Origin of the sequence: Streptomyces abyssalis (assembly GCF_001751365.1) — a bacterium.
Taxonomy (GTDB): domain Bacteria; phylum Actinomycetota; class Actinomycetes; order Streptomycetales; family Streptomycetaceae; genus Streptomyces; species Streptomyces abyssalis.
Genome location: NZ_LJGT01000038.1, coordinates 1581551 through 1628581, shown reverse-complemented (window position 1 = coordinate 1628581; position 47031 = coordinate 1581551). Strand labels below are relative to the sequence as shown.

The 47031-nt window shown below is 71.4% G+C and carries 41 protein-coding genes and 1 pseudogene (1 of these 42 running past the window's edge); 17 read left to right on the top strand and 25 right to left on the bottom strand.

The window, feature by feature from the left end; genetic code table 11:
* Positions 1–2537, top strand: a 2537-nt coding sequence (locus AN215_RS14410) for an NACHT domain-containing protein (protein ID WP_245694444.1), incomplete at its 5' end; no start/stop codon positions are given.
* A gap of 28 nt (positions 2538–2565) precedes the next feature.
* On the opposite strand, the gene AN215_RS14405 is transcribed toward AN215_RS14410, so the two are convergent.
* Positions 2566–3222 (bottom strand): carboxymuconolactone decarboxylase family protein, encoded by a 657-nt coding sequence (locus AN215_RS14405; protein WP_216093804.1) that lies wholly within the window; start codon positions 3220–3222, stop codon positions 2566–2568.
* An 88-nt stretch (positions 3223–3310) separates the two neighbouring features.
* Between AN215_RS14405 and AN215_RS14400 the strand changes: the two genes are divergently transcribed.
* Both AN215_RS14400 and AN215_RS14395 read left to right on the top strand, forming a co-directional pair.
* Complete coding sequence (locus AN215_RS14400; RefSeq protein WP_070009464.1) at positions 3311–3709, top strand: winged helix-turn-helix transcriptional regulator; 399 nt, start codon at positions 3311–3313, stop codon at positions 3707–3709.
* A 310-nt stretch (positions 3710–4019) separates the two neighbouring features.
* Positions 4020–6782, top strand: a complete 2763-nt coding sequence (locus AN215_RS14395) for an NACHT N-terminal Helical domain 1-containing protein (protein ID WP_245694442.1) — start codon at positions 4020–4022, stop codon at positions 6780–6782.
* A 70-nt stretch (positions 6783–6852) separates the two neighbouring features.
* On the opposite strand, the gene AN215_RS14390 is transcribed toward AN215_RS14395, so the two are convergent.
* On the bottom strand, positions 6853–9381 hold the full coding sequence (locus AN215_RS14390) for an ATP-dependent Clp protease ATP-binding subunit (RefSeq protein ID WP_070009463.1): 2529 nt from the start codon (positions 9379–9381) through the stop codon (positions 6853–6855).
* 581 nt (positions 9382–9962) lie between these two features.
* Here AN215_RS14390 and AN215_RS14385 point away from each other — a divergent pair.
* Positions 9963–10391: a hypothetical protein gene (locus AN215_RS14385; protein WP_070009462.1), complete on the top strand. Its 429-nt coding sequence runs from the start codon at positions 9963–9965 to the stop codon at positions 10389–10391.
* On the opposite strand, the gene AN215_RS14380 is transcribed toward AN215_RS14385, so the two are convergent.
* The 9 genes from AN215_RS14380 to AN215_RS14345 form a co-directional block, all read right to left on the bottom strand.
* Positions 10370–10702 (bottom strand): histone-like nucleoid-structuring protein Lsr2, encoded by a 333-nt coding sequence (locus AN215_RS14380; protein ID WP_070009461.1) that lies wholly within the window; start codon positions 10700–10702, stop codon positions 10370–10372. The genes AN215_RS14385 and AN215_RS14380 overlap by 22 nt on opposite strands.
* Before the next feature lie 190 nt (positions 10703–10892).
* Complete coding sequence (locus AN215_RS14375) at positions 10893–11420, bottom strand: amino-acid N-acetyltransferase (protein ID WP_070009460.1); 528 nt, start codon at positions 11418–11420, stop codon at positions 10893–10895.
* A 255-nt stretch (positions 11421–11675) separates the two neighbouring features.
* The gene (locus AN215_RS14370) at positions 11676–12083 is read right to left on the bottom strand and encodes a BlaI/MecI/CopY family transcriptional regulator (protein ID WP_070009459.1); all 408 of its coding nucleotides are present in this window, start codon (positions 12081–12083) and stop codon (positions 11676–11678) included.
* Between the two features lie 51 nt (positions 12084–12134).
* Entirely contained in the window at positions 12135–12305 is a 171-nt protein-coding gene (locus AN215_RS29860; RefSeq protein WP_171904188.1) for a hypothetical protein, read from the bottom strand.
* A gap of 170 nt (positions 12306–12475) precedes the next feature.
* On the bottom strand, positions 12476–13273 hold the full coding sequence (locus AN215_RS14365; protein ID WP_070009458.1) for a type III pantothenate kinase: 798 nt from the start codon (positions 13271–13273) through the stop codon (positions 12476–12478).
* Complete coding sequence (gene nadC, locus AN215_RS14360) at positions 13273–14475, bottom strand: carboxylating nicotinate-nucleotide diphosphorylase (RefSeq protein ID WP_079122976.1); 1203 nt, start codon at positions 14473–14475, stop codon at positions 13273–13275. Before nadC ends, AN215_RS14365 begins: the two co-directional genes overlap by 1 nt.
* On the bottom strand, positions 14472–16529 hold the full coding sequence (locus AN215_RS14355) for an L-aspartate oxidase (protein WP_079122975.1): 2058 nt from the start codon (positions 16527–16529) through the stop codon (positions 14472–14474). The genes nadC and AN215_RS14355 overlap by 4 nt, the downstream gene beginning before the upstream one ends.
* Positions 16526–17602, bottom strand: coding sequence for a pantoate--beta-alanine ligase (gene panC / locus AN215_RS14350; protein ID WP_079122974.1), 1077 nt, complete (start codon positions 17600–17602; stop codon positions 16526–16528). Before panC ends, AN215_RS14355 begins: the two co-directional genes overlap by 4 nt.
* Positions 17599–18456: a Rossmann-like and DUF2520 domain-containing protein gene (locus tag AN215_RS14345; RefSeq protein ID WP_245694480.1), complete on the bottom strand. Its 858-nt coding sequence runs from the start codon at positions 18454–18456 to the stop codon at positions 17599–17601. Before AN215_RS14345 ends, panC begins: the two co-directional genes overlap by 4 nt.
* Positions 18457–18721: 265 nt before the next feature.
* Here AN215_RS14345 and AN215_RS14340 point away from each other — a divergent pair, with 265 nt between their 5' ends.
* Positions 18722–19942, top strand: coding sequence for a threonine aldolase family protein (locus AN215_RS14340; protein WP_070009456.1), 1221 nt, complete (start codon positions 18722–18724; stop codon positions 19940–19942).
* Between the two features lie 22 nt (positions 19943–19964).
* On the opposite strand, the gene AN215_RS14335 is transcribed toward AN215_RS14340, so the two are convergent.
* Both AN215_RS14335 and AN215_RS14330 read right to left on the bottom strand, forming a co-directional pair.
* Positions 19965–20654 carry a response regulator gene (locus AN215_RS14335; protein ID WP_070009455.1) on the bottom strand — a complete coding sequence of 230 codons (690 nt, stop codon included), beginning with the start codon at positions 20652–20654 and terminating at the stop codon, positions 19965–19967.
* 41 nt (positions 20655–20695) lie between these two features.
* Positions 20696–21964 (bottom strand): sensor histidine kinase, encoded by a 1269-nt coding sequence (locus AN215_RS14330; protein ID WP_070009454.1) that lies wholly within the window; start codon positions 21962–21964, stop codon positions 20696–20698.
* Positions 21965–22084: 120 nt separating this feature from the next.
* Here AN215_RS14330 and AN215_RS14325 point away from each other — a divergent pair, with 120 nt between their 5' ends.
* The gene (locus AN215_RS14325; protein ID WP_070009453.1) at positions 22085–23368 is read left to right on the top strand and encodes an SAM-dependent methyltransferase; all 1284 of its coding nucleotides are present in this window, start codon (positions 22085–22087) and stop codon (positions 23366–23368) included.
* Here AN215_RS14325 and AN215_RS14320 read toward each other — a convergent pair.
* Together AN215_RS14320 and AN215_RS14315 are read right to left on the bottom strand one after the other, a co-directional pair.
* The gene (locus tag AN215_RS14320) at positions 23332–24960 is read right to left on the bottom strand and encodes a PH domain-containing protein (protein ID WP_079122972.1); all 1629 of its coding nucleotides are present in this window, start codon (positions 24958–24960) and stop codon (positions 23332–23334) included. The genes AN215_RS14325 and AN215_RS14320 overlap by 37 nt on opposite strands.
* A 22-nt stretch (positions 24961–24982) precedes the next feature.
* The gene (locus tag AN215_RS14315) at positions 24983–25522 is read right to left on the bottom strand and encodes a PH domain-containing protein (RefSeq protein ID WP_079122971.1); all 540 of its coding nucleotides are present in this window, start codon (positions 25520–25522) and stop codon (positions 24983–24985) included.
* 111 nt (positions 25523–25633) lie between these two features.
* Between AN215_RS14315 and AN215_RS14310 the strand changes: the two genes are divergently transcribed.
* Together AN215_RS14310 and AN215_RS14305 are read left to right on the top strand one after the other, a co-directional pair.
* Positions 25634–26812, top strand: a complete 1179-nt coding sequence (locus AN215_RS14310; RefSeq protein WP_070009450.1) for an NADH-quinone oxidoreductase subunit D — start codon at positions 25634–25636, stop codon at positions 26810–26812.
* A 33-nt stretch (positions 26813–26845) separates the two neighbouring features.
* Positions 26846–27466, top strand: a pseudogene (locus tag AN215_RS14305) (NADH-quinone oxidoreductase subunit D-related protein); the annotation flags it as partial.
* Between the two features lie 72 nt (positions 27467–27538).
* On the opposite strand, the gene AN215_RS14300 reads toward AN215_RS14305, so the two are convergent.
* The 4 genes from AN215_RS14300 to AN215_RS14285 form a co-directional block, all read right to left on the bottom strand.
* Positions 27539–29728, bottom strand: coding sequence for a hypothetical protein (locus tag AN215_RS14300; RefSeq protein ID WP_139140739.1), 2190 nt, complete (start codon positions 29726–29728; stop codon positions 27539–27541).
* 162 nt (positions 29729–29890) lie between these two features.
* Complete coding sequence (locus AN215_RS14295; protein ID WP_420856095.1) at positions 29891–30850, bottom strand: ABC transporter substrate-binding protein; 960 nt, start codon at positions 30848–30850, stop codon at positions 29891–29893.
* Positions 30851–31062: 212 nt separating this feature from the next.
* A complete protein-coding gene (locus AN215_RS14290; protein WP_079122970.1) occupies positions 31063–31875 on the bottom strand; it encodes an ABC transporter permease in 813 nt (270 codons plus the stop codon).
* A gap of 2 nt (positions 31876–31877) precedes the next feature.
* Entirely contained in the window at positions 31878–32657 is a 780-nt protein-coding gene (locus AN215_RS14285; RefSeq protein ID WP_338057922.1) for an ABC transporter permease, read from the bottom strand.
* A 356-nt stretch (positions 32658–33013) separates the two neighbouring features.
* On the opposite strand from AN215_RS14285, the gene AN215_RS14280 reads away from it, so the two are divergent.
* The 8 genes from AN215_RS14280 to AN215_RS14245 all read left to right on the top strand — a co-directional run bounded on the left by AN215_RS14280 (position 33014) and on the right by AN215_RS14245 (position 38776).
* Complete coding sequence (locus AN215_RS14280; protein ID WP_070009447.1) at positions 33014–34219, top strand: ABC transporter ATP-binding protein; 1206 nt, start codon at positions 33014–33016, stop codon at positions 34217–34219.
* Between the two features lie 327 nt (positions 34220–34546).
* A complete protein-coding gene (locus tag AN215_RS14275; protein WP_070009446.1) occupies positions 34547–35068 on the top strand; it encodes a cupin domain-containing protein in 522 nt (173 codons plus the stop codon).
* On the top strand, positions 35065–35607 hold the full coding sequence (locus AN215_RS14270) for a rhodanese-like domain-containing protein (RefSeq protein ID WP_079123041.1): 543 nt from the start codon (positions 35065–35067) through the stop codon (positions 35605–35607). The genes AN215_RS14275 and AN215_RS14270 overlap by 4 nt, the downstream gene beginning before the upstream one ends.
* Positions 35604–36578: a dihydropteroate synthase gene (gene folP / locus AN215_RS14265; RefSeq protein WP_079122969.1), complete on the top strand. Its 975-nt coding sequence runs from the start codon at positions 35604–35606 to the stop codon at positions 36576–36578. The genes AN215_RS14270 and folP overlap by 4 nt, the downstream gene beginning before the upstream one ends.
* Positions 36575–37054 carry a nuclear transport factor 2 family protein gene (locus tag AN215_RS14260; RefSeq protein WP_070009445.1) on the top strand — a complete coding sequence of 160 codons (480 nt, stop codon included), beginning with the start codon at positions 36575–36577 and terminating at the stop codon, positions 37052–37054. Before folP ends, AN215_RS14260 begins: the two co-directional genes overlap by 4 nt.
* 266 nt (positions 37055–37320) lie before the next feature.
* Positions 37321–37680, top strand: coding sequence for a dihydroneopterin aldolase (folB, locus tag AN215_RS14255; protein WP_070009583.1), 360 nt, complete (start codon positions 37321–37323; stop codon positions 37678–37680).
* Positions 37677–38273, top strand: a complete 597-nt coding sequence (gene folK / locus AN215_RS14250) for a 2-amino-4-hydroxy-6-hydroxymethyldihydropteridine diphosphokinase (protein ID WP_070009444.1) — start codon at positions 37677–37679, stop codon at positions 38271–38273. The genes folB and folK overlap by 4 nt, the downstream gene beginning before the upstream one ends.
* A gap of 14 nt (positions 38274–38287) precedes the next feature.
* Positions 38288–38776: a DUF3180 domain-containing protein gene (locus AN215_RS14245; protein ID WP_070009443.1), complete on the top strand. Its 489-nt coding sequence runs from the start codon at positions 38288–38290 to the stop codon at positions 38774–38776.
* A 52-nt stretch (positions 38777–38828) separates the two neighbouring features.
* Here AN215_RS14245 and folE read toward each other — a convergent pair whose 3' ends face one another.
* The 6 genes from folE to dacB all read right to left on the bottom strand — a co-directional run bounded on the left by folE (position 38829) and on the right by dacB (position 46676).
* Entirely contained in the window at positions 38829–39437 is a 609-nt protein-coding gene (gene folE, locus AN215_RS14240; RefSeq protein ID WP_070009442.1) for a GTP cyclohydrolase I FolE, read from the bottom strand.
* Positions 39438–39555: 118 nt separating this feature from the next.
* Positions 39556–41586, bottom strand: a complete 2031-nt coding sequence (gene ftsH, locus AN215_RS14235) for an ATP-dependent zinc metalloprotease FtsH (RefSeq protein WP_070009441.1) — start codon at positions 41584–41586, stop codon at positions 39556–39558.
* A gap of 172 nt (positions 41587–41758) precedes the next feature.
* Positions 41759–42298, bottom strand: a complete 540-nt coding sequence (gene hpt / locus AN215_RS14230; protein WP_070009582.1) for a hypoxanthine phosphoribosyltransferase — start codon at positions 42296–42298, stop codon at positions 41759–41761.
* 83 nt (positions 42299–42381) lie between these two features.
* Positions 42382–43467, bottom strand: a complete 1086-nt coding sequence (gene tilS, locus AN215_RS14225) for a tRNA lysidine(34) synthetase TilS (RefSeq protein WP_070009440.1) — start codon at positions 43465–43467, stop codon at positions 42382–42384.
* Positions 43468–43840: 373 nt separating this feature from the next.
* Complete coding sequence (locus AN215_RS14220; RefSeq protein WP_070009439.1) at positions 43841–44977, bottom strand: zinc-dependent metalloprotease; 1137 nt, start codon at positions 44975–44977, stop codon at positions 43841–43843.
* A 79-nt stretch (positions 44978–45056) separates the two neighbouring features.
* The gene (dacB, locus tag AN215_RS14215) at positions 45057–46676 is read right to left on the bottom strand and encodes a D-alanyl-D-alanine carboxypeptidase/D-alanyl-D-alanine endopeptidase (RefSeq protein WP_070009438.1); all 1620 of its coding nucleotides are present in this window, start codon (positions 46674–46676) and stop codon (positions 45057–45059) included.
* An 85-nt stretch (positions 46677–46761) separates the two neighbouring features.
* Here dacB and AN215_RS14210 point away from each other — a divergent pair, with 85 nt between their 5' ends.
* A protein-coding gene (locus AN215_RS14210) for an inorganic diphosphatase (protein WP_070009437.1) crosses the window boundary here: on the top strand, positions 46762–47031 show its 5' portion. It continues 222 nt past the right edge of the window; the window shows 270 of its 492 coding nt (coding positions 1–270); its start codon is at positions 46762–46764; its stop codon lies off the right edge, out of view.

The window sequence follows — 47031 nt, the reverse complement described above, 5'->3', positions numbered from 1 at the left end:
GCAAGCTGGCCGGGGAGTTGACCGAGCGTGCCGCTCAGGCGTACGGGCAGCGGGAGGGACCGGGCACCGGGACCAGGCGTGAGCTTGCCGACGCGCTGGCGACCGCGCTGCACAGCCTCGGCGATCTGGACATGGACGACGTGCAGGCCGTACGCCTCGGACCGGAGGGACTGGCGCGGCGGCTGGACGGGCCGCGGACCCTCTCGGCCGACGCGGAGGCGTACTTCCGTCCCCTGCTCAACACGGCCTGTCTGCACATCCTCGACTTCTTCAGCCGCCGCTCGACGTTCATCCCGCGCACCCTGACCGAGCAGACGCAGCAGCTCGACCGGCTCATCAGCGCCGCCGACCTCCTGCTCGAACGCGTTCCCGCGCGCTCGGCGGAGGACGCCCGCTTCGAGCAGCGGTACGCGGAGCACATCGCACGCAGGCACGGCGAACTGACCATCTACGGCCTCGAATCGGTCCAGGCAGGCCATGCCGGTCGTGCGGGCCTCGCCCGCGAGTGGCGCCTCGACGCCGCGTACATCCCACTGGAAGCCACGCAGGACACGCCGGACGGGCAGCGGGGGCAGGACGGCCAGGACCGGCAGGACCGGCAGGAAGGCCCGTACGGCCAGGGCACGCAGGGAAGCGAAGGCCCGGGAGAACAGCTCCCTGCGGCGGCGCCGGTGACGGCCGACCGCGTCCTGGCCGCTCACCCCCGGGTGCTGCTGCGCGGGGGCGCCGGTTCCGGCAAGACCACGCTGATGCAGTGGCTGGCGGTGACCGCCGCCCGTCAGACCTACGACGAGCAGATGACGCACCTGCTGGGCCGCGTCCCCTTCGTATTGCCACTGCGAAGGATCGCCGCCGGCGGACTGCCGGCCCCCGACCGGTTCCTGCACGCCGTACGCAGCAACCTCGCGGGGGAGCAACCGGACGGCTGGGCCTCGCGGGTGCTGGCGGCGGGCCGTGCGCTGCTCCTGATCGACGGGATCGACGAGATCCCGGCCGGGCGGCGGGCGGAGACGCGACGGTGGCTGCGGGAGCTGGCGGGCGACTACCCGGGAAATCTCTGGCTGGTGACGTCACGTCCGTCGGCCGTGCCGGAGAACTGGCTGGCCGGGGAGGGCTTCACCGAGCTGTCCCTCTCACCGATGTCGCGCTACGACGTGGCCGCGTTCATCAACCGCTGGCACAGCGCCGCCGAGGCCGAACCGGAGCTGGCGGCGGGCCTTGTCACAGCGGTACGCACCAACCCCGACCTGGGGCGTCTCGCCGTCAACCCGCTGATGTGCGGCCTGCTGTGTGCTCTCAACCGCGAGCGGCGCGGGACGCTCCCGTACGGCCGCCGGGATCTCTACGACGCGGCGCTCTCCATGCTGTTGGAGGGCCGCGACCGTGCGCGTTCCGTCCCCGTACCCGCCGGGCTGCGCCTGACGAGGGAAACGCAGATCCAGCTGCTGCAGCGGCTGGCGCACTGGATGATCCGCAACGGCCGCTCGGAGATGGAGGAGGAGGACGCCGTCGCGCAGCTCGCCCGTTCGCTTCCGCGGACGGCGGCCGTCGAGGCCACGCCGCGGGAGGTCTACAGACACCTTCTCGACCGCTCGGGTGTGCTGCGCGAACCGGCGGAGGGCCGGGTCGACTTCGTCCACCGCACCTTCCAGGACGCACTGGGCGCAAAGGCCGCCGTCGAGGAGGGCGACTTCCCGCTGCTGCTGGACAACGCGCACAAGGACCAGTGGGAAGACGTGATCCGGATGGCCGTCGCGTACGCCCGGCCCATGGACCGCGCGCGGCTGCTGCGCGGGCTCGTCGCCCAGGTGCCGCACCGGACGGGGGCAGCGGGCGAGGCCGACGGCGAACAGCCCGGCGGCGTACGGAACTTGCTGCTCGCCGCGGCCTGCCTGGAGCACGCGACCGACCTGCCTCCGCAGGTGCGCGAGGAGGTCACGGCGAGGACGTCGCCGCTCTTCCCGCCCCGCAGCATGGTGGCGGCGCGTCATGTGGCCGACATCGGAGGCCCGATGCTGCTGGGGCTGCTGCCCGGGCCGGAGGGGCTCACGGACGCCGAGGCCACGTGCGCGGTGGTGGCCGCGTCCCGTACGGGCACCGACGCCGCGCTTCCGGTGCTCGCGCGCTTCCGCGGCCACTCCTCGCTCGGTCTGCGGCGGCAGCTGGTGTGGGCGTGGCACCGCTTCGACACCGACGAGTACGCGCGCGAGATCATCGCCCATCTCGACGAGACGGACCTGTACTTCACCGCGCACCACACGGATCATCTGCGTGCGCTGCGTGCCATGGGCGGCCGGGCACGCGTCCAGATCGTCGGCAGCTACCACCCGGACCAGCTCATCGAGCACCTCGACCCCGCCAGGCTGACGCATCTGTGGCTGCGGGACGGCTACGCGCGTCGCGACGGGGAGGAGTGGCTGTCGGCCTTTCCCCGTCTGCACACGCTCGTCGTCCCGGAGACCACGCCCCGGTACACGGCAACTCTCCCTTCCCGCCTGACAGTTGTGCGGGAAAGCGACCTCTCGGTCGCCGGCTGACGCGCCGCGGGGAGGGCGGGGGGCGAGCTCAGCGGGACGCGGCGGTGGGAAAGCGTACGGCCCACGGTTCCAGGGGCAGGGCCGCCGAGGTGATGAGGGTGGAGAGCGTGCGGTACCAGCCGGCCAGAAGCAGCAGCTCCACCAGGCGGGCGTCGTCGTAGATCTCTCGCAGCCGGTTCCAGGTGCCGCCGCTGACCGTGGCCTCGTCGAAGAGTTCGTCGACCGCGGTGACCAGCAGTCCGGTCCGTTCGTCGAAGGCGGAGGAGGCGGCCTCCTCCGTGACGAGTGCGTCGAGGGTGTCCTGGCCGAGGCCGACCGCCGGACCGAAGAACACCGCGTGCACGCCCCACTCGTACTCGGCGCCGGCGCGGGCGGTGATCCGGCTGATCACGACTTCCCGGTCGCGGTCAGGCAGCAGGCCCTTGTTGAGCAGGCCGGAAGCCATCGGGTGGATGCGTTCGGCCAGGTCCCGGTGGACGGCGAGCAGCCGGAAGAGCATCAGCGGTTCGAGGCTCGTGCCGGGCGGCATCAGCTTTGCCAGCAGCCGTTCCGTGGGCTCGTCGTACGGGGGTCCGGGCAGCGTCATCCTCGGTACGGCGCCGGACGGGGCCGGTGTCCTGCGCACCGGCCCCGGGCCGTCCTCGGGGGCGGACGCGCTCCCTGCGGTGTTCTCGTGGGCGTCCATCACACGGCTCCTTCGCTACGTTTTCTGTAGCACACACTCTGCACGCTACTATTTCTGTAGCGCAAGAAGTGCGGGAGGGACGCGGACCATGAGTGACGACGCGGAGCGGGACGCGGAGGAGCCTCTGCCGGGCAGGCGGGTACGCGGCTCGCGGACCGGGCGCCCGATCATGGCGGCGTTCGATCTCCTGGGCAGGCGCTGGACACTGCGGATCCTGTGGGAGCTGCGGCACGGCGCCGTGGGCTTCCGGGCCCTCCAGCAGCAGTGCGACGACATCTCGCCCACTGTGCTCAACAGGCGCCTCCGCGAGATGCGGACCGCCGGGCTTCTGGAACAGGACGAGGCCAGGGCCCACGGGCTCACGCCGCTCGCCCATGACCTCATCGGGGCGCTCACACCTCTCCAGACGTGGGCGGAGCGCTGGGCGGAAGCCCGGTCGGCGGACCAGGCCGAAGACCGACCCGAAGGGCGGCGGGGAGCGGACTGAACCGCCGTCGGGAATCTCCTGGGCGGGCTCAACCTCGCCCCGGCGCAAGGGAGTTCGGCCGCCCAGGCCGTCCGTGGGGCCATGGCCGGCCCGTCGGTGTAACGGTGCTGCCACGCCCGCGCCCCTGAGGCCCGTTCCCCGTGGCCGAGCGGCGTCCCTCCCCAATAGGCTGAGCAGCAGCGTGATCTGACGCACACTCCGCCTTCGCCGACGCCGATACGCCGCCTCAGCACGTCGGCCGCCGACCACCACCACCCACCGCCCACCACCCACCACCGACGAAGCAGCCAAGCCGGGAGTCCTCCAGCTCATGGAACAACCCGCCGTACGCCTCGCCTCCTACGCCGTCGAACCGCTCATCGGTCCTCTCCTCGTTCCGGCTTCCGTCGCCGCCGCCGTTCCGGTCTCCGGCACCGGGCGGCTCCTGGCCCGTCTGGTCTCCTTCCGGGGAGAGGAGCCCACGCTCGGCTGGGACGAAGTGTCCGCGTCGGCGGACGAGTTGGTCCGTCTGGGGCTGGGGACGGCCGGGCAGCGGCTGCCGGAGGGCGAGGAGGCCGGGGTGGCTGCTGTCCTCGCTCGTTCGCTGTGGGTCGTGGGCGACCTGGACACCACCGACACCGAGGCCGTACAGCTGGGGCCGCCCGCCTTCGCGGTGCGGTTGCGCGCCGCCGTACCGGGTGCCGACCGTGAACTGTCCTCCGAAGCCGCATGGTTCTACGACGAGTTACTGGCGGCCGTCTGTCTCCACTTCCTCCGCCTGCTGATCCAGCGCTCCCCCGGGCTCGCCGGACGGCTTCCCGAACGGTGTCACCACATCCGCGATCTCGTGGAGCTCGACGACACGGAGGCACTGGCCGCCCGTGTGTCCCGGTCCGCCCCTGAGGACGCCGAGTTCGAGGAGCGGTATCTGCGGTCCGTCGCCGAGCAGTACAACCGCGTCACCATCTACGGCATCGATCTGCCCAACCCCGACGCTCCCGACCACTGGTCGCTGGACGCGACCTACCTCAACCTCTCCGCGGAGTTCAGCTCCGGCGGTGAAGCGGACGACGCCGCCGCGGACGGAGAGGACGCCGAGGCCGGCGGCGAGAGCGGAGGCGGCCACGTGGAGGAGGGCGCGGGAGGGGACGGAGAAGCAGAAGGAGGGGCGGAGGCAGGGCCGGGAGGAAACGGTGACGGGACCGGAGCCGGCCCCGGAGACGGCCCCGCCGGTTCCGGCAGCGCCACCCCGGTCATGACCGCTGACCGGGCACTGGCGCGGCACAAGCGAGTGCTGTTGCGTGGAGTGGCCGGCTCCGGCAAGACCACTCTCGTACAGTGGCTGGCCGTCTCCACGGCCCGGTCCGCGCTCCCGGAGGAACTGCAGACGCTCCATGGCCGCATTCCCTTCGTGCTGCCCGTACGCCACTTCGCCGACGAGGGCTTCCCGTCGCCGGAGGAGTTCCTGGCGGCCGTGAACCATCCGCTCGCCGCGGAGGCACCCGAGGGCTGGGTCACGCGCGTACTCGCCGCGGAGCGCGGGCTGCTTCTCGTCGACGGCATCGACGAGGCGCCCGAGCCCCAACGCGAGGCCGTTCACGTCGAGTTGCGCCCGCTGCTGCGCAGGTACTCGGGCAACCTCTGCCTCGTCACCTCCCGTCCGCCGGCGGTGGACGCCGACTGGCTGGCCGAGGACGGCTTCACAGAAGTCACCCTCGCCCCCATGAACCGCGACCAGGTCTCCGCCTTCGTCACGGCATGGCACACCGCTGCCCGCACGGACGAGGGCAAGGACCACGCGAGGCTGAACGAATACAAGGACATGCTGCTGCGGTCCATCCCGCTCTTCCGTGAGCTGCGCGTACTCGCGACCAACCCGCTGATGTGCGGCCTGATCTGCGCCCTGAACCGGGACAGGTCAGGGTCACTGCCCAAGGGCCGCAGGGAGCTGTACGACGCCGCGATGAAGATGCTGCTGGAGCGGCGTGATCACGAACGGCAGGTGCACGCGGACACGATCGACCTGCCGAGGGCACCCCGCGAGACCCTGCTGCGGAAACTCGCCTACCGCATGCTGACCGACAAGCGCACCGTGCTCGATCACGCGAGTGCGCTCGGCGAGATCGAACACCACCTCCCGGCCATCCCCAAGGTCGCTAGGCAGGGCGCTCCCGGAGAGATCTTCGACCATCTGCTGGAGCGCACCGGGCTGCTGCGTGAACAGGCCGACAGGTCGGTGGAGTTCGTGCACCGCACGGTCCAGGACCATCTCGCCGCGAAGGAAGCCGTCGAGCGTGGCAACCTCGATCTGCTGCTGGAGCACGCGCACGAACCGGAGTGGGAGGAAGTGTTCCGCATGGCGGTCGCGCACGCCCGCCCGGGCGAGTGCGCGACGCTGCTCCAAGGGCTGCTCGCCCCCGGCGCGCTGGGCATGAAGCGCAAGCGGCGACGGCTGCTGGCGGCGGCCTGCCTGGAGTACGTCACGGAGCTGGACCCGGAGACCCACGCGCGCGTACGCCGCGAGACGCAGAACATGGTCTCTCCGACGGACGACCGCGGAGCCCGCGGGCTGGGCTGGGTGGGCCCGATCGTGCTGGAGATGATCCCCGACCCGGCGAAGGTCCCGGACGACAAGGCGTACCGTCTGGCCCTCACCGTGACACGCATCGAGGACGATGCGGCGGTCGACTACCTGGCCCGGATGCGGAACCGCAAGTCGCTGAAGGTGCGGACCGAACTCGCCCGCGGATGGCGCAACTTCGAGACCGAACGGTACGCCGCCGAGGTCATCGCTCATCTCGACCCCGAGGGGCTCTTCTTCCCGGTCGCCGACCGGGCCGAGTTGAACGTCCTCGGGAAGCTGGGCGGCAGGGAGCGGGTGAAGATCGTCGGCCGGTTCACACCGGGCGAGCTCGTGGACGGGCTGGTGTCCGACCGGCTCACGCATCTGTGGATCGCCTACGACCTGGGCGCCGGCATGAAGATGGGATGGCTGAGCTCGTTCCCGTCGCTGACGACGCTCCGCGTCGACCCGCGTCTGCCTCCCGTCACGGGCGTGCCCGACGGCGTACGCGTCCTCGAACACCCCGCGTGAACAGCGAGAAGTCCCCCGCCCTGAGGTGACGGGGGACTTCTCGCTGTCGGTCAGCCCTGGGGCCGGCGGCTCACGCCTCCTTGGAGAGGTTGGGGCCGCCGCCCGCGGCGGACTCCACCGGAGGTGCGTCCGGCAGTGCGGCCTTCTCCTCACCGCGGAAGGTGAACTTCTTGTCCTCGTCGGTCTCCCCCTCGGTGTCCACGACCACGATGTGGCCCGGACGCAGATCGCCGAAGAGGATCTTCTCGGACAGCTGGTCCTCGATCTCGCGCTGGATCGTCCGGCGCAGCGGCCGGGCGCCCATCACCGGGTCGTAACCCCGCTTCGCGAGCAGCTCCTTGGCGTCGGTGCTCAGCTCCAGGCCCATGTCGCGGTCCTTGAGCCGCTCGTCCACCATCGTGAGCATCAGGTCGACGATGCGGATGATGTCGTCGCGGGTGAGCTGGTGGAAGACCACCGTGTCGTCGACACGGTTGAGGAACTCCGGGCGGAAGTGCTGCTTCAGCTCGTCGTTGACCTTGGCCTTCATCCGGTCGTACCCGGCGCTGACGTCACCCTGGCCGGCGAAGCCCAGGTTGAAGCCCTTGGAGATGTCCCTGGTGCCGAGGTTGGTCGTCATGATGATGACCGTGTTCTTGAAGTCCACGACCCGGCCCTGGGAGTCGGTCAGACGGCCGTCCTCCAGGATCTGCAGCAGGGAGTTGAAGATGTCCGCGTGCGCCTTCTCCACCTCGTCGAAGAGGACCACGGAGAACGGCTTGCGGCGGACCTTCTCGGTCAGCTGACCGCCCTCTTCGTACCCCACGTATCCGGGAGGCGAGCCGAACAGCCGGGAGACGGTGTGCTTCTCGCTGAACTCCGACATGTCGAGGGAGATCAGCGCCTCCTCGTCACCGAAGAGGAACTCGGCGAGCGTCTTGGACAGCTCCGTCTTACCGACGCCGGACGGGCCCGCGAAGATGAACGAACCGCCGGGACGCTTCGGGTCCTTCAGCCCGGCACGCGTACGCCGGATCGCCTGGGAGAGCGCCTTGATGGCGTCCTCCTGCCCGATGACGCGCTTGTGCAGCTCGTCCTCCATGCGCAGCAGACGCGAGGACTCCTCCTCGGTGAGCTTGAAGACGGGGATGCCCGTGGCCGTGGCCAGGACCTCCGCGATCAGCTCCTCGTCCACCTCGGCGACGACGTCCATGTCGCCGGCCTTCCACTCCTTCTCCCGCTTGGCCTTCTGCGCCAGCAGCTGCTTCTCCGTGTCACGGAGAGAGGCCGCCTTCTCGAAGTCCTGCGAGTCGATCGCGGACTCCTTGTCACGGCGGACGTTCGCGATCTTCTCGTCGAACTCGCGCAGGTCCGGCGGCGCGGTCATGCGGCGGATACGCATCCGGGAGCCGGCCTCGTCGATCAGGTCGATCGCCTTGTCCGGCAGGAAGCGGTCGGAGATGTAGCGGTCGGCGAGCGTGGCCGCGCCGACCAGGGCGGCGTCGGTGATGGAGACGCGGTGGTGCGCCTCGTACCGGTCGCGCAGGCCCTTGAGGATCTCGATCGTGTGCGGCAGCGACGGCTCGGCGACCTGGATGGGCTGGAAACGGCGCTCCAGGGCCGCGTCCTTCTCCAGGTGCTTGCGGTACTCGTCGAGCGTCGTGGCACCGATGGTCTGCAGCTCGCCGCGGGCCAGCATCGGCTTGAGGATGCTCGCCGCGTCGATCGCGCCCTCGGCGGCGCCCGCACCGACCAGCGTGTGCAGCTCGTCGATGAACAGGATGATGTCGCCGCGGGTGCGGATCTCCTTGAGCACCTTCTTCAGGCGCTCCTCGAAGTCACCGCGGTAGCGGGAGCCGGCGACCAGGGCGCCCAGGTCCAGGGTGTAGAGGTGCTTGTCCTTGAGGGTCTCGGGCACCTCGCCCTTGACGATCGCCTGGGCCAGGCCCTCGACGACGGCCGTCTTGCCGACGCCGGGCTCGCCGATGAGCACCGGGTTGTTCTTCGTGCGGCGCGAGAGCACCTGCATGACCCGCTCGATCTCCTTCTCGCGCCCGATGACCGGGTCGAGCTTGGATTCGCGGGCGGCCTGCGTGAGGTTGCGGCCGAACTGGTCCAGGACGAGGGAGGTCGAGGGCGTGCCCTCGGCGGGGCCGCCTGCGGTGGCCGCCTCCTTGCCGCCGGAGTAACCGGAGAGCAGCTGGATGACCTGCTGCCGCACCCGGTTCAGATCGGCGCCCAGCTTCACGAGGACCTGGGCGGCGACGCCCTCGCCCTCGCGGATCAGGCCGAGCAGGATGTGCTCCGTACCGATGTAATTGTGGCCGAGCTGAAGGGCCTCGCGGAGCGACAGCTCCAGGACCTTCTTCGCACGGGGCGTGAAGGGGATGTGGCCCGAGGGCGCCTGCTGGCCCTGGCCGATGATCTCCTCCACCTGCTGACGGACCGCCTCGAGCGAAATCCCGAGGCTCTCCAGTGCCTTAGCGGCGACACCCTCACCCTCGTGGATCAGGCCCAGGAGGATGTGCTCGGTGCCGATGTAGTTGTGGTTGAGCATCCGGGCTTCTTCCTGAGCCAGGACGACAACCCGCCGCGCGCGGTCGGTGAACCTCTCGAACATCGTTAATCGCTCCTCAGAGCGGTCAGGCAGGAAGGGGACGCTCCCCTCTCTGTCCTTCCGCAGCTTAGTCCCGCGAGCGGGGACCGCTCATTCCATCTGCCGACTCCGGCCCGGCTGCGCCGACGGCCGGCCACGCTCCCGAGGGAAGCACAGTCGGGCCTCCTTCCCCGAACAGCCGACAACAGTTCCAACCCGATGGTGCGAGACGATGTTCCCGCAGGCCAGGCGTATCCACCCTGATTCACTACGCCCACGGCGAACGGCCCTTGGCCGAAACGCTCACGGTTCGCCGGCATCGTCCTTCACACCCCCGTGTAACCAGGTCTTTGTGCTGCTGACCGGCCTGAAGCAGGCCGGTACCGACCTCAGAACCTTCTTACCCGCTCGTACTGACACTCCATGCCGGGCTTGTCGGAGTCGGCTCAACGCATCCGCTGTGGGCGAACAGCCTTGCACCCGGCGGCTCTGCGATCGTCACGCAGTGCGCACGGCCGGACACTCAGCGGAGTGCACAAGTGTAGTCGGGAATCAACACCACGTAACCAGAAGGGGGTTCGTCAGTTGCTCCAGGAGTGAACGCCGTGAACTTCGCGACTTCCCGGCCGCGGACGCCGCCGGCGGCACCGGAGTGCGCGCGGGGGTACGACGCGCTGGTGCTGACCGCGGAGGCCGGGCTGGCGCTGCTGCGGCGCCCCGGCGTGCGTACGGGGCCGGTCGCCTACGACCACGAGAGCGGATGCGTCCAGCTGCTCGTGCCGGAAGGCAGCGCGGAGGAATTACCGGGACTGCTGGAGTGGCTCGAATGGGGCGGCATCGAGCTGGGCCTGGCGGGCCGCGCCCCCTACGACCCCCGGGAGGCCGCCGTTTGGCTGCGGCCTCCCGAGCCGGGGCTTGAGGCGGATCGCGTAGATCTCGTACGGCTGGTCAGCGCGGCGGCGACGGAATGCCACCGGGCGCGGCTGCGAAGCACCGCACATAAGTCCCGGGATCAGCCGTTGGCCTTCTCGTAAGCCTCTCGGATATTGGCCGGAACGCGGCCGCGGTCGTTGACCTCGTAACCCTGATCCTTGGCCCACGCGCGGATCTTCGCGGTGTCCTGACTGCTGCCGCCGCCGGAGGCGCGGCCCTTTCCGCGCGCCGAACGGCCACCGGTGCGGCGGCCACCCTTCACATAGGGCTCGAGCACCGTACGGAGCTTGTCCGCATTAGAGGTGGAGAGGTCGATCTCGTAGGACTTACCGTCCAGAGCGAACGTCACGGTCTCGTCGGCCTCGCCGCCCTCGAGGTCGTCGACCAGAAGAACCTGAACCTTCTGCGCCACCGCATACTCCCATTCGTCATCGATAACTCGATTACTGATACTGACGAAGAAAGCAAACCGCTTTTCGGGGAGAAACACAAACCCTCGGTTGAGTTTGTCCGGTCCACCGGCGGGATTGGCGGGATCTTTCGGACAAAGCGACTCCCTCATCCCTCGGTCGAGTGGCGCGGCGCGGTCACGGTGCCGTCACTCAGAGATGCAGAAGCATGCGGCTGTTGCCCAAGGTGTTCGGCTTCACTCGTTCGAGACCGAGGAACTCCGCGACTCCCTCGTCAAAGGAACGCAGCAGTTCGCTGTAGACATCGCCGTCGACCGGCGTCTCGCCGATCTCGGTGAAGCCGTGCCTGACGAAGAAGTCGACTTCGAAGGTGAGACAGAAAATGCGCCGCACACCCAGCCAGCGTGCGGTGTTCAGCAGCTTCTCCAGCAGGAGATGGCCCACGCCCGTGCCCTTGAGCGCGGGGTCGACCGCGAGCGTCCTGACCTCGGCGAGGTCCTCCCACATCACATGCAGGGCACCGCAGGCGACCACCTCGGCGTCGTGATCGCGTTCCGCGACCCAGAACTCCTGAATGTCCTCGTAAAGGGTGACCGTGGCTTTGTCGAGCAGGATGCGGTCGCGCGAGTAGGCATCGATGAGGCGGCGCACGGCGCGCACATCTGCCGTCCGTGCACGGCGAACGGTGACTTCTGATACGGAAGGGGATGCTGACGCCATGAACGGACGCTATCGCCCTCGCCGAAGCCACTGCTCTCCGGGTCCATGACGTTCCGGCAGCGTTCCGGCCGGGCTTCCGCGGGTCTTCCGTGCGCCTTCTGCAGGGCGTTCACAGCGCCCTTCCGCCGAGCGTTCCGCTACGGGTTCCGCTGCGCGTTCCGTTCCGGGCACCTGTTCTGCGGCTTCGGGGGTTCCGCGAGTTCGGCGGGGATCTGCCGGCTCACGCCTTCGGTTTCCCTGCGTGGCGTTCGGCGGCTAGTGACTCTCGCGGGGCGCTCTCTCGGGAGCATCGACGTGCACATCGTTCAGCTGTACGACGCGCAACGCATCGCGGACGGCATCGAGCTGTTCCGGGGTCATCCGGCCGAAGAACTCCACGAGAGCCGCGGCCGCGTTGTCACTCGACGCCCAGGCTTCGTTCATCAGTGCGGCCGAGTACGCGGCACGCGTCGAGACCGGCTCATATCGATAGGCACGGCCTTCTTGGCCTCTCCGCAGCCAGCCCTTCTGATGGAGGTTGTCCATTACGGTCATGACCGTCGTGTACGCGATGGACCGGTCGTCCCGCAGATCCTCGAGGACTTCCCGCACCGTCACCGGACGGTTCCACCGCCATACACGCGTCATGACGGTGTCTTCCAACTCTCCCAATGGCCGAGGCACGCCGTGAATAATAGTCGGAGATGTCCCGAATACCGCAGGGGAGAGCTCGGATCAGCTGTCTTTCTTCTGGCGCACGCTCTCCGCGCGGGCGAAGGCGGCGTCCACGGCAGCGTCTTCCTTGGCCTTGTTCGCGCCACCCTGGCTCTTCACGATCGTCACGATGAGAGCGGTGAATGCGACCGCCATCACGACCGGCGGGGTCAGTGCCGCGATGTAGTCCATGGCTTTCGTGCCTCCCTCTGCAGCAGGCCTCCAGCCTACGGCAGGGCCTTGCGGCGCCTGCGAGCGGCCGTGGGGCAGCCTGGGGCCCGGCGGACGGGCAGCGCGCCCGTGCGGCCTGCGTACGGCTGGGTCACGTGCGCACGGCTGGCGTCACGTGCGTGGGGCCGGCGTCACGGACGGCTGACGTTGCGTTCGTAGACGAGACGGAGACCGATCAGTGTCAGCCACGGCTCGTGCTCGTCGATCGCCGAGGCCTCGCCGAGCACCATGGGCGCCAGACCGCCGGTGGCGATGACCGTCACGTCGTCCGGGTCGTCGGTGAGCTCGCGTGCGATGCGGTCGACGACGCCGTCCACCTGGCCGGCGAACCCGTAGAGGATGCCGGACTGCATGGCCTCGACGGTGTTCTTGCCGATGACGCTGCGCGGGCGGGCCAGCTCGATCTTGCGCAGCTGTGCGCCGCGTACGCCGAGTGCGTCGACGGAGATCTCGATGCCGGGGGCGATGACGCCGCCCACGTACTCCCCGCGCGCGGAGACCGCGTCGAAGGTGGTGGCGGTGCCGAAGTCGACGACGACGCAGGGGCCGCCGTACAGCTCGACCGCGGCGAGTGCGTTGATGATGCGGTCGGCGCCGACCTCCTTGGGGTTGTCCATGAGGATCGGCACGCCCGTCTTCACGCCCGGCTCGACGAGGACCGCGGGGATGTCGCCGTAGTAGCGGCGGGTCACCTCGCGCAGCTCGTGGAGCACGGAGGGGACGGTCGAGCAGATGGCGATGCCCTCGACGCGGTCGCCGAGCTCCTCGCCGAGCAGGGGGTGCATGCCCATCAGGCCCTGGAGGAGCACGGCCAGTTCGTCGGCCGTGCGGCGGGCGTCGGTGGAGATGCGCCAGTGCTCGATGATGTCTTCGCCGTCGAAGAGGCCGAGGACGGTGTGGGTGTTCCCGACGTCGATGGTCAGCAGCATCAGTCATCCGCCCCTTCGCGGTGCTCGCCGGAGCCGGCCGCGCCGGCTGTGCCGTCCCTGTCGTCGGTGCCGTCCGTGTCGTCGGTGTCCTCGGGGTCGTGGAGGTCCAGGCCGATGTCGAGGATCGGGGAGGAGTGGGTCAGGGCGCCGACGGCGAGGAAGTCGACGCCGGTCGCGGCGTAGTCCGCGGCGTTCTCCAGGGTCAGGCGCCCGGAGGACTCCAGCTGGGCGCGGCCCGCGACGAGGCCGACGGCGGCGGCCGTCTCGTCGGGCGTGAAGTTGTCGAGCAGGATCAGATCGGCCCCCTCGGCGAGCACCGGCTCGATCTGGTCGAGGCGGTCGACCTCGACCTCGACGGGTACGTCGGGGAACTCTGCCCGTACGAGTCTGAACGCCTCGGCCACGCCGCCCGCCGCGACGACGTGGTTGTCCTTGATGAGCGCGGCGTCGGAGAGGGAGAAGCGGTGGTTGCTTCCGCCGCCGCAGCGCACCGCGTACTTCTCCAGGGCGCGCAGGCCGGGCGTCGTCTTACGGGTGTCGCGCACCCGCGTCTCCGCGTGGGTGCCGGCGTTCGCGGCGGTGGCGGCGCGCGAGAGCTCGTCCGCCCAGCGGCGGGTGACGGTGGCGACGCCGGAGAGGCGGCACAGCAGGTTGAGGGCACTGCGTTCGGCGGTGAGCAGGTCCCGCGTGCGCGTGCGTACGGTCAGCAGCCGCTGGCCGGCTTCGACGCGGTCCCCGTCCTGTACGTGGCGCTCCACCTCGAACTCATCGGTGCAGACCACGGAGAGGACTGCCTCGGCGATGTGCAGCCCGGCGACGGTCCCCTCCTCCCGGGCGGTGAAGTCCCCGGAGGAGACCGCGTGTTCGGGAATGGTCGCGACGGTCGTGACGTCGACGCCGTGGTCGAGGTCCTCCTCGATCGCGAGGTGTGCGATGTCCTCGACCTGTACGGGGTCCAGTCCGGCCTCCGCCAGAAGCTGCGCGAGCTCCGGGTCGAGGCCGCAGTCCAGCGGGTCCAGGTCCCAGCCGGCGCCGGGTCCGCCCTCCCCGTCCGCTCCGGCGCTTCCGCAGCCGCACGAGTCGCCGCAGCCGCCGCCCGGCTGCGGCGTCAGGGCCGAGGCGGGCCCGCCGATCTGGAGCAGGGGCACGTCGACGGGCTGGGGGCGGCGCTCCTCCGGGGAGTCCGGAAAGGGGCTGGTCACGGCTTCTCCGTAGGGGTGTGTGGTGGCGGGCCGGCCTGAGGAGCCTCGGGGCGGGCCGGAGCGTCACGAAGCTCCGGGAGGACGTCCGGGAGCACGGTCGGCGGGAACGCTGTCGTCGGAGTCGTACGGACGTCGAGACTACGGCCCGCCCCGTGCAGGCCGACGACGAGGTGGCGACGCCAGGAGCCGTCGTCGCGTGCGGGGTGGTCCTCGCGCCAGTGGCAGCCGCGGGTCTCCTCGCGGCGCAGTGCGGCGGCGACGAGGACGCGGGCGACGAGATGCAGGTTGGCCGTCTCCCAGGTCTCCACACCGGGATCGGCGGGCTTGTGCGCCGTGTCCGCGGGAAGCGCGTCGAGCCGGGCGGCCGCCTCGGCGAGGCTCGCCGCGGAGCGGAGGACGCCCGCGCCGCCCGTCATGACCCGCTGGATGACGGCTCGTGCCTCAGCGGGAAGCAGGGGTGCGGCGCCGGGGTCGGGGACCGGTACGGGGACGGGTCCGGCGGCCGGTACGGGAGACGGGGACGTGACGGGGTCACCCCGGTCGCCGGGTGTTCCCCGTCCGCCGGGTGCTGCCCGTCCGCCAGGTGCTCCCGGTTCGGCGGGGTCACCGCTGCGGGGTCCGCGGCCGGCTGCCCGGGCTATCGCCTCCGCGATCCGTTCCGCGAAGACGAGGCCCTCCAGCAGGCTGTTGGACGCCAGCCGGTTCGCGCCGTGCACACCTGTGCAGGCGACTTCGCCGCACGCGTAGAGACCCGGCACCGTCGTACGGCCGTGCAGATCGGTGCGTACGCCGCCGCTGGCGTAGTGGGCGGCCGGTGCCACGGGAACGACCTCGGTGACGGGGTCGATGCCGTGGCTGCGGCAGGCCGCGAGGATCGTGGGGAAGCGGGACTCCCACATGGCGGCGCCGAAGTGCCGGGCGTCGAGGTACATGTGCTCCGTGCCCGGTTCCGCGCCCGCCTCGGCGGCCCGCCGCATGATCGCCTTGGCGACGATGTCGCGCGGGGCCAGCTCGGCCAGCTCGTGCGCACCGGCCATGAAGCGGACGCCGTCGGCGTCCACGAGATGGGCTCCCTCGCCGCGCACCGCCTCCGAGATCAGCGGCTGCTGGCCCTCCGCGCCGGCACCGAGATAGAGCGCCGTCGGATGGAACTGCACGAACTCCAGGTCGCTGACCTCGGCGCCGGCGCGCAGCGCGAGCGCGACGCCGTCGCCCGTGGAGACCGGTGGATTGGTGGTCGCGGAGAAGATCTGGCCCATGCCGCCGGTCGCGAGTACGACAGCGGGCGCGTGCACGGCCCCGACGCCGTCGTGCTGCCCCTCGCCCATGACGTGCAGCGTGACGCCCGCCGCCGCGCCGTCCGGTGTCTTGAGCAGGTCGAGGACGAGCGCGTTCTCGACGGTACGGAGGCCGCCTGCCGCGTGCCCGTCCGGTACGCCGCCCGCGTGCCCGTCCCGTACGGCGGCGAGCAGCGCGCGGGAGATCTCCGCTCCGGTGGCGTCGCCGCCCGCGTGCGCGATGCGGCGCCGGTGGTGGCCGCCCTCGCGGGTCAGCTCGATCTCGCCGGTGCCGGGATCGGCGTCGAACCGGGCTCCGGTCTCCACGAGACGCCGTACGGCGTCCGGGCCTTCGGTCACGAGCGTACGAACGGCCTCCTCGTCGCAGAGACCCGCGCCGGCGACGAGAGTGTCGTCGAGGTGCTGACCGGGGCTGTCGCCTTCGCCGAGCGCGGCGGCGATGCCGCCCTGGGCCCAGCGGGTGGAGCCGTCGTCGAGCCGCGCCTTGGTGACGACGACCGTACGGAGACCGGCGGCGTCGCAGCGGAGCGCGGCGGTCAGACCGGCGACGCCTGAACCGACGACCACGACGTCCGCGTCGATGCGCCAGCCGGGGGCGGGGGCGCGAAGCGGGGCGCTGCCGCCTGCGGACGCGCGCCGCTCCGCGGCCTGCGCGTGCTGCGTACCTGGTGTGTCCTGCGTGTCCGGCCTGGGCCGCGGGCCCGGCGTCGGCTGCGTGCTCGCGCCGGGCCGCGTGTCCTCCGTACGCCCCGTCATCGGTGCGCCCCGAGCGCGAGCGGGATGTTGTCGATGAGCCGGGTGCCGCCGACGCGGGCGGCGACGGCCAGCACCGCCTCGCCGGGCTGCTCGGCGGCTCCGGACTCCCCCGCGCGCCCGGTGAGTTCGGTGAAGTCGGCGGGGTCGATCAGGGCCAGGTAGTCCACGTTCAGGGGCGGTTCGTGCCGGGCGGCGGCGTCCAGGACCGTACGCGCCGCGGCCAGTGCGGCGTCCACGCCGTCCGGCAGGGCGTCCCTCGCGGCGAACAACGCCCGGGACAGGGCGAGGGCGCTCTCCCGCTCGCCGGGCGAGAGGTACCGGTTGCGGCTGGAGAGGGCCATGCCGTCGGACTCGCGGACCGTCGGCACGCCCACGATCTCCACGGGGAAGTTGAGATCCGTCACCATCCGCCGGATCAGGGCGAGTTGCTGGGCGTCCTTCTGCCCGTACAGCGAGACGTCCGGCGCCGTGAGATGCAGCAGCTTCGCGACCACGGTGAGCACGCCGTCGAAGTGCCCCGGCCTGTACGCCCCTTCGAAGCGCTCGCCCATCGGGCCGGCCGCGATGCGAACCTGCGGCCCGGCGGTGCCGGAGCCCGAGCCGGAGCCGGAGCCGGTACCTGCGCCGGAGCCTGCGCTCTCGGGGTAGACCTCCTCGACGGACGGCGCGAACACCACGTCCGCGCCTGCCTCTTCGGCCAGGGCCAGGTCGGCGTCGAGCGTGCGGGGATAGCGGTCCAGGTCCTCGGACGGGCCGAACTGGAGCGGGTTGACGAAGACAGTGACGACGACCTGCCCGGAGGGTCCGACACGCTCACGGGCGGTCCGGACGAGCGATGCGTGCCCGGCGTGCAGCGCGCCCATCGTCATGACGACGGCCCGTCGTGCGGGCGCGTCATTGCCGAACCCGGCCGCCGTGGCCCGCAGTTCGGCGGAGGTGCGGACAAGTCGTATGCCCTGTCGGCGAGTTCCGGTGCCGCCGTTGGCCGGTGCCTCCGCCGGGGCGGCGGCCCGCGCGCTGTCCGCCGTGCCCGGCGACGCGGCGGCCCGTGCGTTCCCTGCCGTGCCCTTCATCGGCTCCGGCCCCCTTCGGACAGGACGTCGAGGAGTTCCTCGGCGAGTTCGGGCTTGAGGAGACCGTGGTCGATTGCGCGGTCCGCGGTGGCGCGTGCCATCGCGAGATAGCTGGCGACCATCCGCGGCGCGTGCTCGGCGAGTTCGGCGAGGTGCACGGAGACGGTCCCCGCGTCCCCCCGCGCCACCGGACCGGTCAGAGCGGCGTCGCCGGAGCGCAGGCTGTTGTCGAGCGCGGCCCCGAGCAGCGGCCCGAGCATCTTCTCCGGTGCCTCGACACCGGATTCCCGCAGCAGGTCCATGGACTGCCCGACGAGGGTGACGAGGTGGTTCGCGCCGATCGCCAGCGCCGCGTGGTAGAGCGGACGCGCCTCTTCGGCGATCCACTCGGGTTCGCCGCCCATCTCGATGACGAGTGCCTGAGCTGCCAGCCTCAGCTCCTCCGGAGCGGTCACGCCGAACGAGCAGCCCGCCAGGCGCTGTACGTCCACGGGCGTCCCGGTGAACGTCATGACCGGATGCAGCGCGAGCGGCAACGCCCCCGCGCGCAGGGCCGGTTCGAGTACGCCCGTCCCGTACCGGCCGGAGGTGTGGGCGATGAGCTGCCCTTGACGTACGGCGCCGGTCGCGGCGAGCCCGGCGATCAGCTCCGGCAGCACGTCGTCCGGCACGGTGAGCAGCACCAGGTCGGCGCCGGCCAGAACCTGGGACGGGTCGACGAGCGGCACGCCGGGCAGCAGCTCCGCGGCGCGCCGCCGCGAGGCCTCCGAGACGCCTGACGCGGCGACCGGACGGTGCCCGGCCTGACGCAGCGCGGCGCCGAGCGCGGGGCCGACCCGGCCCGTGCCGACGATGCCGACGGAGAGGCGTGCGGGCCGGTCCGCCGCCCGTACGTGGCTGCCTCCGCCCGGGCCGGGGGCGTCCGGGGGCTGGGCTGGATGCTGATCGTTCACGGCTTTGCGGCCTTCCGTAATCCGTTCCGGTCCTCCCCGGGTACCGGACGTCCTGCGGCCATGCTATTCCTTCGCGGCGGGCGCCAGGGCAGACGGGGCGTACGCCCATTTCAGGGCCCGAGAGGCACTCTGGCGGTATGCGGCGCCGACGGCGAGGATGCCCGCCATGACCGAGTCGGAGCAGGAGGAACGGGCGCGGCTGCTGCGCGCCTGGAACGGTGCCGGGCGCAGGCTCGCACCCGTCCCCGGCCGCGAACCCATCGGGGAACGGCTGGCGCGGCTGGCCGGGGAGGGCACCGGGGCGTACGACCTCACCGACTGGACCGACCAGTACGGCAATGAGGACGGGATAGTCGGTGAACTGGAGCGCCGTACGGCCGCCGCCCTCGGCACGGAGGCCGCCGCCTTCTTCCCCACCGGGACGATGGCCCAGCAGGCCGCGCTGCGCTGCTGGGCGGGGCGTACGGGCAACGACATCGTGGCCCTCCATCCGATGGCGCATCCGGTGCGATGGGAACGAGACGCCCTGCGGCAGCTCGCCGGGCTGAGAGTCGTCCATCCCACGGAGGCGCCACGGCTGCCGACGGCCGCCGAAGTACGGGACGTGGCCGAGCCGTTCGGCAGCCTCGCGCTCGAACTTCCCCTGCGCGAGGCCGGGTTCGTGCTTCCGTCCTGGGAGGAGCTGACGGACACCGTCACCGCGGCACGAGACCGCGACGCGGTGGTGCACTTCGACGGTGCCCGGCTCTGGGAGTGCGCCACGCATTTCGGCCGCTCGCTCCCGGAGATCGCCTCACTCGCCGACACCGTCTACGTCAGCTTCTACAAGTCCCTCGGCGGCCTGTCCGGAGCGGCGCTGGCCGGACCGTCGGCGGTCGTGCAGGAGGCCGCGGCATGGCGTCACCGCTACGGCGGCGCCCTCTTCCAGCAGTGGCCCGCCGCGCTGGCCGCACTGGTGGGGCTGGACCGTGAACTGCCGCGCCTGCCCGAGTACGTGGCGCACGCCGCCCTCGTCGCTCAGGCGCTGCACGAGTCGCTGGCGGCCTCCGGCGTGCCGTGGTGGCTGGTGTGGCCGCGCGTGCCGCACACTCACCAGTTCCAGGTCTGGCTGCCGTACGGCGCACGGGAGTTGACGGACGCGGGCGCAAGGCAGGCGGAGGAGACCGGCACGCTGCTCTTCAGACGCTGGACCGAGCCGGCCGGTGCGCCGCCGGGCATGTCGATGCACGAGGTCACGGTTGCCGGGCCGGGGCTGTCGTGGTCCGCAGAGGACGTACGGGCGGCCGTCGGGGCGTTCCTGGGCTTCCTGGACGCCGCGCGGGGAACGGCGAGCGGTCAGGGAACGGAGACGGGGGCCGGACGGGACAGCGGGCCCGTAGCCGAGTGAACGCGGTGGGCGGGGCGGCCGGTTACCGGGATGAGCCGCCGCCCGCCCTGACCAGCCTCGTCTCGTATGCGAGTACGACGGCCTGCACACGGTCGCGCAGTTCGAGCTTGGCGAGGATGCGGCCCACATGGGTCTTCACCGTGGCCTCGGAGAGGACCAGTTCGGCGGCGATCTCACCGTTCGAGAGCCCTTGAGCGACGAACGTCAGCACCTCGCGCTCCCGGTCGGTCAGCCGCTGCAGCCCGTGCGAGAGGGGTTCCGGCGTGGTGGCCGGCAGCACCGTCGAGAACCGGTCGATGAGGCGCCGCGTGGTGCTCGGTGCGACGACCGCGTCCCCGCTGTGCACGGCACGGATGGCGGCCAGCAGATCCGCGGGCGGGACGTCCTTGAGCATGAAGCCGCTCGCACCGGCCTTGAGCGCGGAGAAGGCGTACTCGTCGAGGTCGAAGGTCGTGAGGATCAGCACCTTCGGCGATCCGGGGCCGCCCTCGCCGCCGGTGCAGATGCGCCGGGTGGCCTCGACCCCGTCGACGTTCGGCATCCGCACATCCATCAGCACGACGTCGACCGCCGTCGAACGCAGCGCCGCCAGCGCCTCGGCGCCGTCACCCGCCTCGGCGACGACTTCCATGTCCTGCTGGGCCGTCAGCACCATGCGGAAGCCGGTGCGCAGCAACACCTGATCGTCGACGAGCATCACGCGGATCGTCATCGGGGTCCCTTTCAGGGGCGGTGTGGTCGTGGCGGATTCGTTCAGTGCGCGGCCTTCAACGGCAGGACCGCGCTGATCCGGAAGCCGCCGCCGGGACGTGGCCCGGTCTCCAGGCGGCCGCCGACCATGCCGACGCGTTCCCGCATGCCGATGAGTCCGTGGCCGAGGCCGTCGGTGCCGCCGTCCTCATACAGTCCGCGCTCCGCGCCACGGCCGTCGTCCTCGGCGAGCAGCGACAGTTCGTCGGCGTCGTAGCGGAGCCGGACGGTCGCGCCGACCTCCGGGCCGCCGTGCTTGCGTGTGTTGGTCAGCGCCTCCTGCACCACGCGGTACGCCGTCAGCTCGACGCTGCTGGGCAGCGGGCGCGGAGTTCCCTCTATCGAGAAGCTGACCATGAGCCCCGCTCCTCTGACCTGCTCTATCAGCTCCGAGAGCTGCTCGACGCCCGGCTGCGGCAGATACTCGCCGACGGCGTCCCTGCCCTCGCGTCCGTTGCTGCCGGGTGCGCCGCCCGTGGCGCCGCCGCCCTCGCCCGTTCGCAGCACGCCGAGCAGGCGGCGCATCTCGGCGAGCGCCTGCCGGCCGGTCCCGGAAATGGTCGTCAGAGCCTGCCTGGCCTGGTCGGGCGCGGAGTCGAGCACGTAGGCGGCGCCGTCGGCCTGCACCACCATCACCGAGACGTTGTGTGCGACGACGTCGTGCAACTCCCGTGCTATCCGGGCCCGTTCGGCGGCGGCAGCGATCTTCGTCTGTGCCTCGCGCTCCTTCTCCAGCCGGGTGGCTCGCTCTTCGAGCTGCGCGTAGTAGGCGCGCCGGGTGCGCAGCGAGTCGCCGAGCACCCAGGCCAGGACGAACGTGACCGTCATGAAGACGTCGCTGAGGATCGCGCCAGTGAGCGACTGGCTGTCGTTCCGCCAGCGCAGCTCGGCGATGGTCGGGGCGACGAGGGCGCCGCACAGCGCGAAGCGCGAAGCCCAGCGGATGTTCCGGGAGGCCACGGTGAAGACGATCACCAGCATGGCGAAGTTGCTCGGGCCGACGTCGACGTGAGTGATCACCTGGGCCACGCCCGTGCCGGTCGCCAGGACCAGCATCTTCTCCGGCACTCGGCGGCGCAGTGCGACCACCGTGCACATCGCCAGGACGATGGGAACCGCGGCTATCTGCTCCTTGGGGCCCTGCGGCAGGCCTTCCCCGTCGCTCTCCACGCTCGAGACGAGCCACACGGCCGACATCATCAGCAGCAGGACAGCCCAGCAGCTGTCCACCCAGGTGGGGTGCCGGCGGATGAAATCGTAAATGCGGTTCACATAACCCAGCGTATTCAGGGCCCGTACGTCCCGGGGTCAGCCCGCGGGCCGATCCCTGAGCGCCCGCATACTCCCCAAGGTGGAGGAGGACCGTCCGGACAGCTCGCCTACCGTGGCCGCGTGAACAAAGAGGACTCCGGAACCGGGGAGCCGTGGCTGCCGTGGCGGGCCGCCGCCGAGCGAGCGCTGTACGGGACGGAGGGCTGGGATGAAGGCGGTGGCGGCCGGCAGACCCCCGGCGGCTCCGGCGGCGGTTCCGGCGGCGGTCCCGGCGGCTTCTTCCTGCGCGAGGCGCCCGCGGGCCACTTCCGTACGTCGGTGCACGCCTCACCGCTCTTCGCGGTCGCGGTCGCCCGCCTGCTGCGCCACGTCGACGACGCGCTCGGCCACCCCCGCGAACTCGCCATGCTGGACGTGGGTGCGGGCCGCGGTGAGCTGCTCACCGGCGTTCTGGAGGCGCTGCCCGCGGATGTCTCCGCGCGCGTGCGCCCGTACGCGGTGGAGCGCGCGCCCCGTCCCGACGGGCTGGACGAGCGCATCGTCTGGTCGCACCGGCTGCCCCCGCCCGGGGAGCGGACCGGGCTGCTCTTCGCGAACGAGTGGCTGGACAACGTGCCCCTCGACATCGCCGTGACCGGCCCGGACGGTGTGCCGCGGACCGTGCTCGTACGCCCCTCCGACGGCGCGGAACGGCTCGGCGACCCGGTGCGGGGTCCCGACGCCGAGTGGCTCGACCGCTGGTGGCCGCAGGCCGCGGCCGGTTCCGGGTCCGGCTCGGCGGACGGTCCGGTGCCCGGCACCGCCGAAGCCGGCGGCGACGACGGCGACGACGGCGGGGCCGCCGACGCGGGACCGGGCGGCCCGCGCGCCGAGATCGGGTCTCCGAGGGACGCGGCGTGGGCGGCGGCCGTACGCACCCTCAACCGCGGTCTGGCCGTCGCCGTCGACTACGCGCACTTCCGCGAGGCCCGCCCGCCCTTCGGCACGCTCACCGGCTACCTCGACGGCCGCGAGGTCCGGCCCGTACCGGACGGCAGCCGGGACCTGACCGCGCACGTCGCGATGGACGCGTGCGCTGCCGCGGGCGCGCGGGCCGCCGGGACGCGGCAGGGTGGGCACGTCGCGGGCGGTTCCGGCGGTTCAAGCGGTTCCGCGGGTTCCGCGGGTTCCGCGAGCGCAGCGGGCTCCGCGCCGCCGGCGGTGCGTTCCCAGCGCGACGCCCTCCACACCCTGGGGATCGACGGCTCCCGCCCGCCGCTCTCGCTGGCATCGAGCGATCCGGCCGCGTACGTACGGCAGCTGGCCTCCGCCGGCGAGGCCGCGGAGCTCACGGACAGGGCCGGTCTGGGTGCCTTCAGCTGGCTGGTTCAGCCCGTCGGCGGCGTCCCGTCGCCCTTCGGCTGATCCTTCGGCCGACCGGCCGCCGGGCCGGGTGCGCCCTCGCAACCCGCGGCGGACTCGGAGGCAGGGGCCTGTGCGTCTCCGCCGCCACCCGTCATCCAGCGCTCCGGGCCTGCCTCCCGGCGGCCCGTGCGGGAGCGCTCCGCCTGCGCGTGCACCAGGGCCCGCGCCTCCTCGACGTCCCGCAGCCGGGCGGCGGTCCAGCCGTTCGCACCGTGGTCGACGGCCACGTCCGCGAGGCGCATCCTGCGCTCCCAGGGCCCCTGCTCGAAGCGCACGCTCTGCACCTTCGCATGCGGGACGAGCGTGACGCGGCGGCTGATCAGCCCGCTGCGGGTGACGAAGACCGAGTCGGTCGCCCCGTGCCCGTAACCCCGCCACAGCAGCGGCGCGCACCAGCGTGCCCGGCGCGGCACCGGGACCGCGGCACCGGCCGCGCCCGCGAGATCGACGCCGGGCAGCACACGCGCCAGGACGACGGCCGCCTCCCCGCGCGGTGCGACCGGGATCAGCACCCCGCCCTTGTCCTTTCCCGCACCGGCGATCTGCAGTTCGACGCGCACCCAGCCGCGGCTCCGCCACAGCAGCGGCTCGGTGATCCGTACGGACTGCACCCGTCCCGGCGGAACGGTGGCGTGCTCCCGGTCCAGCAGGCCGTGGTCGAGGCGGAGACCGTCCGGCGACTCGGCCACCGTCCAGTCGTACTCCTTGAGGAAGCGCCCGCCGGTTGCCGCCCAGACGCCGCCCAGGGCTGGGACGAGAGCCGCGAGGGCCCCCAGGACGCTGCCGCTGGCCAGGTAGACGACGGTGGGCACGAGGAGCGTGGCGAGGAGCGCGCCCCAGCCCGTGCCCATGAGCAGCAGGCCCGTGACGAGCGTGCGCGTGCCGACGCGCAGCACCTCGCGGGAGGGGGCCTCACCCGCCTCAGGGGCGGCTTCGGGAGCGATGCCGGCGGCGCGCGCGAGGAGTTCGGCGCGCAGGGCGACGGCCTCGCGCTCGCCGAGGAAGGCCAGTTCGTCCTTGGCCTCGGTGCCCACGACGTCCAGCTTGAGCTTGGCGACTCCGGCCACACGGGCGAGCAGCGGCCTGCCCACGTCCACGGCCTGCACGCGGTCCAGCCGGATGTGGGCGGTGCGGCGGAAGACCAGGCCCGTACGGATGCGCAGCTCGGTGTCGGTGACCAGGTAGCTGGTGAACCACCAGGAGAAGAACCCGTAGGCCGCCGCGACCGGCAGCAGCACGGCGAAGGCGGCGATCAGCCAGCCCGTCGTGAGATGTGTGAACCACTCGCGGGTGCGCTCGAAGTCGTGCGCGGAGAAGGCGACCAGGCCGGCCACCGGCGCCCACGCACGTCGCCACGGGGTGACCGGGTGCAGCCGCTTGCCTTCCGGACGGCCGGACGGCGCCGTCCCGGTGCCGGGGCTCGTGCCGGAGTCGGGGCTCGTGCCGGAGTCGGGGCTCGTGCCGGTGCCAGGGCTCCCACCGGGGTCGGTGACGGTGCTCCCGGTGGTGCCGGTGCTGGAGGCCCCCGCTCCCGCGGTGCCTTCCCGCGCGGCCCCACCGTGGTCCGCGGTCTCTCCCTGCGCCTCGCTCACAGCTCCGTACCCACCGTCCGGCTCACAGCCCCGCCGACCTGGCGCCACCGAGTTCCGTGAGCCTGTCGCGCAGGCGTTCCGCCTCGTCCGGTGCGAGGCCGGGAATCGTGGCGTCGGTCGTCGCGGCCGCGGTGTGCAGCTGTACGCGGGCGAGACCGTAACGCCGCTCCAAGGGTCCGGAGGTGACCTCGACGAGCTGCATGCGCCCGTAAGGCACCACCGTCAGCTGTCGCCAGAGCACTCCGCGGCTGATGAGCAGGTCGTCGGCGCGCTCCACGTACCGCCACGAGCGCCAGTTGCGCCCCAGCGCGCCCCAGCCCCATGCCACGGCGGCGAGCGGCAACAACCCGAACGCGGCCCAGGCCGGCCCGGCGGTCAGCCAGAGCGGCAGCGCGGTGACGGCGGCGAGCGGCAGCAGCGTGCACAGCAGCACGAGGCGGCGCACCCGCAGCAGCGCACGCTCGACGCCGTTCCAGCGTCCGTCCGGTTCGGCCGCGCCCGTGGCATTCCCCGGGCTTCCGGTGCTCTGCCCGGCGTCCGCCATGCCCGTCCCCCTCGTCATGCGGCCACCCTACGGCCGGTCACGGGCGGCTGGGCAGGTCCCGGGAGATACACCGCCGCCGGAGGCCGCCGCCCGTACGGGTGCGAGACTGAGGCCATGAGTCAGCGGACGATGACGGAGGGCACCGGGGCGACGCCGGCCGGGCCGGGGAAGCAGACCACGGTCGGCGTGGGCGGCGCCGCCGAGAGCTCCGACATGGTGCTCAACATCGGCCCGCAGCACCCCTCCACGCACGGAGTGCTGCGGCTGCGGCTCGTTCTGGACGGCGAGCTGATCAGCGAGGTCGAGCCGGTCGTCGGCTACATGCACCGGGGCGCGGAGAAGCTCTTCGAGGCCCGCGACTACCGGCAGATCATCGTCCTCGCCAACCGCCACGACTGGCTGTCCGCCTTCTCCAGCGAACTCGGCGTGGTCCTGGCCGTCGAACGCATGCTGGGCATGGAGGTCCCGGAGCGCGCCGTCTGGACGCGCACGCTCCTCGCCGAACTCAACCGCGTCCTCAACCACTTGATGTTCCTCGGCTCCTATCCGCTGGAACTGGGCGGCATCACGCCCGTCTTCCACGCGTTCCGCGAACGCGAGGAGCTGCAGCACGTGATGGAGGAGATCTCCGGCGGCCGGATGCACTACATGTTCAACCGCGTCGGCGGCCTGAAGGAGGACCTTCCGGCCGGCTGGCAGCACCGCGCCAGGAAGGCGGTCTCCGCCGTACGGTCCCGGATGGACACCTTCGACCGGCTGGTGACGGGGAACGAGATCTTCCGCGGACGCACGCGCGGCGTCGGCGTCCTCGACCCGGCGACCGTCCAGGCGTACGGGGTCAGCGGACCCATCGCACGCGCCTCGGGCGTGGACTTCGACCTCCGCCGCGACGAGCCGTACCTGGCGTACGGAGAACTGCAGGACACCCTCCAGGTCGTGACGCGCACCGACGGTGACTGCCTCGCCCGTTTCGAAGTGCTGCTGGAGCAGGCGCACAACTCCCTCGACCTGGCGGACGCCTGCCTCGACCGGCTCGCCGACCTGCCCCCCGGGCCGGTCAACCAGCGGCTGCCGAAGGTGCTGAAGGCGCCGGAGGGCGCGACATACGCCTGGACGGAGAACCCGCTCGGGCTGAACGGCTACTACCTGGTCTCCAAGGGGGAGAAGACGCCGTACCGGCTCAAGCTCCGCTCAGCCTCGTTCAACAACATCCAGGCACTGACGGAACTGCTCCCGGGGACGCTCGTCGCCGACATGGTCGCGATCCTCGGGTCGTTCTTCTTCGTGGTCGGCGACATCGACAAGTAGCGCGTGACGTGTGCTCGGTACGCCCGGGGCGNGGCCGGCTGGCAGCACCGCGCCAGGAAGGCGGTCTCCGCCGTACGGTCCCGGATGGACACCTTCGACCGGCTGGTGACGGGGAACGAGATCTTCCGCGGACGCACGCGCGGCGTCGGCGTCCTCGACCCGGCGACCGTCCAGGCGTACGGGGTCAGCGGACCCATCGCACGCGCCTCGGGCGTGGACTTCGACCTCCGCCGCGACGAGCCGTACCTGGCGTACGGAGAACTGCAGGACACCCTCCAGGTCGTGACGCGCACCGACGGTGACTGCCTCGCCCGTTTCGAAGTGCTGCTGGAGCAGGCGCACAACTCCCTCGACCTGGCGGACGCCTGCCTCGACCGGCTCGCCGACCTGCCCCCCGGGCCGGTCAACCAGCGGCTGCCGAAGGTGCTGAAGGCGCCGGAGGGCGCGACATACGCCTGGACGGAGAACCCGCTCGGGCTGAACGGCTACTACCTGGTCTCCAAGGGGGAGAAGACGCCGTACCGGCTCAAGCTCCGCTCAGCCTCGTTCAACAACATCCAGGCACTGACGGAACTGCTCCCGGGGACGCTCGTCGCCGACATGGTCGCGATCCTCGGGTCGTTCTTCTTCGTGGTCGGCGACATCGACAAGTAGCGCGTGACGTGTGCTCGGTACGCCCGGGGCGGGTGCGCCCGTCCGGACGGCGGCCCGCGCCGGGCCCGCCGCTCAGCCCGCGTTGCGGATCCCGGAGTCGGACCTCGGCTTCGAGCCCGTCGACGTACGGGGCTTGGGCGCGGAGTGCCCGGACTTCGGGCCGGACTTCGCCTCCGGCCCGGGGTCGGACGCCGTACCGGAATTCGACGCCGCCGAATTCGAATCCGTTTCGGGCTTCGCCCCGGTCCCGGGCTTCGGCTCCTCTTCCGGCTTCGACTCGCTTCCGGGCTTCGGCCCCGTCTCGGGCTTCGGCCCCGTCTCGGGCTTCGACTCCGTCTCGGCCTTCGACTCCGGATCTGCGCTCTTCTGCGGCTGCTGCACCTTGCCGGTGGACGGAGCCGATTCCGGCCCGGCGGCGGACGAGTCGCCCTCCGGCCCGGCGGTCGCGGTCGTGTTCGCGGTCGAACCCGGCTTCGGGCCCGGACCGGACTTCTTCCCCGCCACGGGACCGGGCTTCTGCTCCGGCTTCTGCTCCGGTTTCTGCTGCGCAGTCTTCTCCGGCGTCTCCGGCGTCTTCTCCGCCCCGGGCTCGGCTCCGGGCCTCGGCCCCGCGGCCTCTTCGGCCTTCCCGGCCGGATCCTCCCCGGCCCGCTCCCCCTTGTCCGGTTCGTCCTTCTTGCCCGGCTCGGTGGTCGTACCGGACACGACCGTTCGGCCCGGCCCGCCCGGCTCATCGGGTGTGCTCGCGGACTTCGGCTGCTTCGGCGCCTCACCGGGCTTCTTCGAGCCAGCGGTGACGGACCGGCCCGCCGGCTTGCCGCCCTCCGAACCGGCTTCGCCTCCGGGCGACTCGGCCCCGCCCGAGGACGGGGAGCCCGCGCGCTGAGCACCCGTGCCCGGGGCACCGGTCCCGGACGACCCGGGCAGCGGCTCCGCCGCCGACGGCTCCTGCCGCACGGCCTCGTCACGCTTCGCGTGTCTGCCGACCGGGGCCTGGGCCCCCGCCGGTCCTCTGCCGGAACGGGTCCCCGGCTCCTCCCGTCCAGGGCTCGTCCGTGCGGCCGAGGGCCCCGAACTCGCCTTCGCGGACGGCTCCCCGGGCTTGCCCGGCTCCTTCTTCCCACGCTCCTCGGCGGGCGGTGAGGCGGGCTTGTCCGAACCGCCCCGGGTCTCCCGGGTGTCCCGGCCGTTCACCACGGGGCGCGTGGCCTCGTCCGACCCCGGCGCCTCTGTGTTCGCGGCGCTTTCGGCCGGAGCGGCCGCATCCACGCCGCCCTGGCTCGTCGCGGCACCGTCCGCCTTCGCGGCACCTTGGGCCTTCTCCCGCGCATCGCGCCGCTCGAAGAGCTCGGACGCCTCCCGGGGCTCACGCGCCCTGGACGGTACGGACGACGCAGTCGCCGCGGCGTGGGGGGCGTGCGGCCTCTTCGCACGCCGCTTCGGCTTGCCCGTGCTCCCCGTACCGAAGAAGTCGAACTTTCCGCTGTCCGCCTCGACGGGCCGGCGCTCCTCCACCGGCGCGGGCCCCTGCTTGCTCTGTGCGGCCTGCCGTACGGCTTCCCGCTCCTGCTCGCGCAGCTCGCGCTCCCGGCGGAGGGCTTCCTCCCGTTCCCGCTCCTCGCGCTCCTGCTCCTCGCGCTCCAGCTCTTCGCGCTCCTGCTTCCGAGCTAGGTTGCGGCTGAGGTTCCGCAGGGCCTCGTTCGCCTGCAGATACGTCAGCGGGGTCGGCGCGCCCGACGGCTGGCGGTGGTCGGTCGCCGCCGCCGTCAGGGCCTTCGTCGGCTCGCCGGACTCCAGTTCCAGCTGCCGACGCCCCTCCAGCGCGCTCGCCCGCTCCGTCTCGGCGTGTGCGTACCGGCGGAGCAGGTCCGCGTGTTCGCTGCGCAGCCGGGCCAGTTCCGAGCGCTTTTCCCGCAGGCGGCTGCGCGTCTTCTCGCGCGCCTGGCGGATCTCCTCGAGCTCGCTTTCCAGTTCGGCCTGGCGCTCCTCGGCCCGCCATTCCGTGCTCGCCTGCTTGGCCTTCAGTTCGCCGACGCGTTTGCCCGCTGCCCGGTCCCATGCCCGCAGCATCACGGCACCGGTCACGGCTGCCGCCGCGGCACCGGCCGAACAGACGCGAAGGAGCACCGTGTCCGTGTCGCCGACACCGGCTTCACCGAACAGCCAGGCACCTCCCGCGCAGAGCAGCGCGGCCACTGTGACGGTTGCCGGGGCGAGGACCCGGTGCAGTGGCTGCGAATGGCGATGACGTCCACGAGGCATGGCCTGGAATGTACCTTGCAAGACTCCGGTCAGGCACCGGACAAGGGGCATTGTTACGCCGCCACAACCCCGTGCTGTCCTCTTTCGCCTCGGCTGTCCCCTTCTGGAATTCCTCGCTCCGGGCGCCCGTGCGGCGCCTTGCGACAGCGCCCGGAAGACGCGTCAGAGGAGATTCTTCGCCTTCAGGTACTCCTCGGCGACGTCCTTCGGCTTCTGCCGCTCGGCGTCCACCTTCCTGTTGAGGTCGGCGAGGTCCTTGGTGGTGAGGACCTCCGTCAGCTTCTCCAGGGCAGCCGCGACGTTCTTGCCGCCCGCCTTCTTCGCGTTGACGACCGGCAGCACGTTGTCCGCGTTCTGCAGCCCCTTGTCGTCCTCCAGGAGCACGAGCCCGAAGTCCTTGAGGGTGGCGTCGGTCGTGGTCGTCAGCACCATCTGGTCGGTGCCGTCCTTGACGGCCTCCTTCGCCTGGGTCGTCCCGACGCCCTTGGGGTCGATTCCGGTGACGTCGATGCCGTAGGTCTTCTCCAGGCCGGGGCGGCAGAAGGGCCGCTCCTCGCACTCGTCGCTCGCCGCGAGCTTGACCTTCTCACCCGAGTCGCCGAGATCCGAGAGCGTCTTGAGCTTGTGCTTCTTCGCGAACTTCTCCGTCACCGCGAACGCGTTCTGGTCGACGGCCTCTCCGGCGGGCAGCACCTTCAGGCCGCGGGGCTCCGCGAGCTTCTCCAGCGCGGCGACCGTCTTGTCGACGTCGTTGGAGGCGACGGGTTTCGCGTCCGGCCCCTTCTCCTTCGCGTTCAGGAACTCGGCGAGCGTCGCCGCGTACTCCGGTACGACGTCGATCTCGCCTTTCTCCAGGGCGGGTTCGTACAGCTCGCGGTTCTTCAGCTTGCTTATCGAGGTGCTGTAGCCGGCTTCGGCCAGCAGCTTCGAGTACAGCTCGGCCATGACCTGCGACTCGGTGAACCCGGCCGAGCCGACGACGAGTTCGCCCTTGGAACCGCCGTCCGCCGAGCCGCCGCCCTCCTTCTCCAGGCTGTTGCCGCCGCACGCGGTCAGGGCGGTGGCCAGCACGGCCGCGGCGCCGCCGGCGGCCAGCAGGGTGCGTGCCTTCCGGGGACCCACGGGGCTCAGGGGACTCCGGCGATTCCGGTTTGCTGCCTCGTTCATCATGTCCACCGTTCGTTCAGGGGTACGGGGTCGTCCGGGGCATCGGAACCCCGGGCCGGCCAATTCGTGGTAGGCGGTAAGCGGGTGAGCGGTATGCGGTTCGGAAGGCGTTCGGAAGGCGTCGGTAGGTAATCGGCTCAGAAGGCAGGCGGAATAGCGGTAGGCGGTCAGGAGGTCGGCTGCGCGGGAATCACCTTTTCATCGAAGTCCCGGGGCGTCGAAGGGGAATGCGCACCCCGCTCCCCGTCCACGGAGCCCGGTTCACCGGACGTTCCGGACCTCCCGGAGCCTGCAGTCCGCTGTTTCCCGCTCCCCCGGCGGCCCCGCATCGGGTCCAGCAGCCGCTCGGCGATGACGAGCACCCCCTCCACGAGCAGCGCGAGCGCCGCGACCAGCGCCGCGCCGGCGACCACCTGCGGGGTGTCGTACGTCCCGAATCCAGCGGTGATGATCCGCCCGAGCCCGCCGCCTCCCGGAAGCGCGGCGAGCGTCGCGGTGGCCACGACCTGCACGGCGGCCGACCGCACACCCGTCATGATCAGCGGGAAGGCCAGCGGTACTTCGACGCGGGCCAGCAGCTGCCGGCCGGACATGCCCATTCCGCGGGCCGCCTCCACCACGTCGCGGTCGGCCTCGCGCATCCCGACGTAGGCGTTGGTCAGCAGCGGCGGCATCGCGAAGAGCACGAGCGCCACGATCGTCGGAACGTCGCCGTACTTGCCGAGGGGGCTCAGCGTCAGCAGCACCAGCACGGCGAAGGTCGGCACCGCCCGGCCCGCGTTGGAGATGTTCACGGCGAGCGCGCCGCCCCGGCCCACGTGCCCGAGCCACAGGGCGACGGGCAGCGCGACGGCGCAGGCGATGCCGAGACAGACCACGGTCAGGTAGAGGTGCTCGGTGAGCCGGTGCGTCACGCCGTCGCCGCCAGCCCAGTTGGCGCCCGTCGTCAGCCACGTCCACGCGTCCACGAAGAAGCCCACGGTCACGCCTCCCTGCCGGCCGGCTCCGGCACCTGACGGACGCCGCCGGCGGCACCGTCCGCTCCGCCCGCGCCCCCCGCGCCGCTCACGTCACCCGCGGTCTCCGCACCGTCCGTACCGTCCGTACGCCCGCGGCCCCGGCGTCCCCGCCCGCCGGTACGGGCCCACGGAGTCAGCAGCCGCTGCAGCCCCAGCAGCAGCGCGTCGGCGAGCACGGCCAGCAGCACGCAGATGACCGACGCCGTCAGCACCTGTGCCCTGAAGAAGCTGTCCATGCCGTCGTAGATGAGGTTGCCGAGGCCGCCGAACCCGACGATCGCCCCGACGGTCGTCAGCGCCACCGCCGAAACCGTCGCGATGCGCACACCGGCCATCAGCGCGGGCAGCGCGAGCGGCATCTCCACCCCGAAGAGCAGCCGGTACGGGCCGTATCCCATGCCGCGCGCCGCCTCACGGGACTCCTCGGGGACGGACTCCAGACCGGCCAGGATGTTCCGTACGAGCACGGTGAGCGAATAGAGCACCAGCCCCGTCACGACGACCGCCGCGCCCACCCCGAAGAGGGGAAGCAGCAGCGCGTACATCGCCAGCGACGGAACGGTGTAGAGGACCGTGGTCAGCCCCAGCACGGGCCCGCGGGCGCGCTGCCACCGGCGGGCGGCGAGCGCGAGCGGGAAGGCGACGAGCAGCGCCAGCAGCACCGAGGCGACGGTGATCCCGACATGCTCGACGGTGGCGTCGGCCAGCTCCTGACCGCGCGTACGCACGTACTCGGCGCAGATCCAGTCGTTCGCGGAGAGGCAGTCGCCCTCCTGCTCCGCGGCAGCTCCGGCTCCGGCGGGGACCGCCGCGTGCCCGGTCCCGCTCAACCCGCTCACCCCGCTCAACGCACTCACCCGCTCACCCCGCTCGCTCTGCTCGCCGCGGACCGCTCACGCCCGGCACCTCCGACAGGGGCACTCCGGCAGGGGCGCGTCCGTGCGCCCGTAAGCATGCCGGGAGACCTTACAGTCCGCTACCGACAGCCGCTTCGAACTGCCACACTCCTGCAACACAGACTTCATACGGGCCCCGGAAGAATGCGCGGACGAGACCCGCGACCGCATCCGCGCCCGAGCCGAGCGATGAGAATGAGAAGATGATCCGCTTCGAGAACGTCACCAAGCGCTACCCGGACGGCACGACCGCCGTGCACGAGCTGTCGCTGGAGGTGGCGCGAGGCGAACTCGTCACCCTCGTCGGTCCGTCCGGCTGCGGCAAGACGACGACGATGAAGATGGTCAACAGGCTCATCGAACCGACCTCGGGGCGGATCCTGCTCGACGGCGAGGACATCTCCGCCGTCGACCCGGTCGAACTCCGCCGCCGCATCGGCTACGTCATCCAGCAGGTGGGTCTCTTCCCGCACAAGACGGTGCTGGACAACACCGCCACCGTCCCCTTCCTGCTGGGCTGGTCGAAGGCCGAGCGCCGCAAGCGCGCCGCCGAGCTGCTGGAGATGGTCGGCCTCGACCCGGGCCGCTACGGCGACCGCTACCCGGACCAGCTCAGCGGCGGCCAGCGGCAGCGCGTCGGCGTCGCGCGTGCGCTCGCGGCCGACCCGCCTGTGCTGCTCATGGACGAACCGTTCGGCGCCGTCGACCCGGTCGTGCGCGAGCATCTGCAGAACGAGTTCCTGAAGCTCCAGTCCACGCTGCACAAGACGGTGCTCTTCGTCACCCACGACATCGAGGAGGCCGTCCGGCTCGGCGACCGCATAGCGGTGTACGGGGACGGCCGCATCGAGCAGTTCGACCCGCCGGCGAAGGTGCTGGGCGCACCCGCCACCCCGTACGTCGCGGACTTCGTGGGCGCCGACCGCGGCCTGAAGCGGCTGTCGGTCACCCCGATCGAACGTGGCGACCTGGAGGAGCCGCCGGTCGTCCACCTCGACGACCCGATCGACAAGGCCCGTGCCCGCATGCGCAGCGAGGGCGCGCGCTGGGCCGTGGTGCTGGACGACGCCGACGAGCTGCACGGATGGCTCGCCGCCGACGCGCTTGACGGCGCCAAGGGCGCGAAGAGCGCCTCCCCCGCGACCGGCAAGGCGGCCGGGCCCGCGACCGTCGCCGATCACGCGCGCCGCATGGAGGCCTGGCTGCCGCTGGGCTCGCCCCTCAAGCAGGCCTTCAGCAGCATGCTCCAGCACGACGCGGGCTGGATCGCGGTGCTGGACGACGCGGACCGCTTCGTCGGCGTACTGACGCCGGCCGGCCTGCACGAGGCGCTGCGCCGCTCCATCGACGCGGACGAACGCGACGTACGCCGCGACGAGGTGGAGCTGGAGACGATCGGCGACGCCTGACCGACGCCGCACGCATGTGGTTCAGGACCGCCCGTGCGTCCATCCGGCAGCATGCGGACGCAAGTTGACCGCCGGGGGGTCTCGTGCTGTACTCCACCGCATGAACGGCACCGCGTTGCACCGCTGGCGGAGGGTCCACCTGGACCTGCTCCGCTACGTGGGCTGCCTGTGTCGTCCGTCCTGCTGATCAAGTCAGGCCATTCCGCGCGCCCTTCGTGAGCGCGTGCCCTCGATCACACTCCAGGACGGTTCTCCGTGTCATCCGCATTCCCCACAACACCTGCGTCCGGCTCCGGTTCGGTACGGCCCGCAGAGCCCGCACAGCCCGTGCACGTCCCCGGAGCGGGCCCGGCACCAGCGCCCACCGAGGCGCAGCTCCTCGACTTCGTCCATGAGACGGCCGCCGACGCCGCGCTCATCGCCTCGCTCCCCCTCGACCCCGAGGGCCGCACCTGGCTGCGGCTCAACGGCCCGGGCGGCAGCGAGGCGTGGATCATCAGCTGGCCCCCCGGCACCGGCACGGGGTGGCACGACCACGGCGGCTCCTACGGCGCCTTCGCGACGGCACGGGGCCGCCTCACCGAACAGTCCCTCGCCGCCCGGCTGCCGGCCGAAGGCTGGAAGACGCTGGAACTCGCGGACGGCGTGGACCGCGAACGGCAGCTGACCGCGGGCCGGGGCCGCGCCTTCGGCGCCCACCACGTCCACCAGGTGCTCAACGAGACGGAGGAGGAGCACGCCGTCTCCGTCCACGCCTACTACCCGCCGCTGCCGCTGATGCGCCGCTACAGCCGTACGGGCGCGCTGCTGCGCCTGGAGCAGGTCGAGCGCCCGGGAGAGTGGGACTGACGGTGACACCGAAGCCTCTCACCGACGGCAACGACGGCAGCACCGGCGCCGGCAGCGGCGACGGCGCCGGCACCGGCGGCCTCCCGAGCCGCGTCGACGCCCTGCTGGAGTCGGCCCGCTCGGACCTCACCCGCCTCACCGCCCAGGACGCCGCACGCGCCCGGCACGAGGAGGGCGCACTGCTGGTGGACATCCGCTACGCGGCCCTGCGGGAGCGGGACGGCACCATCCCCGGGGCCCTGATCGTCGAACGCAACGAGCTGGAGTGGCGCCTGGACCCGACGTGTCCCCACCGCTCCCCCGAGGCCTTCCCCCCGGCCGGCGGGGCCTTGGGGGACCCCGAGGCGTTCGAACTGCCCGTCGTCGTGGTGTGCAACGAGGGCTACGCCTCCAGCCTCGCCGCCCGTTCCCTCCGTGAGCTCGGTCTTCACCGGGCGACGGACCTGGACGGCGGTTTCCAGTCATGGCGTGCCGCCGGACTCCCCGTCTCCCCACCCGTCGCCCCCGGAGAGGACGCGCGCCCTACGCTGGAGACATGAACCCATCGCGTGGCCGCGTCACCGGACTCCCGGACTGGAACCGCTGTGCCGTGATGGGGGTGGTCAACGTCACGCCGGACTCCTTCTCCGACGGCGGCAAGTGGTTCGACAGCGAAGACGCGGTCAAACGGGGGCTCGATCTCGTCGCCGAGGGCGCCGACCTGGTCGATGTCGGCGGTGAGTCCACCCGTCCCGGTGCCCCCCGCGTCGACGAGGCCGAAGAGCTGCGGCGGGTGCTTCCCGTCGTCCGCCGCCTGGCGTCCGAGGACGTGCTCGTCAGCGTCGACACCATGCGGGCCTCCGTGGCGGAGCAGGCGCTGGAGGCGGGCGCTGTGCTCGTCAACGACGTCAGCGGCGGCCTGGCCGACCCGCGGATGGTCCCCGCCGTGGCGGCCGCGGAGGTGCCCTTCGTGGTCATGCACTGGCGCGGCCAGTCCATCGACATGAACAACCGCGCCGTCTACGGCGACGTCACCGCGGAGGTCGTCGCCGAGCTGCGTGCCGGCCTGGACCGCGCGATCGACGGCGGTATCTCCCCGGACCGGATCGTGGCCGACCCCGGGCTGGGCTTCGCCAAGCAGGCCCAGCACGATCTGCGACTCGTCGCGGAGCTCGGACGGCTGCGCGAGGAGCTGGGCAGGCCGCTGCTGATTGCCGCCTCACGCAAGCGGTTCCTCGGCCGCGTGCTCGTCGGCACCGACGGCGAAACCGTGCCGCCCGCGCGTGAACGGGACGCCGCCACGGCCGCCGTCTCGGCACTCGCCGCCCGCGAGGGCGCCTGGGCGGTGCGCGTGCACGAGGTGCGGGCGAGCGCGCACGCCGTCCGCGTCGTACACGCGGTCGAAAGCGCCACGGGCCTCCCGGACGCCGACGCGGCGGACCCCGGAGGTCCCGCCGGTCCCGCGAGCGCGGGGAGCCCGCAGGCACAGGACCACGCCGGCACCACCGAGACCACGGGGCGGCAGGCGTGAGCCGCGGCGCCGGCACGGACATCGAGGCGGTCGAAGCCGCCAACACCGCCCTGTACGACGCGGTGGAGCACGCCGATCTTGATGCCCTGCAGACCCTGTGGATGGACGACGGCATCAGCGTCGTACACCCCGGCTGGCCGGTTCTCACCGGCCGGGACGAGGTACTGCGCTCCTACGCCCTGATCATGGCGAACACCGACTACGTGCAGTTCTTCCTGACGGACGTCGAGGTGTCGGTACACGGCGACACCGCGCTCGTGAACTGCACCGAGAACATCCTCAGCGGCGGCCCCGCCGAGGACGACGGCTCCGCGGGCCCCCTCGTCGGCGGGCTCGTCGTCGCCACCAACGTCTTCCGCCGCGACGAGGGCGGCCGCTGGAAGGTGTGGTCGCACCACGGGTCGCCGGTCCTGGTCGAGCGCGAGGGCGAGGACGAGGACGAGGGCGGCCTCGACGACGGCGACGTCCAGCTCTGACCCACGGCCCCGGTGCCTCCCTCCCGAGCCGCCCGTCACCCGCCGCACCCCGGCGGCCGAAGCCGTTCGCGCCACCCCCGGTGTGGCCGGTACCACTCCTTCGCAGCAGCTCGGCCGGAATGTGAGCGTGGGCGTCCGCGCTGTCGGGTAGGCACCCGCCCCGGGCAGGTGGCAGTGCCGCCCGCGGGTAGATTCGATGCGGAGAGGGCGCGCCGCGCCGCCGCGACCAGGGCATGCGACCAGGACAGAGGACGGGAGTGATACGCGTGGACCACCTCGCACTGCGGGGCCTTCGGGCCCGCGGGCATCACGGAGTCCTCGAGCGGGAACGGGAGGAGGGTCAGATCTTCGTCGTGGACGTGGAGCTCGGCCTCGACACCCGGCCCGCCGCGGGCGGCGACGACCTCACAAAGACCGTTCACTACGGCGTTCTGGCCGAGGAGATCGTCGGGATCGTCGAGGGAGAGCCCGTCGACCTGATCGAGACCCTCGCGGAGCGGATCGCCGACGCCTGTCTCTCGCACTCGCGCGTACAGGTGGCAGAGGTGGTCGTGCACAAGCCGGACGCCCCGATCACCGTGCCCTTCGACGACGTGACCATCACAATCAAGCGGAGCCGCGCATGACGCCGAACAGTGACCCGACCGTACAGCCGGTGCCCGCCTCCGTCGTGCATCAGGTGGATGCGGCCGACACCACTCTCCACAACCCGCAGCAGGCGGTGATCGCTCTCGGCAGCAATGTGGGCAACCGCCTGGAGCGGCTGCAGAGCGCTGTCGACGCGCTCGCCGACACCCCCGGGATGAAGGTCCTCGCGGTCTCGCCGGTCTACGAGACGGAGCCGTGGGGAGTCGATCCCGGCACCCAGGCCTCGTACTTCAACGCCGTCGTGCTCGTACGCACGACCCTGCCGCCCGGCTCTCTGCTGGAGCGCGGACACGCGATCGAGGAGGCCCTGGAACGGGTGCGGGACGAGCACTGGGGGCCGCGAACCATCGACGTCGACATCGTCTCCTACCAGGACGTCGTCTCCGACGACCCCGGACTGACGCTGCCTCACCCCCGGGCCCACGAACGGGCCTTCGTCCTCGTGCCGTGGCACGACGTGGACCCGGGTGCCGAAGTGCCGGGCCACGGTGCGGTGACGGAGCTGCTGGCCTCGCTCGGCCACGAAGGCGTCGCCGCCCGTACGGACCTGGAACTCAGCCTGCCCGAGTAGTCGTTGGGAACCCCGTGAAGGAACTGCGTATCCCCGTCCTTGCGGGTGTCTTCGTCGTCGCCGGGGTGCTGGCCTGGGCGGTCGCCCGGCTGTGGAGTTCGCTGGGCACGCTGCCGGCGGTGCCGGTCGCGGCCCCGGTCGTACTGGCGATCATCGCCACCGTGCTGCTGGCCACCGCTCTCTCACTGCGCTCCCGCCTCAAGGCACAGCGCGAACGCCAACCGGGCGCCAAGGGCGTGGATCCGATGATGGCGGCGCGGGCCGTCCTCTTCGGGCACGCCAGCGCACTGGTGGCCTCGCTGGTCTCCGGCATCTACGGAGGCGTCGGAGTGGCTCTGCTGATGGACCCGTCCGAGGCTCCGGCACGCCAGGACCAGACGGTCTACGCGGGCCTGTCCGTACTCGCCGGGATCGCGGTGGTGGTGACGGCGATCTTCCTTGAGCGGGTCTGCCGTCTCCCCGAGGACGACGACGACAGCCCCCCGGCTGCCACTGCCGCCTGACCGGCCCCGCCCTTCATCCCCCGCCCACCGCTCCACCCGTCCTCGCCGTCGATCAGCGCAGAATCAGGCTCATCGCCTCGGAACGCGTCGCGGCGTCCCGCAGCTGCCCGCGCACCGCGGACGTGAGCGTCTTGGCACCCGGCTTGCGTATACCGCGCATGGACATGCACATGTGCTCGCACTCGACGACGACGATCACCCCGCGCGGCTCGAGTATCCGCATCAGCGACTCGGCGATCTGCGTGGTCAGCCGCTCCTGGACCTGAGGCCGCCGGGCGTACACGTCGACGAGCCGTGCCAGCTTCGACAGGCCGGTGATCTTCCCGTCGGCGGACGGGATGTAGCCGACGTGCGCGACGCCGTGGAACGGCACCAGATGATGCTCACACGTGCTGAACACCTCGATGTCCTTCACCAGGACCATCTCGTCGTGCCCGAGGTCGAAGGTGGTCGTCAGCACCTCCTCGGGACGCTGGTGCAGACCCGCGAACAGCTCCTTGTACGCCCGCGTCACGCGGGCAGGAGTCTCCAGCAGACCCTCACGGTCCGGGTCCTCGCCGACTGCGATCAGCAGTTCGCGTACGGCGTTCTCCGCCCGCTTCTCATCGAAGTCGGACGGCTTGAAATCGCCCTCTCCACCGAGCGTCACCGGATCGGTCATGTGATGCCTCGTTCCTGGTACCTGCGTAAACAATCAGCCGCGCCCCCCAGGTCTCACAACCCGGGGGGCGCGGCTTGAATTCCACGGCCCGCTGTGGGCCGTCGCACAGGGACTGCTGCTAGTTCTCCGTCGGATCGACCGGCTCGACGATGGCGTCCGAGTCCCGCGGCCCGATCTCCTTGCCACCGCTCTTGTCGAGACTCGGAGCGGAGCCGTTCCCGTTACTCAGGGCCGGCGACGAGACCGGGGGACGCGTCGACGGCGTACGCCGTGAGGAGCCCGTCCATGCCGGCCGGCTGGGGCGCTTGACGACCGGAGCGAAGATCTCGGCGATCTCCTCCTTGCCCAGCGTCTCCTTCTCCAGCAGGGAGAGAACGAGGTTGTCGAGGACGTCGCGGTTCTCCACCAGGATTTCCCAGGCTTCGTTGTGCGCCGTCTCGATAAGGCTCTTGACCTCCTCGTCCACCAGCCCGGCGACCTCCTCGGAGTAGTCGCGCTGATGTCCCATCTCCTTGCCCAGGAAGGGCTCGGACTGGTCGGAGCCGAACTTGATCGCACCCAGCCGCTCGGTCATGCCGTACTGCGTGACCATGGCACGTGCCGTCGCCGTCGCCTTCTCGATGTCGTTCGCCGCGCCCGTCGTCGGGTCGTGGAAGACCAGCTCCTCGGCGGCGCGGCCGCCCAGCATGTAAGCGAGCTGGTCGAGCATCTCGTTGCGCGTGGTCGAGTACTTGTCCTCGTCCGGCAGAACCATCGTGTAGCCGAGGGCACGGCCTCTGGAGAGAATCGTGATCTTGTGTACGGGGTCGGAGTTCGGCGAAGCCGCCGCGACCAGGGCGTGCCCGCCCTCGTGGTACGCGGTGATCTTCTTCTCCTTGTCGCTCATGATCCGGGTCCGCTTCTGCGGTCCCGCCACGACTCTGTCGATCGCCTCGTCCAGATACCTGTTGTCGATCAGCTTCTGGTCGCCGCGCGCCGTGAGCAGCGCCGCCTCGTTCAGCACGTTGCTGAGGTCGGCACCGGTGAAGCCCGGCGTACGGCGGGCCACCGCGCCCAGATCCACGTCGGGCGCCATCGGCTTGCCCTTCTGGTGGACCTTGAGGATCTCGTGCCTGCCCTGCATGTCAGGACGGTCGACCGCGATCTGCCGGTCGAAGCGCCCGGGACGCAGCAGCGCGGGGTCGAGGATGTCGGGCCGGTTGGTGGCGGCGATCAGGATGACGCCGCCCTTGACGTCGAAGCCGTCCATCTCGACGAGCAGCTGGTTCAGGGTCTGCTCGCGCTCGTCGTGACCGCCGCCCATGCCGGCGCCGCGGTGACGGCCGACGGCGTCGATCTCGTCGACGAAGACGATCGCCGGGGCGTTCGCCTTGGCCTGCTCGAACAGGTCACGGACACGGGAGGCACCGACGCCGACGAACATCTCGACGAAGTCGGAGCCGGAGATCGAGTAGAACGGGACACCCGCCTCGCCCGCGACCGCGCGGGCCAGCAGCGTCTTACCCGTACCGGGCGGCCCGTACAGAAGCACACCCTTGGGGATCTTGGCGCCGACCGCCTGGAACTTGGCGGGCTCCTGCAGGAACTCCTTGATCTCCTGGAGCTCCTCGCACGCCTCGTCCGACCCCGCGACGTCCGAGAACGTCGTCTTCGGGGTGTCCTTGGTGATCAGCTTGGCCTTCGACTTGCCGAAGTTCATCACCCGGGAGCCGCCACCCTGCATCTGATTCATCAGGAACAGGAAGACGACGATGATGAGGACGAACGGCAGGAACGACAGCAGCATCCCGACGAACGGATTCTGCTGCTGCGGCGCGACCGTGTAGCCCTTGGTGATTTCCTTCTGGTCGAACTTGCTCTGGAGTTTCTTGGCGAGGTCGACACCCTGGTTGTCGATGTAACTCGCCTTGATCTTGTCGCTGTCCTCGACCTTGGCGCCGTCCTTGAGCTCGAGCTTCACGATCTGCTCATCGCCTGTCGTGAGCTCGGCGGACTTCACCTTGTCCTGGTCGATCGCCTGGACGACCTGTCCCGTGTCCACCGTCTTGTAGCCGCCGGACGAGCCGACGACCTGCATCAACACGACCACGGCGAGGACGGCCAGCACGATCCACATGACCGGCCCGCGGAAGTATCGCTTCACGTCCATCCATACGGAGCGCGTGCGCCCCGTCCCTCCTGCCACAGTGAGTTGAAAAGGCTGACCTTCGGACGGTACCTCAGCATTGTCTCAGGACGCCGCCGAGGACGGTCAAACAGAACCGTCCTGGCTCCTCCAACGGAGCGCGGCCCCGCATGGTTCCCGCTGGGTGCCGCCGTGCTCAGCCACCGTAGACGTGTGGGGAGAGCGTCCCGACGAACGGGAGGTTCCGGTACTTCTCCGCGTAGTCGAGGCCGTATCCCACCACGAACTCGTTGGGGATGTCGAAGCCCGCCCACTTCACGTCGATGGCCACCTTGGCGGCGTCCGGCTTCCGGAGCAAGGTGCAGACGTTGAGGGACGCCGGCTCACGCGAACCGAGGTTGGACAGCAGCCACGACAAGGTCAGACCGGAGTCGATGATGTCCTCGACGATGAGGACGTGCTTGCCCTTGATGTCGGTGTCGAGGTCCTTGAGGATCCGGACGACTCCCGAGGACTGCGTGCCCGCTCCGTAGGAGGAGACCGCCATCCAGTCCATGGTGACCGGCGTCGAAACGGCGCGCGCCAGGTCGGCCATCACCATCACGGCACCCTTGAGCACGCCGACGAGGAGCAACTCCCTGCCCTCGTACTCCTCGTCGATCTTGCCGGCCAGCTCGGCCAGCTTCGCTTCGATCTCTTCCTTCGTGATGAGCACCGACTTGAGGTCGGTGCCCATGTCCTTCTCGTCCACCCGCGCCGCTCCCGGTCGAGGTCTCCGGCCCACGCTGCCGCCGGCCCGGGACCGCCCTGGCGGGACGGTCAGCAGGTCGGTGTCGGCGGGGTCTGTGAGCCATGCCGGATGACCAGTCTGCCACCCTGCCTCGCGGCCTCGACACGCCCTGGCAGATTGATGGCACGCTGCCCGCGCCAGGCCGTGATCAGCCGGTCGACTTCTTCGAGATGGCGGGCGAAGAGCGAACCCGCCGGGGCACCCGCGGCGACGGCGGCGCGGCGCAGCACGCGGCGGCGGACTGCGGACGGGAGCGCGTAGAGCCGGGCGGTGTCCAGCTCCACGCCGTCCCAGCCGTCGGTGCCGGGCTGGTCGGTGCGTACGGACCGCTCGGCCTGGAGGGCCCAGGAGTCGAGCGCGTCGGCGTCGTCGCGGGAGAGGCGTGCGGTGCGGGCGAGCGCCTCGATCACGCCCTTGCCCAATGCTTTCTCCAGCATCGGCAGGGCCTCGTGACGCACGCGGGACCTTGTGTACGCGGGGTCGTCGTTGTGAGGGTCGTCCCAGACGGGGAGCGACTGGGCGAGGCAGGCCTTGCGGGTGGTCTGCCGGTCGATGGCGAGGAACGGCCGGCGGTAGCGGTCCGCGGGGCCGGTGACCTCCGCCATGCCGGACAGGGATCGGGTGCCGGAACCGCGGGCCAGTCCGAGGAGAACCGTCTCGGCCTGGTCGTCACGGGTGTGTCCGAGCAGCACGGCCTTGGCACCGCAGCGGTCGGCCATGTCGTCGAGCGCTGCGTACCGCGCCGTGCGCGCTGCGGCCTCGGGGCCGGTGTTCGTACGGCCGATGGTGATGGCGATCGATTCGACGGGATGGAGCCGGAGGGAGATCATCCGGTCGGCGACCTCCTGAGCGCGGTCGGCCGATCCGGACTGCAGGCCGTGGTCGACCGTCACGCCTCCCGCGCGGAGGCCGAGTCGGGGGGCTTCGAACGCGAGGGCGGAGGCGAGCGCCATGGAGTCGGCGCCGCCGGAACAGGCTACGAGGACGAGCGGGGGCTCGCCGGGGCTGCGAGTGTCGCCGGCTTTCTCACTGACGACTGCTTGTTCGCTGAGGACGTCGTGGAGTGCGCGGCGAACCGCGAGACGTATTGCAGCGACCGCGGGGTGGGGACCCATGTCCGATTCACTTCCTCGAAGAAAGTCTTGTCACGCTGAGTGTGTTGATGGTGACAGAGATGGAGGTGTTCCCAGAGCATCGCACGCGGGCCGGGCATTCTCGGTCCCTCGGACGAGTGATTACCGGGGCTTCCCGTGGTCCGTGCCCGCTCCGGAGAGTAGCCGCCGGGGCCGGGTGCGGACCCCGCTCCCGCATCCTCGCGCCTTCCCCGTTCTCCGGCCCTCACGTCCTCGCGCTGCACCCTCGCGTCACGGCTCCGGCGTACGGACCGGCGTACCTAGGGGACGTGCGGCCGGTCCGTGGGTCCCCTGCCCGTCCGGCTCCCGTCCCCGCGCTCAGCAGTCAGCGCGTCCGATCCGCGCTCCGCGGAGATCAGGAGCGCATTCGCGCGACCCAGTCGGCGGGCCGGCTGATCTCCGACTTCGTGGGGAGCGTGTTGGGCGAGGTCCAGACGCGGTTGAAGCCGTCCATGCCCAGGTCCTCGACGACGGCACGTACGAAGCGCTCGCCCTCGCGGTACTGGCGCAGCTTGGCGTCGAGGCCGAGGAGCTTGCGCAGCGCCTGGTCGAGCCGTCCGGCGCCGGTGGCCCGGCGCTTCTGGAACTTCTCGCGGATCTCCGCGACGCTCGGCACGACCTCCGGTCCGACGCCGTCCATCACGTAGTCCGCGTGGCCCTCCAGCAGGGACATCACGGCGGTGAGGCGGCCGAGGATCTCGCGCTGGGTGGGTGTCTGCACCAGTTCGGCGATGCCGGCCCGCTCGGTCTCCGCCGTCTGCTCCGTGCCCTCGGCGCTCTGCGCCCGGGAGCCGGAGAGGGACTGCGCCGCCTCGCGGAGGCGCTCCAGCAGCGTGGAGGGGTCCATGTCGGTCTCGCCGAGGAAGGACTGGATCTCGCCCTGGATGTGGTCGCGGAGCCAGGGGACGGCGGCGAACTGTGTGCGGTGCGTCTCCTCGTGCAGGCAGACCCAGAGGCGGAAGTCGTGCGGGTCGACCTCGAGTTCGCGTTCGACGTGCACGATGTTCGGCGCGACGAGGAGAAGGCGGCCGCTGCCGTCCGCTCCGCCGGGCAGTTCGCGCGTCGCCGGTGCGAAGGTCTCGTACTGACCGAGGACCCGGGAGGCCAGGAACGACAGCAGCATGCCGACCTCGACGCCCGTCACCTTGCCGCCGACCGCGCCCAGCACGGCCCCGCCGGGAGAGCCGGAGCGGCGCTCCTGGACCTTCTCCAGCAGGGGCGAGAGCAGCTCTCTGAAGCCCGCCACGTTCGCGCGCACCCAGCCGGGCCGGTCCACCACCAGGACCGGGGTGTCCGACTCCGAGGGGCGGTCGGGCTGCATGCGCGTGAATCCGCGGACGTGTTCCTCGGACGCCTTCGCATGGCGGCGAAGCTCCGAGACGACCGCCCGCGCTCCCTCGCGGCTCACTTCGGGACCCGGCCGTACGAGGCGGGTCGCGGTCGCGACCGCGAGATTCCAGTCGACCATCTCCACACCACCGAGGCTCGTCATGACTTCACGGTACGTGTCACTGCCGCCGGACGGGAGGCTGCACCGGCGAGGGCGGGGAGCGGGCCCGGGGCGCGCGGGGTCAGCTCCCGGACGGCGACTCGCGGCAGCCGCAGTTGGCGAGGGCCGCGGCGAGGCTGTCCAGTGAGCCCTGTGCGCCCTTGCCGTCGGTGCTGCCGGATGCCATGAACGCGAAGGCCAGCAGTCTGCCGTCGGCGTCGACGACGGTGCCCGCCAGCGTGTGCACGCCGGTCAGGGTCCCCGTCTTCGCGCGTACGAGACCGGCGCCCTGCTTGCCTTTGTCGCTGCCGTACCTGCTGTCGAGCGTGCCGGTGAAGTGGGCGACCGGCATGCCCGTCAGTACGGGGCGCAGGGCCGCGTGGCCGGGATCGGCGGCGCGTACGAGGAGGCTTGTGAGCAGCGCCGGCGAGACCTTGCCGTCGCGGTCGAGGCCGCTGCCGTCGGCGAAGCGGGCGCCCTTCAGCGGGACGTCGAGCTTGCCGAGGGTGCGGCGTACGGCCTTCCCGGCGCCCTTGAAGCTCGCGGGCTCGCCGGCGGCGAGGGCGGTCTGGCGGGCGAGGGCCTCGGCGATGTCGTTGTCGCTGTAGGTCAGCATCCGTTCGACGAGCGCGGAGACCGGCGCCGAGCGGTGTGCGGCCAGTTCCTTGGCCTTGCCGGGCGCCTTCGCCTCCTTCGGCTCGTTATCGACGTCGACGCCGTGTTCGCCGAGTGCGTCGGCGAAGGCCTCGGCAGCATCCTCGGCCGGATCGGTGGAGCGCGGGGCGGGACCGTGCGCGGGGGCGTCCCCGTCCTGCCCGTCGCCGGAGCCGGAGCCTCCCTTGAGGCGGGCCTCGTCGACCATGAGGGGGCTGACGGGTGCGAGGTTGTCGTTGGTGCCGATGGAGTGGCGGAGGGGGCCGCTGTAGCGCGAGGTGTCGTAACGGACGGAGATCTTGCCGCCGTCGTGGCCGCGCAGCTTGCGGGCCGTGTCGCGGGCGAGACCGTCGAGGGCGCCGGAGCTGAGGGTCGGGTCGCCGCCGCCGACGAGGACGACTTCGTCCTCGCCCTTGCCGCGTACCACCCGCGTGGTGATGCGGTGGTCGGCTCCGAGTGCGGTGAGCGCGGCCGCGGCGGTGGCGACCTTGACGGTGGAGGCCGGGGTGGCGGCGGTGCGGGGCTTGGAGCCGTACAGCTTCCGTCCGGTGGCGGCGTCGACGACCGAGACGCCGCGGTGCTTGCCCAAGTCGCCGTCCTTCAGCAGCGGTTCGAGGATGTCGGCCAGTGCTGCCTCGCTGGGCGGGGGAACACCTGCCGCACCGGGGCCGTGCGAGGGCTTGGCGTCGCGGCCGCCGCCCGCCGCGCCGCCCCGTACGGCCTCCATGTCCAGGGCCGCCAGCACGCGGGGCGCGCGCGGGGCGTCGCCGGTGTGGTTCCCGCCACTTCGGCCTTCCCGGGCGGCGGCCCGCGAACGCTCCGCCGTACGCTGGCCCGAGTCCCACGGTCCGCTCGTGGCCACCGCCGTGACGGCGAGCACCAGTCCGAGTGCGGCAGCACCGGCCGTCACTCCGGCGGTCTGCCGCTGCTGCGGAGTCGCGGTCCGCCAGTGCTGCCGGATCCGCCGCCCGTGACGACGGGCACGGGCCCGGACCTTCCGGTATGCCCGGATCGCGGTGTGACGCACCCCTGAGGCGGTGTCACGCACCTCGATCAGCCCCTTTCGCGCCCGTGTACGTGCGTGGGGGACACTTAATCACCAGATACATGTGCTGATCATTGAGGAGCCTTCCTTGGAGTTCGACGTCGTCATCGAGATCCCGAAGGGTTCGCGTAACAAGTACGAGGTGGATCACGTGACCGGGCGCATCCGTCTGGACCGGCACCTGTTCACCTCGACCGTGTACCCGGCCGACTACGGCTTCGTCGACCACACCCTCGGCGAGGACGGCGACCCGCTGGACGCCCTCGTGCTGCTCGATGAACCAACCTTTCCCGGCTGCATCATCAAGTCCCGCGCCATCGGGATGTTCCGCATGACGGACGAAGCGGGGGGCGACGAC

Coding starts and splice junctions, on each gene's coding strand:
- AN215_RS14375 (WP_070009460.1), bottom strand. CDS start 11,420: ATGGCGTCAGCATCCCCTTCCGTATCAGAAGTCACCGTTCGCCGTGCA.
- AN215_RS14220 (WP_070009439.1), bottom strand. CDS start 44,977: ATGACGAGCCTCGGTGGTGTGGAGATGGTCGACTGGAATCTCGCGGTC.
- ftsH (WP_070009441.1), bottom strand. CDS start 41,586: ATGGACGTGAAGCGATACTTCCGCGGGCCGGTCATGTGGATCGTGCTG.
- folK (WP_070009444.1), top strand. CDS start 37,677: ATGACGCCGAACAGTGACCCGACCGTACAGCCGGTGCCCGCCTCCGTC.
- AN215_RS14395 (WP_245694442.1), top strand. CDS start 4,020: ATGGAACAACCCGCCGTACGCCTCGCCTCCTACGCCGTCGAACCGCTC.
- AN215_RS14335 (WP_070009455.1), bottom strand. CDS start 20,654: ATGACGATCCGCGTGATGCTCGTCGACGATCAGGTGTTGCTGCGCACC.
- tilS (WP_070009440.1), bottom strand. CDS start 43,467: ATGGGTCCCCACCCCGCGGTCGCTGCAATACGTCTCGCGGTTCGCCGC.
- AN215_RS14390 (WP_070009463.1), bottom strand. CDS start 9,381: ATGTTCGAGAGGTTCACCGACCGCGCGCGGCGGGTTGTCGTCCTGGCT.
- AN215_RS14280 (WP_070009447.1), top strand. CDS start 33,014: ATGATCCGCTTCGAGAACGTCACCAAGCGCTACCCGGACGGCACGACC.
- AN215_RS14340 (WP_070009456.1), top strand. CDS start 18,722: ATGACCGAGTCGGAGCAGGAGGAACGGGCGCGGCTGCTGCGCGCCTGG.
- folE (WP_070009442.1), bottom strand. CDS start 39,437: ATGACCGATCCGGTGACGCTCGGTGGAGAGGGCGATTTCAAGCCGTCC.
- AN215_RS14400 (WP_070009464.1), top strand. CDS start 3,311: ATGAGTGACGACGCGGAGCGGGACGCGGAGGAGCCTCTGCCGGGCAGG.
- AN215_RS14355 (WP_079122975.1), bottom strand. CDS start 16,529: ATGACGGGGCGTACGGAGGACACGCGGCCCGGCGCGAGCACGCAGCCG.
- folP (WP_079122969.1), top strand. CDS start 35,604: ATGAACCCATCGCGTGGCCGCGTCACCGGACTCCCGGACTGGAACCGC.
- AN215_RS14365 (WP_070009458.1), bottom strand. CDS start 13,273: ATGCTGCTGACCATCGACGTCGGGAACACCCACACCGTCCTCGGCCTC.
- AN215_RS14310 (WP_070009450.1), top strand. CDS start 25,634: ATGACGGAGGGCACCGGGGCGACGCCGGCCGGGCCGGGGAAGCAGACC.
- AN215_RS14300 (WP_139140739.1), bottom strand. CDS start 29,728: ATGCCTCGTGGACGTCATCGCCATTCGCAGCCACTGCACCGGGTCCTC.
- AN215_RS14315 (WP_079122971.1), bottom strand. CDS start 25,522: ATGACGAGGGGGACGGGCATGGCGGACGCCGGGCAGAGCACCGGAAGC.
- AN215_RS14405 (WP_216093804.1), bottom strand. CDS start 3,222: ATGGACGCCCACGAGAACACCGCAGGGAGCGCGTCCGCCCCCGAGGAC.
- panC (WP_079122974.1), bottom strand. CDS start 17,602: ATGAAGGGCACGGCAGGGAACGCACGGGCCGCCGCGTCGCCGGGCACG.
- AN215_RS29860 (WP_171904188.1), bottom strand. CDS start 12,305: ATGGACTACATCGCGGCACTGACCCCGCCGGTCGTGATGGCGGTCGCA.
- hpt (WP_070009582.1), bottom strand. CDS start 42,298: ATGGGCACCGACCTCAAGTCGGTGCTCATCACGAAGGAAGAGATCGAA.